The organism is Mesorhizobium sp. WSM4813, from assembly GCF_055811555.1.
The window spans coordinates 43148-99526 of sequence record NZ_JBVVQU010000017.1 but is presented as its reverse complement, the minus strand read 5'-3'; the positions used below and the strand labels follow the sequence as shown (position 1 = coordinate 99526).

The window sequence follows — 56379 nt, the reverse complement described above, 5'->3', positions numbered from 1 at the left end:
TATCGGCGTGATCATAGGCCGGCGCAACCTCCACGACATCGGCGCCGACGATATCGACCTGATTGATCTGGCGCAGCACCGACAGGATTTTTGCCGAGGACGGCCCGCCGGCGACCGGGGTGCCGGTGCCGGGCGCGAAGGCCGGGTCCAGGCAATCGATATCGAAGGTGACATAGGCTTTCTTGCCGCCGGTGCGGTCCACGATGGCATAGGCGATATCGGACGCGCGCATGTCCTCGACTTCGTGGCCGTACAGGATCTTGATGCCGAATGTGTCAGGCGCATGGGTGCGGATGCCGATCTGGATCGAACGGTCTGGGTCGATAATGCCCTCCTTGACCGCGCGGCCGACGAAGGAGCCATGGTCGATGCGTTTGCCATCATCCGGCCAGGTGTCCTGGTGAGCGTCGAACTGCACCATGGCCAGCGGGCCGTGGATAGCGGCATGCGCCTTGAGCAGCGGCCAGGTGACGAAATGGTCGCCGCCGAGCGATAGCAGGAAGGCGCCGGATTTCAGGATCTTTGCCGCCTCGCGCTCGATCGTCCCCGGTGTCTTCTGGTGATTGCCGCTGTCGAGCAGGCAATCGCCATAGTCGACCACGGCGAGATGTTCGAACAGATCGCGCGAAAACGGATACTGCGGATCATTGTCGAGGATGGTCGAGGCGCGGCGAATCGCCTGCGGCCCGAAACGCGCGCCCGGACGGTTGGTGACGGCGGCGTCGAAGGGGATGCCCCACACCACCGCGTCCGCGCCCTTCACGTCCTTCGTGTATTTGCGTCGCATGAACGACAGTGCGCCGGCATAGGTCGGCTCGAACGACGCACCCGTCCTGGCCCGGGCGGTGAAGGCGTGGTCGATGTTGGTGTTCGGCATGAAGCGATCTCCTGTGCGTCGAGGCGCAACCTTATTGGATATAATTCTCAGAAATGCGACCCCCCTCCGAGGGGTATGGCCATTCGAGCTCGGTCACAAATTCTTGCTTGCCAGGTGAGCCCGCATCGCAAACCGCAAATTGCGTAGGTAGGCATAAATACAACCGAACAGCCGTCAGTCTAATGGGATGGTGCCGGCCGCGGAGCGGAACAGATACGGGCGCGCCAAGCCGGCCCACCGACCGCCAGGACGGCGGCATCGATCTCGGCAGGCTGATGCCGGCGACCTGCTGATTGCCGTCGGTTCGAGGTTTCAGAACGGCCGGTTCAGCCGGCATTGACCGGACTTTCCGGCATTTGCGAAGCCGGCTTCGTTCACTAGGCTGTCACGTGCGTCGCTTAACCGGGTTGGCATCCGGTAGGAGCGATTCTCATGCGAACGACCTGGCTGAACCTTCTGCTTTCCGCCGCCTTGGCGCTGTTCACAGGCACGGCATCGGCAGGCGAAACACGCGCCAGACAGATTCTTGACCGTTTCGAACACGCCAACCAGTGGCGCGACCATGTGATGGTGGCGGCACACCGCGCCGGCAGCATGCAGGCCCGCAAGACGCTCTACGCGGAGAACTCGATCGCCGCCGTCGAGGCATCGATCGCGCTTGGTGTCGAAATCGTCGAGGTCGACGTCAGGCGCTCGAAGGACGGCCAGTTCGTCGTCATGCATGACAGCTGGCTCGACCGCACGACGAACTGCAAGGGCGAGGTGGTCAAGCGCACGCTGGCCGAACTCAAAACCTGCAGCCTGATTATCGAAGGCACCGGCGCTGTCACCGATGAGCCGGTTTCGACGCTGCGCGAGATGCTGGTGGCGACCAAGGACAGGATCCTCATCAACATCGACAACAAGCTCGATGTCGACAGCTTGGCCGGCGTGATCGCGGTCGCGCGTGACCTGGACATGGCCGAGCAGGTGATCCTCAAGGAGAACCTGTGGAACCCGGCCAGGATCACCACTGTCAAGGCCGCCATGGGTGCGATCGGCAGCGGTTTCCAGTTCATGCCGATCATCGCCGACGACGCGGTTCGTGACGCCGGCTTCGCCGAGAAAGTCAGCGAGATCTTTTCGCCGCGCGCCGTCGAGATGATCAACTGGCGGGCCGGCGCGGAGACGCTGACCGAGACCGGCGGTCCGCTGTTCAGCCCCCGCATGCGCGCGGCGGCGATAAGGGGCGACTGGCACATCTGGGCCAATACCTACGCCATCGTCAACAAGCCGGGCGGCTTCCTTGCCGGCGGTCGCGGCGACGAACTGGCGGTGCTCGCCAGTCTGCCGCGCGAGACCTACGGCTTCTGGGCCGAGCGCGGCGCCACCATCATCCAGACCGACGAGCCGAAAGCGGCGATCGACTGGCTGACGGCGAACGGCTACCGCGTGCGTTATTCTGATGAGGTGCGATCGGCGGAGCCGGCGAACACCGCGAGCATCAACTAGTCCCTCTGCACAGGGGATTTGGTTCTTTGACTGACGGTCGCGCTGCCGGCCGGCCTGCAGCTGCCAATCTCCAACGTCTGCGATTAACCGTAAGCGCCTTCGTCATCCTAGGCCGAAGCAAGGAGCGAAGCGACGCGGCGTAGACCCTAGGATCCATGCCGTTACCTCAGAGCGTCACAACGGTGCAGAACCTTTGATGGCGGAGCGAAGCGCCCCCCTCTGTCCTGCCGGACATCTCCCCCACAAGGGGGGAGATCGGCCGTCACCACCCGCCTTCGCGAACCGCCACTGTCGCAGGAGCGAGCGGTGCGCCAAAGCTGCCGATCTCCCCCCAAGTGGGGGAGATGTCCGGCAGGACAGAGGGGGCGCGAAGGATCACTACGATTGAAATGGCGTAGGACTTGGTTTGAGTCGGCCAAAAGAAAAGGCCGCCCGGAGGCGGCCTTTTCGAATGTCTGAGGCGCGCAGTGCTTAGCGCTTCGAGAACTGGAACGAGCGGCGGGCCTTCGCCTTGCCGTACTTCTTGCGCTCGACGACGCGGCTGTCACGGGTCAGGAAGCCGCCCTTCTTGAGCACGCCGCGCAGCGCCGGCTCGTAATAGGTAAGCGCCTTGGAGATGCCGTGGCGTACCGCACCGGCCTGGCCGGAAAGACCGCCGCCGATGACGGTGGCGACGATGTCGTACTGGCCGGCGCGGTTGGCGGCGATGATCGGCTGGTTGAGGATCATCTGCAGGACCGGACGCGCGAAATATTCGGCGAACACCTTGTCGTTGACGACGATCTTGCCGGAACCGGGCTTTACCCAGACACGCGCGATGGCGTTCTTGCGCTTGCCGGTGGCATAGGCGCGGCCCGACTTGTCGAGCTTCTGGACATGGACGGGTGCAGCCGGCTGCGTGCTGGTGTTGCCGGTGGCAGTTCCGAGTTCTGCGAGCGAGGAAAGCTCTGCCATTTTACGAAACCTTCTTGTTCTTGGCGTTCAGCTTGGCCACGTCGAGCGTGACGGGCTGCTGGGCGACATGCGGATGTTCCGTGCCTGCATAGACGCGGAGATTCTTCATCTGGCGACGGCCGAGCGGGCCACGCGGGATCATGCGTTCGACGGCCTTCTCGACGACACGCTCGGGGAAACGGCCCTCGAGCAGCTGGCGCGCGGTGCGCTCCTTGATGCCGCCAGGGTGGCCGGTGTGCCAGTAATAGACCTTGTCGGTGAATTTCTTGCCGGTGAACACCACCTTGTCGGCATTGATGACGATGACGTTGTCGCCGTCGTCGACATGCGGGGTAAAGGTGGGCTTGTGCTTGCCGCGAAGATGATTGGCGATGACAGTGGCGAGACGGCCGACGACGAGACCCTCGGCGTCGATCAGCACCCACTTCTTCACCACATCCGCAGGCTTCTGCGAAAAGGTTGCCATGGATTGTTGCTTTCGGTTCGGGACCTTCCCCATCGACGAACGACAAGGAAAGCGTTTCTTGTTGCTTGGTTTGACGCCGAGCGCTCGCCCGCCGCCAATAACAAAACGGCGGCCTTTGGCGGGCCGCTGTTCCGTGAGGGCTTATAGGCGAGGGGGAGATAGCACGTCAAGGCGAATTAAAATACGCGTAGCTCAGAAAGTGAAGCAAAAACAAAGGATTGAATAATAGGTATTATTGTACCACACTGATCTAGTGTTAATTGCGGTGCAGAATCTGACCTTAGTGCTTTGCCTCGATTTCCTTGCGGGCCGCGCTGGAGAGGAACGCAGATCGCGTTATGCCGCGTTCGCGCGCTGCGATGTCGATCGCCCGCAAAACGCCGCGCTCGAAAGTCACGTTTGCCCTGACGACGGCGCTGTCATTGTCGATGAGCGGCACCGATACCAGATAGGCTCCTTCGGCGAGCGCGTTGCGTATGTCGGGAAGCGCGACAATCGCTTCATGGTTGGACGGCTCTGGAACGGGCATATCCTCTGCCCACAATTGCAAGGCTTCAACGGCATTGGGCACGATGTCTTCCGCCGCGTCCGCAGCCGAAAAGCAGCCGGGAATGTCCGGAAAGCGGATGCCGAATGCGCTGTCGGGATCTTTGTCGACCAATGCGAAATAGTTCTTCATTTGCAATCTCCAGGACGCTTCAGCTCGTCCTTATCCAGCCTGCCTGCTTGGCGATCGCGCGAGCGGTACCGGTTGGCAGATTCTTCTCGGGATGCGGAACGATCAACACAATCTCGCCCTTTCGGAATTTGTGATGCGAGCCGCGTACGGAAATCAGTTCGAAACCATCGTCTTTGAGACGCTTCACGATCTTGCGGCTGTCACGTTCCAGCAAAGGTCACCTATGCGCACATATATACACATCAAGCGGAAATTCAATTGTCAAGATGGCGACCGCTTCGGCGGGATCGAATAGGTTCCCGTCGCGTGCGCTACTGTATGTCCGTCCGGTCCGGCGACGATCTCGATTTGGAACACCATCAGGCTCTTGCCCAGCTTCAGGATCCGGCAATGGCCGTCGATCGGTCCGGCCTCGGCTTTGCGGACAAAATTGATGTTGAGATTGGTGGTCACCGAAAGCGCATCCGGCCCGGCATGCGAAAGCACGCAGACATAGCCGCCAATGTCGGCCAGCGTGAACAGCGACGGGCCCGACACGGTTCCGCCGGGACGCAAATGCCGCTCGTCGGCATTCAGGCGCACCGTGCAGCCGCCCGGAAACACCTCGATCGCCTCGTAGAAGGTGAACTGGCCGTTGAGCTGCGGATACACGGTCTTCATCAAGGCATTGACTTGCGCCGCGGTCAGCACCGGCTTGAGATTGCTTTGGGCAGGCATAGGCGGTTTCCTGTCTGTGGCGCCGGTATGGGCGCCGGCGGTCCCAAGGCGAGGGTGCTTGGCTGAGACCGCACCGCCGAGAAAACACGTCTCAAGGCTGTTCTTCAATCGGCAGCGTGCTAGTTCTTTTGTTCCATGGCCGCGCATCCGATGTCGCTGGCCGATGAAGAGGTTGGAGAACATGGCTGAAATCGTCGCCATCAAGCCGGCTGTTGCCGAAGGTCCTGTTGTCGCGAGGCTGGACAAGGGCGTGCTCCGCCTCACGCTCAGCAATCCGCCGGCCAATGCCCTGTCGCTGTCGGTCATGGCGGCGCTGATGGCGGAGCTCGACCGCGCGAAATCAGACAGATCCGTCCGCGTCATTATTCTGGCGGCGGCCGGAAAGGTGTTCTGCGCCGGACATGACCTCAAGGAAATGACCGCTCACCGTGGCGATCCCGACCGCGGCAAGGCATTTTTCGAGGAGACGTTTTCCGCTTGCGCGGCACTAATGCAGGCGATCGTGCGCCATCCGAGACCGGTGATCGCTGAGGTCGATGGTCTGGCGACGGCGGCCGGGGCACAACTGGTGGCGAGCTGCGATCTGGCGATCGCCTCGCATGAGGCGACCTTCTGCACGCCCGGCGTCAATATCGGCCTGTTCTGCTCGACGCCGATGGTGGCGCTGTCACGCAACGTCTCGCGCAAGCACGCGATGGAGATGCTTTTGACCGGCGAGACCATCGATGCGGCGACGGCCAAGGAATTCGGCCTCATCAACCGCGTGGTGCCGCGCGAATATCTGAATCAGATTGTCACCAAATACGCGCAAACCATTGCTGCCAAATCGTCTTCGGTCGTCAGGACCGGCAAGGAAGCCTTTTACGTACAAGCCGAGATGGGGCTGGCGGACGCCTATGCCTATACCGGTCGCGTCATGGTCGACAACATGCTGGCACGCGATGCGGAAGAGGGCATCGGCGCCTTCATCGGCAAGCGCAAGCCGGAATGGACGGACGACTAGACATGGAACCCCGCATCTCAATCATCACCATCGCCGTCGACGATCTCGAGCGCGCCACGCGCTTCTACGAGGCGATGGGCCTGACCCCCCACGCCGGCATCACCGACGGCGTCACCTTCTTCCAGATGGGCGGCGTCATTCTCGGCCTGTTTCCGCGCGAAAGCGCCGAAGCGGATTCAGGCATCATTTTCGGCACGGCGCCGTCGGCGATCTACCTCGCCTACAACACCCGCTCCGACACGGAAGTCGATCACGTGCTTGCGATGGCCGAGAAGGCCGGCGGTCGTATCGTCAAGCCGGCCGGCCGCGCCTTCTGGGGCGGCTGGTATGGCTATTTCGCCGACACGGAGGGGCATGTCTGGGAAGTGGCGCACAATCCGGCTTTTCCGATCGCGGAAGACGGCAGCATCTCGCTGCCGGGCTGATCCCACTGCCAGATGGCATATCGCAAGCAACTGACGCGACTGAAGGCACCCTATCTCAGGCGCATCCTGATCGAGCCCAGCCGTGTCGCGGATTGGGAAAAATATCCCTGGACCCTGCCAATCTTCCGCAGCCACGATTTCGAACTGGAATTCACGACGCCGATCACCATCATCGTCGGGGAGAACGGCACCGGCAAATCGACATTGCTCGAGGCGATCGGCGCGCTGGCCGGATACGATGAGGCCGGCGGCGGCAGGGGCTACATGCCCATCGACCACTCCCGCGCCATCGACAAGAGCGGAGCAGCACTGGCGGAAACGCTGCGCGGCCACTGGCTGCCGAAGGTCACCGCCGGCTGGTTCTTCCGCGCCGAATCCTTTTACTCCGTGGCCCGCTATCTCGACCAGGCCGCCATCGACGCCCATGCGGCGCCGCCCGATTTCCTGTCCTGGTCGCATGGCGAGGGTTTCATCCGCTTCTTCGAGGAGCGCTGCCGCCGGCAAGGCATCTACATCCTCGATGAGCCCGAAAGCGCCTTGTCGCCGACGCGCCAGATCGAGCTCCTCAAGATGCTGCGGCGGATGGATCTATCAGGCACGGCGCAAGTGATCATGGCGACGCATTCGCCGCTGCTGATGGCCTGTCCCGGCGCGCGGCTGTTCCGCATCAGCCGGTTTGGCCTCGACCCGACCGATTTCCACGATACCGATCATTTCCGCATGATGCGCAGTTTCTGCAACGACCCGGATGGTTTTCTCGCCGAAGCTCTGTATGAGGACGAGGCATGAACCACGACGCCTACGACAATGCCTATATCGCCGGCATCCTCAATTCGGTGAAGACCATCGCGATGGTCGGCGCGTCCGCCAATGATGTGCGGCCGAGCTACTTCGTGCTGAAGTACCTGCTGGGCAAGGGATTTTCGGTGTTCCCGATCAACCCCGGCCAGGCCGGCAAGGAAATCCTTGGCCGGATGACCTATAGCAGGCTCGCCGATGTTCCCGAGCCGATCGACATGGTCGACGTTTTTCGCGGCTCCGCGGCAGTGCCGGGCGTCGTTGACGAGGTCTTGCGGCTCGATCCGTTGCCGAAAGTCATCTGGATGCAGCTTGGCGTGCGCCATGACGAGGCGGCCGCGCGCGCCGAGGCCGCCGGCATCAAGGTGGTGATGAACCGCTGCCCCAAGATCGAATATGGCAAGCTGTCGGGCGAAATCGGCTGGACCGGCGTCAACTCAGGCGTGCTGTCGTCGAAGAAGCCGCAGATGCGGCCGGGATTCCAGAGCTTCGGGGTTCGCCAGAAGTAGACGGAAAGTTATTCCGGTACTTGGCGCATTTTCTCGTGCCTCGGTCACAGAACGTGCATCGACGGGCATTTTCTTCTTTGCATTCGCGACCGGGCTTCGCCAAGAATGCCCGGCGATTTCCAGAAGGTTCAAAAGGGAGGTATTCGATGACCCGTACGCCCGGTTTCAACACGCTCGCCGTCCATGCGGGTGCCAAGCCCGATCCGGCGACCGGCGCGCGTGCCACGCCGATCTACCAGACGACCTCCTTTGTCTTCGATGATGCCGACCATGCCGCTTCGCTGTTCGGGCTAAAAGCCTTCGGCAACATCTACACCCGCATCATGAACCCGACGCAGGCGGTGCTGGAAGAGCGTATCGCGGCACTCGAAGGCGGCACGGCGGGGCTGGCCGTGGCGTCGGGCCATGCCGCGCAGGTGCTCGTCTTCCATAATCTGATGCAGCCCGGCGACAATTTCGTCTCCGCGACAAGGCTTTACGGCGGCTCGATCAACCAGTTCGGCCACGCCTTCAAGAATTTCGGCTGGCAGGTGCGCTGGGCCGACACCAACGACATCTCGACCTTCGAAAGCCAGATCGACGAAAAGACCAAGGCGATCTTCATCGAGAGCCTGGCCAATCCGGGCGGTGTCTTCGTCGACATCGAGAAGATCGGCGATATCGCCCGCAAGCACGGCCTGCCGCTGATAGTCGACAACACGCTGGCCTCGCCTTATCTGGTGCGGCCGATCGAGCATGGCGCCGACATTGTCGTGCATTCGCTGACCAAGTTCATCGGCGGCCACGGCAATTCCATCGGCGGCGCGATTGTCGATGGCGGCACCTTCGACTGGTCGAAATCCGGCAAATATCCGATGCTGTCGGAGCCGCGCCCCGAATATGGCGGCCTCGTCCTGCACGAAACCTTCGGCAATTTCGCTTTCGCCATTGCCGCGCGCGTGCTCGGCCTGCGCGACATGGGCCCGGCGATCTCGCCCTTCAATGCGTTCCTGATCCTAACCGGGCTGGAAACCCTGCCGCTCAGGATGCAGCGCCATTGCGACAATGCGGTCACCGTCGCCGGCTGGCTGTCCAACCACCCAAAGGTCGCCTGGGTGTCCTATCCCGGCCTGCCCAGCGACAACAACAACGCGCTGCAGAAGAAGTACTCGCCGCTTGGCGCCGGTGCCGTGTTCACCTTCGGCCTGAAGGGCGGCTATGCGGCAGGCATCAAATTCGTAGAGGCGCTCGAACTGTTCTCGCACCTTGCCAATGTCGGCGACACCAAGTCGCTGGTCATCCACCCGGCATCGACCACCCACCGCCAGCTGTCCGACGAGCAGAAGGTTGCGGCAGGCGCTGGGCCGGATACGGTCAGGCTCTCGGTTGGCATCGAGGATGTCAACGACATCGTCGCCGATCTGGAACAGGCTCTCGCCAAGGTCTGATCCCCGCTGGAAGGAGTTTCCATGACCGCGCCGACATTTCTCTCCGTCAATGTCGAAAGCGTCGAACCGGAACTTGGCGCGCCGGCGTCGGATCGCGTGATCTCTGGCGATCCGAAGTTTCGCACCTGGAATGTCGAGGAGCGGGACGGCGGGCTCTATGCCGGCATCTGGGAGGCGACGCCGGGCAAATGGCGCATCGAGTACGACGAGTGGGAGTTCTGCCGCATCCTGTCAGGCGTCTCGGTGATCGCCGAGGAGAGCGGCGAGGCGCGCACCGTCAGGGCCGGCGACAGTTTCGTGCTCAGGCCGGGCTTTAAGGGCAGCTGGGAAGTGCTTGAAACGACCCGCAAGGAGTACGTGATCAAGCTTTGATCATTTGTCCGGTGTGCACGACGAGCGTTTCCAGCCCGTGGAAATGATAGGTATCGCGAAAGCGCGGCTGTCCGACCAGATGGAGCTGGGGTAGGCGCTCGAACAAGGTTTTCAGCGATACCTGCAATTCGAGCCGGGCGAGCGGCGCGCCGATGCAGAAATGAATGCCGGCGCCGAACGAGAGGTTCTTCTGGTCCGCACGATTCGGCCGAAAGGCGAGGGGTTCGCCAAACGCAGCCGGGTCGTGATTGGCCATGCCGAGCAGCAGGCCGATCGTCTCGCCCGGCCGCACCACGATATCCGGAGCGACCTCGATTTCCTCATACGCGTAGCGCGTGAACATGTGCAGCGGCGCATCGAAGCGCAGGCATTCCTCAACGGTCGCCGCAGTGGCTTCCGTAGAAACGAAGAAGCGGCGCGGGTCGCCGCCTTGCGCGAGGATCGAGCGCACCGCATTGCCGGTCTGGTGAACGGTTGCCTCGTGGCCGGCGTTGAGCAGCAGGATGGCTGAGGATATCAGCTCGTCCTCCGAGAGTTTTTGGCCACCCTCTTGTGCCGCGATCAGCAGCGACAGGAGATCGTCGCCGGGGTTTTTGCGCCGCTCGGCTACATAGCCGCGCAGGAAATCGGAAAAATCCTGTGCCGCGCGATTGGCCGTCTCTTCCGTTTCGCGCGTGCGGCCATGCATGTACATGGCGACCATCTGATGCGACCAGTCGAGCAGTTGCGGCCCCATCTCGACCGGCACGCCGAGCATTTCGGCAATGATTGTGATCGGCAAAGGCGATGCGAAGGCTGGCAGCAGGTCGACCTGGCCCGGTTCGAAACGGTCGATCAACCCGTTGGCGAGCGCCTCGACACGCGGCCTGAGCCGCTCGACCTGACGCGAGACGAAGGCGCGGTTGACCATCGTTCTGAGCCTGGTGTGCACGGGCGGCTCCAGCTCCAGCATCGAATTGGCCTCGATGCCGTCGAATGCCCTGAGATGCGTGCGGTCCTGGCCGACGGCCCGGTTGTCAGGGATGCCGGCCGGGTTCTGGCGGCCGAAGCGGCGATCGCGCAGCAGCCGATTGACGTCGTCGAAGCCGCCAAAGCACCAGAAGCCGAACTCTTCCCAGAAGAAGGCGTTCGATGCGCCGTGCATGAAGGCATAGGCCTCATAGGGGTTCTGGTAGAAAGCAGGCTCGTGCGGGTCGAGTCGCACATGGCGGGTGGAGGGATCGAAGGCAAGATAGGTCGGCTTCAATTTGGTCATGCCAGACAATTAACGCGGCTTGCCAGCTTGGCGCCAGACCGTATGTTGACGCCCGATAGTCCAAAGCACTGAGCCAGCCGAAGCGGCTGCGGAAAGACTGACTTGATGAATGTGATCGTGGTTGGCGCAGGCATTGCAGGGCTTTCGACGGCCTGGTCGCTGGTAAAGGCCGGGCACCGGGTGTCGATCGTCGAGCAGGGACCGATTCCCAATCCGCTTGCCGCCTCGGGCGACCATCACCGCATCATCCGCCGCGCCTATGGTGCAGCGGCGGGTTATGGCCAGCTGATCACCGAAGCCTATGAGGCCTGGGACGAGATGTGGGCCGATCTCGGCGAAAACCATCTCGATCCGCGCGGCTTCATCTGCATTTCGCGGGAGCCGGGAGACGAAGCCGAAGAATACCGCGAAGGCATGGAAGCCGGGAACTACCCGTTCGAACTATTCGGGCCGGACGCCGCGGCTAAACGCTGGCCCTTCCTGGAGCCCGGCTCGTTCCGCTACGCATATTTTTCGCCGGAGGGTGGTGCGCTGCATTGTCGCAAGATTGCCTCCCGCCTCGCCGAATGGCTGCGGACCAACGGCGCCAACGTATACGAAAACAGCAAGGTGACGGAGGTCGACGCCGAGGCCGGCCGCATCGTGCTTGGTAGCGGCGAGACGATGCAGGCCGACCGCATCGTCATCGCCGCCGGCGCCTGGGTGCTGAAACTGTTTCCGGAACTGGGCGGCGACCTGAAGACCTGGCGCACCGCGCTTGCCTATGTCGAACCGCCGGCGGATCTGAAAGCGGCATGGCAGGCAGCCCCGGTCATCCTCGATGTCGGCGGCGCTGTCGACGGCCACGTGATCCCGCCGTCCGGCGGCGCCGGCATGAAATTCGGCTCAGGGCTGCACAGGGTGCCGACCAGCGACGCCGACTGGAACCGCCAGCCGGTGGCGGGCGAGGGCGAGGCGATTCGCGACCTGTTTTCGCCGCCGATCGCCCGTGTCGAAGAATACAAGATCACCGAGGTCGTCACCTGCGCCTATACCTTTACCGCCGACGAAAAATTCCTGGCCCACCAGAAAGGCAAGTGCCTGATCGTCTCGGCCTGTTCCGGCCACGGCTACAAATTCGGCGCGGCGGTCGGCCGGCGTGTTGCAGCTTCCATCGGCGATGGCGATGTGGACGGTCTAAAGAAATGGCTGCGGGCCGAGGTGGCCTGACCTAATACCGGCAGTGCCGCGGAATCTGCACGCGCCGCCAGCTGGTCGAGCCTTCCTGCACCCTCACCCGGCGCGCCACCCTCTGGTATGACGGCGCGATCTCAGTGATGCGCCGCCGCTCCGGTCGCACCAGCACTTCTCGGGCAACGCTCTCATACTCGGCTGGGAGGACAACCCGTCGGGTGCGCTCGGGTTCAACGACGATTGTTTCGGCGACACGCGCGTGGCGGGCCTTGCGCCAGACCTTGCACAGCACCTTGCGGCCGTGGATGACGCGCCATTCCCACGCATAGCCGCCATCATCGACCTTGACCATGTGGTAGACGGTGCGGGTGATGGCTGGCACGACCTCGTATGTGACGCGGGGCGGTGCGATCTGCTCGACGCGCTCAACCGCGCCATAAATCGGTGGGTCGTAGTCGACCACCTGGCCGCCGGAGCTGACCAGCACGTTTTCATAAACCGTATCGTAGACGGACGGCCTGTTGACCCGCTCGTAGCATTCCACGGCGCGCCCGCCGGCAGCCGTTTCGGACACCATGCCGAGAACGGCAAGGCTGGCGATGGCCAAGGAAGCATTTTTCCCGATCATGGCACTCCCCCTGTTTGAACCTTCAGCGCAAGTTCAACGTTGAATTGTATGGGAAGCCGTGTCGCGGGAAAGCGGTTTCGAGATATTTCGTTTAGCACGCGGTTAAGAAACTGCTACTCGGCAGCGCGGCTCAAGCGCAGCAGATGGCTGCCGGCGCAGCTTCGGGCGAATTCTGTGCAGAAACCTTGATTCGACTTAACCGGATGGCTAGGAGGGGCGGCCTTGCGCTAGGGTGAGCCGACATCCTATTTACAGGACAACGATCCAGAACCGATTCTGCCCGACTTGCTAATCTCCCGGCGCCGGAATCCCATCTTCAATAAGGGATAGTCCATGAAGAACCCCGTCGAAACCTACATGAACCTCGTTCCGATGGTGGTCGAACAGACCAATCGCGGCGAGCGGGCCTACGACATTTTCTCGCGGCTCCTGAAAGAGCGCATCATTTTCATCACCGGTCCGGTCGAGGACGGCATGGCGACGCTGGTCTGCGCGCAGCTCCTGTTCCTCGAAGCGGAGAATCCGAAGAAGGAAATCAACCTTTACATCAATTCGCCCGGCGGCGTCGTCACCTCGGGCATGGCGATCTACGACACCATGCAGTTCATCAAGCCGGCGGTGGCGACGCTGTGCATCGGCCAGGCGGCCTCAATGGGTTCGCTGCTTCTCACCGCAGGCGAGAAGGGTATGCGCTTCGCCACCCCGAACGCCCGCATCATGGTCCACCAGCCTTCCGGTGGTTTCCAGGGCCAGGCTTCCGACATCGAGCGCCACGCCCAGGACATCATCAAGCTGAAGCGCCGTCTCAACGAGGTCTATGTCAAGCACACCGGCAAGAGCTACGACGAGATTGAAAAGACGCTCGACCGTGACCACTTCATGACAGCCGACGAGGCGAAGGATTTCGGCCTCATCGATAAGGTCATTTCGACGCGTGAGCCGATCGAAGGTCTCGCCATATAAGCCTGGTGGCGGTTGGATAGTGGGAAAACACGCTTTTGATGCGGCTTGCGGCATTTCGGCCACAATTGGCTGTTCCCTCGACGGGAGCAATTGCCTACGTTAAGCCTATGTTGATTTTCGACGGCTTAGCTTTGTGCGGGGTTGGTGCGAATCATTGCGACGTTTTCTGATATGTGTTTCGTACGGAATGCGTCGCGGGAGCCGGAATACTGGCGGCGGATTTCCCGCGATAGATTGAGATATGCGCCCTTTCAACCAGACCATCGGCGGGCGGCTATGAAAGGACATGAAAATGAGCAAGGTCGGCAACAACGGCGGTGATTCCAAGAACACGCTTTATTGCTCGTTTTGCGGCAAAAGCCAGCACGAAGTCCGCAAGCTGATCGCCGGCCCGACGGTGTTCATCTGCGACGAATGCGTCGAGCTCTGCATGGACATCATCCGCGAGGAGAACAAGACCTCGATGGTGAAGTCCCGCGAGGGCGTGCCGACCCCGCAGGAGATCCTCAAGGTTCTTGACGATTACGTCATCGGCCAGCCCTACGCCAAGCGCGTGCTGTCGGTGGCCGTCCACAACCACTACAAGCGCCTCGCTCATGCCGGCAAGAACAATGACGTCGAGCTGGCGAAGTCCAACATTTTGCTGATCGGCCCGACCGGTTGCGGCAAGACGCTGCTTGCGCAGACTCTGGCCCGCATCATCGACGTGCCGTTCACGATGGCCGATGCGACGACGCTGACCGAGGCGGGCTATGTCGGCGAGGATGTCGAGAACATCATCCTGAAACTGTTGCAGTCGGCCGACTACAATGTCGAGCGCGCCCAGCGCGGCATCGTCTACATCGACGAGATCGACAAGATTTCGCGCAAGTCGGACAATCCTTCGATCACCCGCGACGTGTCGGGCGAAGGCGTGCAGCAGGCGCTGTTGAAGATCATGGAAGGCACGGTCGCCTCCGTGCCGCCGCAGGGCGGCAGGAAACATCCGCAGCAGGAATTCCTGCAGGTCGACACCGCCAACATCCTGTTCATCTGCGGCGGCGCCTTCGCCGGGCTGGACAAGATCATCTCGGATCGCGGCCGCAAGACCTCGATCGGCTTCGGCGCCACCGTCGCTTCGCCCGAGGATCGCCGCACCGGCGACGTTTTCCGCCTGGTCGAGCCCGAGGATCTCTTGAAGTTCGGCCTCATTCCCGAGTTCGTCGGCCGTCTGCCGGTCCTGGCGACGCTGGAGGACCTCGACGAGCCGGCGCTGATCCAGATCCTGACCGAGCCGAAGAACGCGCTGGTCAAACAGTATCAGCGGCTGTTCGAGATGGAGAATGTCGACCTGACCTTCCACGAGAATGCGCTGTCGGCGATCGCAAAGCGCGCTATCGAACGCAAGACCGGCGCGCGCGGCCTGCGCTCGATCATGGAAGCGATCCTGCTCGACACGATGTTCGAGCTGCCGGCGCTGGAAGGCGTGCGCGAAGTGGTTATTTCGGAAGAGGTGGTGTCCGGCAACGCCAGGCCGCTCTACATCTATTCCGAGCAGAAGGAAAAGAAGGGCAACGTCAGCGCCTGACGTGAGCCCTTGCAGTGGAGTTCTTCAAACGGCGCCGTGAGGCGCCGTTTTGTTTTGCGGACGGCCGACTTGTGATGAACGGATTGTGACAGATTGGATGAACGGTTTCGTGTTGACCCTTGATCTTTGCCCCCCGTGCCTCCAACTAACTGAGGAAGGCCGGGGTGCCGAATTCTGTGCTGTAAAACTCCCGTCACAAACGGTGGTAGGCGGAACGATCCTCGGTCGTTAATATGAGATTCGCGGTTGGCCGATTGGCGGTCGCGACATGAAAGGTTGGACAATGGCCAAAATATCCAAGGCTCCCAGCGACGGCGTCTTCGCAGTCCTCCCACTGCGCGACATCGTGGTGTTCCCGCACATGATCGTTCCGCTCTTTGTCGGGCGTGAAAAGTCGATCAAGGCGCTGGAGGAGGTGATGGGTCAGGAAAAGCAGATCCTGCTTGCGACCCAGATGAATGCCGCCGATGACGATCCCGAGTCCGATGCCATCTTTGACATCGGCACGCTCGCCAATGTGCTGCAATTGCTGAAGCTGCCGGACGGCACCGTGAAGGTGCTGGTCGAAGGTGCGTCGCGCGCGAAAATCGTGTCGTTCACCGACCGTCCCGACTTTCACGAGGCCCACGCCGCAGCACTGGTCGAACCGGATGAGGAAGAGGTCGAGGTCGAGGCGCTGGCCCGTTCCGTCGTCACCGACTTCGAGAACTACGTTAAGCTGAACAAGAAGATCTCGCCCGAAGTGGTGGGCGCCGCCAGCCAGATCGACGACTATTCCAAGCTCGCCGATACGGTTGCATCGCATCTTGCCATCAAGATCCCCGAGAAGCAGGAGATGCTGGCCACGCTTTCGGTCAAGGAACGGCTGGAAAAGGCGATGGGCTTCATGGAAGCCGAAATCTCCGTCCTGCAGGTCGAGAAGCGCATCCGTTCGCGCGTCAAGCGCCAGATGGAGAAGACGCAGCGCGAATACTACCTCAACGAGCAGATGAAGGCGATCCAGAAGGAGCTCGGCGAGGGCGAGGACGGCCGCGACGAGGCCGCCGAGATCGAGGCGCGCATCAAGAAGACCAAGCTCTCCAAGGAGGCCCGCGAAAAGGCGGAAGCCGAGCTGAAGAAGCTGCGGACGATGTCGCCGATGTCGGCTGAATCGACCGTCGTGCGCAATTATCTCGACTGGATCCTGTCGATACCGTGGGGCAAGAACTCCAAGGTCAAGCAGGATCTGGCCTTCGCGCAGAACGTGCTCGACACCGACCATTTCGGCCTCGACAAGGTCAAGGACCGCATCGTCGAATATCTCGCCGTGCAGAGCCGCCAGAAGAAGCTGAAAGGGCCGATCCTATGCCTCGTCGGGCCACCCGGCGTCGGCAAGACCTCGCTCGGCAAGTCGATCGCCAAGGCGACCGGCCGCGAGTTTATCCGCATGGCGCTGGGCGGCGTGCGCGACGAGGCCGAAATCCGCGGTCACCGGCGCACCTATATCGGTTCGATGCCCGGCAAGGTCATCCAGTCGATGAAGAAGGCGAAGAAGTCCAATCCGCTCTTCCTGCTCGACGAGATCGACAAGATGGGCCAGGATTTCCGCGGCGACCCGTCGTCGGCCTTGCTTGAGGTGCTCGATCCGGAGCAGAACTCGACGTTCATGGACCACTACCTCGAGGTCGAATACGACCTGTCGAGCGTGATGTTCGTGACGACGGCGAACACGCTGAATATCCCTGCGCCCTTGATGGACCGCATGGAGATCATCCGTATCGCCGGCTACACCGAGGACGAGAAGATCGAGATCGCCAAGCGCCACCTGATGCCCAAGGTGATCCGCGATCACGCGTTGCAGCCGAAGGAGTTCTCCGTCGGCGAGGACGCGATCCGCGGCATCATCCAGACCTACACTCGTGAAGCGGGCGTCAGGAGCCTGGAGCGCGAGCTGATGAAGCTCGGCCGCAAGGCGGTGACCGAGATCCTGAAGACGAAGAAGAAGACGGTCGACATCACGGCGGACAATCTCGCCGATTACCTTGGTGTTCCGCGCTTCCGCTTCGGTCAGGTCGAGGCCGACGATCAGGTCGGTGTCGTCACCGGGCTCGCCTGGACGGAAGTTGGCGGCGAGTTGCTGACGATCGAAGGCGTCATGATGCCAGGTAAGGGCCGTATGACGGTGACCGGCAATCTGCGCGATGTGATGAAGGAATCGATCTCGGCGGCGGCCTCCTACGTCCGCTCGCGGGCTATCGATTTCGGCGTCGAGCCGCCGCTGTTCGACAAGCGCGACATCCACGTCCACGTGCCCGAGGGAGCAACGCCCAAGGACGGACCGTCGGCGGGTGTCGCGATGGCGACGGCGATCGTCTCGGTGCTGACCGGCATTCCAGTCAGGGCCGATGTGGCGATGACCGGCGAGATCACGCTGCGCGGCAGGGTGCTGCCGATCGGCGGGCTCAAGGAGAAGCTGCTTGCAGCGCTGCGCGGCGGCATCAAGAAGGTGCTGATCCCGGAAGACAACGCCAAGGATCTGGCGGAGATTCCGGACAACGTGAAGAACGGTATGGAGATCGTTCCGGTCGCGCGGGTCGGTGAAGTCTTGCGCCATGCGCTGGTGCGTATGCCGGAGCCGATCGACTGGGTCGAACCAGCCAATGCGCCGGCTGCGGTGGATGCCGGAGACGACGCCAGCAAGTCGCTAGCTCATTAGTTCTTTCTAAAGTTGCAATGCACAACGGAGAGCCGGGCCTGGCGCCCGGCTTTTTCATGTGAAAAACCCCGGAATTCCGGGGTTTTTTCGACTCTTTTGACGCTTTTCGACTTGGTTGCGGAAGCGCTTCTTTCTAAAGTCCGTTTCCTGCCGGATGAGTCGTACGTTCCGGTTTCTCATGGAAGGGAATTTTTATGAACAAGAACGAACTAGTGTCCGCTGTCGCCGATGCCGCGAGTATTTCGAAGGGTGACGCGCAGTCGGCGGTTGATGCGGTGTTCTCCGTCATCACCGGCGAGCTGAAGAAGGGCGGCGATGTCCGGCTTGTCGGCTTCGGAAATTTCACCGTATCAAAACGCGCTGCCTCGACCGGCCGCAATCCGCAGACCGGCGCGGAAGTGCAGATTCCGGCGCGCACCGTGCCGAAGTTTTCGGCCGGCAAGGGCCTCAAGGACGCAGTCAACTAAGCGGCCTTCTTACCCTTTTCAGAGATCAGAAAAGCCGGGCATGCCCGGCTTTTCTTTTGCGCCCACTTTGGTGGGCTCATGTTGTCGAGAGGACAGCGGACAGTTCTATGCCGTCGGCGCATCGGCGCGCATCAGCTCTTCCTTCTTGAGATCGGCCCAGAGTGCTGGTGGCAGCTTCGCGTCGAGCAGCGACCGGTTGCTTTCGACCTCGCTCGGCCGCTGTCCGCCGGGGATCACCGACACGACCGAAGGATGCAGCAGCGGAAATTGCAATGCCGCCTCGATCAGGCGCACGCCGTGGCGTTTGCAGATGGCCTCGATGCGCGCGACGCGGTCGAGGATGTCCTGCGGCGCCTCGGAATAATTGTAATGGGCGCCGAGCTTCGGTCCGGTTGCCAGGATGCCGGAATTATACGGCCCGCCGAGAACGATGCCTATACCGCGCTTCTGGCATAGCGGCAGGAAGGACTGCAGCGCCTCCTGCTCCAGCAGCGTATAGCGCCCGGCAAGCAGGAAAAGGTCGAAGTCGCCACGCTCGGCAAGTGTCTGGGCAACCTGCCATTCGTTGATGCCGCCGCCGAACGCCTTGATGACGCCCTGGTCACGCAAGGCCAGCAGCCCGTAATAGCCCGAGCGCATGAACTCCTCGATGCGTTGGTCCGACGCCTCCTTGCTGCCATGGGTGAAGATATCGACGTCATGCACGAAAAGGATGTCGATGCGGTCGACGCCGAGGCGCTCGAGCGAGGCTTCGAAGGAGCGCATGACGCCGTCATAGCTGTAGTCGTAGACCTCGCGGCGCGACGGCGTGTCGAAGAACTTGCCGATGCCGGTGCGTTGGTCTGGCGGGCAGGCGCGCATGATGCGGCCGACTTTGCTCGACAGCACAAAGTCGTCGCGCTTTTTCGAACGCAGGAACGGATTGAGCCGCGTTTCCGACAGGCCAAGCCCGTAGAGTGGCGCAGTGTCGTAGTAGCGGCAGCCGACCTGCCAGGCAGTCTCCAGGGTGGTGTTGGCATCCTCGTCGGAAACGGCGCGATAGAGGTTGCCGAGCGGCGCCGTGCCGAAGCCGAGTTCCGTGAACGCGATGCCCCCATTGCCGATGCGGTCGAAATGCCGTGTCTTCATGTCCTGCCGTTTCCTCACCTACTCAATTGCCATGACACTATCACGCCTGGGGCACTGCAAAAGCAGTCCGAGCCATTGGACACGAATTTTCACGGTGATAGCATGAGCAAAAACAAGCTGTTCGGGGAAGCGATGCGTGCCCGCCAGATCGACATGGAGTCGGCGTCATGCGCTACGAGTTGATGCTGCCGCACCAGATCCGCAAGGCGATCGCCGAGAACTGGCCGGTCGCGCTCCCGCTCGGCGTGCTCGAATACCACGGTGAGCACATGGCCGTCGGCATGGATACGCTGGCCGTGGTCAAGATGCTGGAGCTGTTCGAAAAGGAAGCCAACATCGTCATCCTGCCCGCCTTCTACTATGGCGCGGCGAGCTACGCTGTAGCGCCGCCGGAGGGCAATGGCTCGGTTCAGGTCGGCGGCAGGGCGCTGGCGCCGTTCGCGGAGGAACTGTTCTACAGCCTGCTGCGCATCGGTTTTCGCAACATCCACGCCATCATCCATCACCAGACCGAGAATTTTGCCGCCGGCATGCCGACCGATCTCGCCTTCAAGACCGCCGGCCGCCAGGCGATCTTCCGGTTTCTGGAGAAGAAGCGCGGCGAGGGCTGGTGGGGCTCCGAGACGATGGCCGGCTATTATGCCGAGCACGCCCAGGGCGGCAATTTCTTCAACTGGATACAAGTGCATCCGCTGATGCCGACGGTGACGGACGGCCAATATCCCTTCGATCATGCTGGCATCGGCGAGACGTCGCTGATGCTGGCGCTATGCCCGGAAGCGGTGGACGCCGGCCGCTTCGCCGACAATACGGCATGGTACACGGCGACCGCCTCCGACGCCTCGGCGGAACTGGGGCAAAAGGGCGTCGCGATGATCCTCGATCATTTGCGGGCGACACTGGCGCGCTAACGGACGCGCCTTTTCGAGCGTTGCAGAAGCGCAGAATGAAAGCCGTAGCGATCCTTCGCGCCCCCCTCTGTCCTGCCGGACATCTCCCCCACTTGGGGGGGATTCGCTGTTTCAGCGCCCGCTCGTTCCTGCGGCGTTGGAGATTAGCGAAAACCGGCGTGACGGCCGATCTCCCCCCGTGTGGGGGAGATGTCCGGCAGGACAGAGGGGGGCGCTGTCCCGCCGGCGTTCAGAAGGCTATCCACAGTTGCAACGTCGGAGGAGTGGCGAGGGCTTACTTCACTGCGCCTGCGGTCATGCCCATGATCAAATAGCGCTCCAGCGCAATGCCGATGACGGCGAGCGGCGTGATCGCGGCGGTGGCGAGTGCGGCCATCGACCACCAGTTGATGCCCTGCGAGCCGGTCTGGCTCGCCACCATGACGGGAATGGTCTTGGCGTCGGTCGAGGTCAGAAGTGCAGCGAAGAAATACTCGTTCCAGCACAGCACCATCGCCAGGATGAAGGCGGCGACCATGCCCGGCAGCGCGATCGGCATGACGATGCGGAAGAAGGCGCCCCAGATCGACAGGCCGTCGACGAGGGCTGCTTCCTCCAGTTCGACCGGGATCGAATTGAACTGGTCGCGCATGATCCAGATGACGATCGGCAGCACCATCAGCGTGTAGAGCAGGATCAGCCCGATGCGCGTGTCGAGCATGCCGACTTCCCGGTACAGCACGAGAAACGGCAGGGCGAGCACGACCGGCGGCAGGATCAGCTGCGACAGGAAAAAGAAGGAGATATCCTCATTCTTGAACCACGCGAAGTGATAGCGGTAGCGGGTGAGACCGTAGGCGGCGAGGCTGCCGATGACGATGGCCAGGCTCGACGCGCCGACCGAGGTGATGACCGAATTCATGAAGCGCTTGATGAACTCGTCGCGCACCGTCGAGGTCCGGAAGATCGAGTCCGGCGACAGGCCGAGCGAGCGCCAGCCCTTCCAGTCCGGCCGGAAGTCGACGAACGGGATGAGATGGCCCTGGGTGACGTCGACCGCGGTTTTGAACGAGGTGGTTATCGTCCAGTAGATCGGGAACAGGCAGATGAAGGCCCAGAACACCAGCGCGCCATAGATGAAGATGCGATTGGCAAAAAAGCTCGCCGGCGAGCGGATTTCGGAAGCGGCATAGTCGGTGGTCTGGACGCTCATGTCGCCGCCCCTATCAATTGACGTTGCGCACGAAGCGGTTGGCGAATTTCAACAGCCACGTCACGAACACGATGATGATGATGAGGTAGGCCATTGCCAGCATGGTGCCGTAGCCGACATTCGAGCGGTCGCGATACTCGCGATAGATGAAGCTCGACACGGAATCGGTCGCGCCGCCCGGGCCGCCCGAGGTGACGGTGATGATGATGTCGGCAAGCTTCAGCTTGAAGATGATGCGCAGGATGATCGCCGTCACCGACACCGGCAGCATCAGCGGGAAGGTAACCTGCCAGAAGGTCTGCCAGGCATTGGCGCCGTCAACCCTGGCCGCCTCAAGCACCTCGCGTGACATCGCCTGAAGGCCGGCGAGCAGCATGATCATCATGAACGGGATGAAGGTCCAGGCATCCAGCACCATGATCGAGATGCGGGCGGTGATCGGGTTTGAGAAGAAGGCGGGGTTTTCCCAGCCGAGCTGACGCGCCAGGGTTGCGGCCGGCCCGAACCGATATTCCATCAGCGATTTGCCGATCATCCACGACACCGCGACCGGCGACAGCATCAACGGCATGAGGAAGACGACACGGAAGAATTTGCGCGCGCGGATCTGTGCGTTGAGCAGCAGGGCGAGGCCGAAGGCGATGACATATTCGACCAGCACCGCAAGCACATAGAGCACCATATTGAACAGCGCGTTGCGGTAGTAGGGATCGGCCAGCATCTGCCAGAAATTGTCGAGCCCGTTGAACTTCCGGCCGGAGAAGGAACTGAGGTTCCAGTCGGTCAACGCAATGTAGAAGCCGAACAGCGTCGGGAAGATCACCATGGCGATGGTGAACAGCAGCGCCGGCAGCAGGAACAGCGCGCGCTGGCCGTCTTCGCCGCGCGTCAGCACCTGGCCGATGCCGAGTGCTATACCCCACAGCACATAGGCATAGACGACCGGCCGCCAGGTCTCGAATCCGATCGTGTCGACCTCTGTCTTGTAGAGGATCTGAACTGCGATCACTGCCAGCAGGCCGAGCGTCGCAGCGGCCATCAACGCCCGGCCGAGCCGCTTGCGGCCCGGCGATATCAGATCGGATGGAACGGCGTTTGCCGGCCACGCACTGGTGGGCAAAGTCTGGTCAGCCACGTGTCTCGTCCGTTCACTGAAGGCTTTTATGACCGGCTGGCCGGTCAAACTGTTATGACCGGCTTAGCGGTCAGGCTGCAGTCCGGCGGCTTTGCGTCGCCGGACCACGGTTCCTAGAATCTCAACCTACATGCCTAGCGAGGCCTTATAGAGCTTGATCTGGTTTTCGCGGCCGATCTGGTCGGTCAGCTTCTCCCATGCGGCTGCGATGGCGTCGGCGCCTTCCTGCGCCGTCATCTTGCCGGCAAATGTGTTGGCCAGGATGTCCTCGGCGGCGCTGTAATATTGGAAGATGCCGGGGATGCGCGGCTCGATCGCGGCGTTCGGATGATTGTAGCTGTCGGCCTCCGACTTCAGATACGAGGTGATGAATGCCTCGTCGTAACCGGCCGCCACCCATTCCGGAATGTCGAAATGCGAGTTGCGGTAGGGCTGGAAGCCGGACGGATATGCCGCGCACCAGAGCGACAGGTCCTTGCCGCCGAGATGGGCCGCGGCAGACCACGCCGCCTTCTTCTTCTTTTCGTCGCTATCGACGCGGGCCATGACGTAGACACCCCAACCGAGATAGGCGCAGTTCGGCGCATGGTTCGGGCCGCTGGCCAGTTTGTCCCACTGGCCGGTCTTGGAATTGTAGACGTCATCCGAGCCCGGCAGGATCGAGAAGCCGGTGACATCGCCGACGACCGAACTGTCGTTGGTCTTGACGTTGGAGCCGACGTCGCCCCACCAGGTGACCATCGAACCGGTGCCGGCCAGGAATTGCTGGAAGGCGGTGGTATTCGGGTCGGCGTTGATCTGGTCGGCGGGCTCGGAAGGCAGCGCGTCGATCACGTCCTGGATCGCCCGCACCCAGGCTGGATTGTTGATGCGCGGCTTCATCGTATCGGCATCGAACAGCCAGGCCTTGTCGTCGGGATGCTTGGCATAGGCGCTGGCGCGGCTGCCGAGGAAGTAGAAGCCGAAGCCGCCCCACGCCTTGGGCGCGTCGAGATAGCCGAAGACGTCCTGGCCCTGGAACTGCTTGCCCTTGAGGAATTTGGTCACGGCCTGCACCTGTTGCCAGGTCTTCGGCACGCCCCATTCACCTTCGCCGCCGCCATCTTTCCACGCCTTGGCGAGGTCGGCATCGGCAAACACGTCGGTGCGGTAGTTGAAGTTATGCGCGTCGCCGTCGACGGTCACGCGATACTGCTTGCCGTCCCAGGTGCCGACGGGCGGCTGCAGATAGGCCACGACGTCTTTCATGTCGATCTGGTCCTTGACCCAGTCCGGCATTTCGGAGGTGAGGCCCTTGCCGCAGACATCGCCTTCGAACGGCGCGCCCATTTCGATGATGTCGAAATCGACGGTGCCGGTGGCGATCGACTGCTGCAGGCGGGCATTGTAATCCGCCTGCGCCAGGTCGATCCAGTTGATCTTGGCGCCGGTATAGGTCTCCCACGGCTTCAGGAAGCCGCGAAACAGCACATTGTGCAGGTTCTGGTTGTTGAGCCCCATGAAGGTGAGCTGGACACCGGCGAATTCGCCTTCCTTGACGCTGGCCTTGGTCGCCTCCAGGCAAAGCTCGCCGACCTGCTGGAAGTCGGCATCGGTCGGCTGGCCCTTGCCGACACCGGGGATTTGCAGGATCTGCGCGCGCAGCTCGCTTGCGGCGGAAGCAGGGCGCGTCAGCGCGCCGAGCCCGGCGCCGGATGCCGCGGCGATCGCGGCCATGCTGGCCGCGCCCTTGAGGACATCGCGGCGAGTGGCTCCCGCGCGCATAAATTGGTTGTAAAGGCTGACTTTCATTTCGTTCCTCCCAGAATCTCAACGGTGATTGTATCTCAATGGTGATTGTTTCGGGTATTTGGAGCGCTGGACGTGTTCCCCAACAACAGCGACTCCTGGAAATAGCGGCCCAAGTTTTCCTCCGCGACACTTCGATTTCCGTGGTCTGGACTAGCGTGCCGGCGCGCCCGGAACAGGGTCAGAACCCGAGCCCTTTCACTATTCTCACAACCAAGTGCCGTGTCAACGATGATGGGGTTTTTTATCTATAAAAGACTGACTTGCCCTAGCCGTTTGCGTTGTTTAGCTTCACCGCAACGAAAGGGGGGCCGATGGCTCAAGTCGCGATCAGCAATGTGGCCAAGGCGTTCGGAACCGTCAAGGTCCTGCACGGTGTCAGCGTCGACATCGCCGACGGGCAGTTCGTGGTGCTGGTCGGTCCTTCGGGGTGCGGAAAGTCCACGCTGCTCAGGATGGTGGCCGGGCTGGAGACCGTTTCCGGCGGCACAATCGCCATCGGCGACCGTGTCGTCAATCATCTGCCGCCGGCCAAGCGCGACATCGCCATGGTGTTCCAGAACTATGCGCTCTATCCGCACAAGACGGTGGAGCAGAACATGGCCTTTGCGCTGAAGCTGCGCAAGACCGACCCGGCTGATGTCGCCGAGCGGGTCAAGCGCGCCGCCGATATCCTCGACCTCAATCCTTATCTCAAGCGGTATCCGCGGCAACTCTCGGGCGGCCAGCGCCAGCGCGTCGCCATGGGCCGCGCCATCGTGCGCAACCCGCAGGTGTTCCTGTTCGACGAGCCGCTGTCTAACCTCGACGCAAAGCTGCGCGTCCAGATGCGCACCGAGATCAAGGAGCTGCACCAGCGGTTGAAGACCACCACCATCTATGTCACGCACGACCAGATCGAGGCCATGACCATGGCCGACAAGATCGTGGTGATGCGTGACGGCCGCATCGAGCAGGTCGGCGCGCCGCTGGAACTGTTCGACCGGCCGGCCAATCTGTTCGTCGCCGGTTTTATCGGCTCGCCGTCGATGAACCTGCTCAAGGGCGTGGTGCGCAAGGGCGACAGGCCGGTCGTCGACATCGCCGGAACGCCGTTCCCGATTGCTGCGAACAGCGCCGTGGAGGATGGGCGCAAGGTCGTTTACGGCGTACGACCCGAGCATCTCGAAATCCACTCCGACGGCGTGCCGGCGAAGATTTCGGTGGTCGAGCCGACCGGTTCCGAAACGCTTGTCTTCCTGCGTTTCGGTGAGGGCGAGATGGTGGCGCTGTTCCGCGAGCGCCACGATTTCAAGCCGGGCGACACGCTGCATCTGAAACCCCGGCTCGACCAGGTCCATCTCTTCGACTCAGAGACCGGCCGTCGTCTTTAACGCTTTGAATTTGCGCCTGAAACCGACAACACTTTTCGGGATCATGCGCCAGGCTTCGCATCAAAAAGCCCGTTCGGGAGGGAACTATGCTCAAAGGGATCAATCCGCTGCTCAATGCCGACGTGCTCCAGGCGCTGCGGGCGATGGGCCATGGCGACGATTTGATCATCGCCGACACCAACTTCCCTTCCGATTCGGTGGCGCGCCAGACCGTGCTCGGCCGGCTGCTGCGCATCGATGCACCGGCCGCGGACGTGGTCAAGGCGGTGCTGTCGCTCTATCCGCTGGACAGTTTCGTCGACGACGCGGCCGCCCGCATGGAGATCGTCGGCAAGCCGAGCGAGATTCCCGCAGTGCAGACGGAAGTGCAAGACGAGATCGACGCGGCGGAGGGCAAGCCATGGCCGATGATCTCGGTCGAGCGCTATGCCTTTTATGAGCGCGCCAAGAAGGCCTATTGCGTCATCCAGACCGGCGAACGCCGCTTCTATGGCTGTTTCGCCTTCCGCAAGGGCGTCGTGCCGCCGGATGCGGAGTAGGGGGATGCCAGGCAAGCCTGTCGTCATATTGGGGGTCTTCGTCGCCGACACCGCCTACCGCGCCGCGCGCCAGCCGCGCATGGGCGAGACGCTTCTTGGCACATCCTTCACGCTTGGCCCCGGCGGCAAGGGCTCCAACCAGGCGGTTGCGGCCGGCCGTCTCGGTGCCGACATCACTTTTCTGACGCGCCTCGGCGTCGATCCCTTTGCCGATATGGCCAGGCAGACCTGGGCGCAGGCCGGGGTGAAGAGCGCCGTCATCGACACGCCGGAGAGTTATACGGGTGCGGCCTATATCTTCGTCGAGGAGACCACCGGCAACAACGCCATCATCGTCAGTCCGGGTGCGGCCATGCTGATTTCGCCCGACGATATCCAGGCCCATGCCGGCCTGATCCGCTCGGCCGGCGTCTTCGTCACCCAGCTCGAACAACCGATCGAGGCGGCGATGCGAGCGTTAGAGATCGCGCGCGGGGCAGGCGTGACGACCATCCTCAACCCGGCGCCGGCGGCAAAGCTTCCTGACCGCATCTATACGCTCTGCGACTATGTCACGCCGAACGAGACCGAGGCCGAGGAACTGACCGGTATCAAGGCGTCCTCCATCGAGGACGCCCGCCGCGCCGCCGACAGTCTGCTCCAGAAGGGCGTTGGCGCGGTTATCGTGACGCTCGGCGAAAAAGGCGCGCTGCTGCATACGGCTGATCGCTCCGATCATGTCGATGCGATCAATGCCGGCCCGGTGGTCGAGACCACCGGCGCCGGCGACGCCTTCAATGGCGGCCTGGCTGCAGCACTTGCGAGAGGGGTGGAACCGCTGCAAGCGGTCCGCTTCGCCTGCGCCGTCGCCGGCATTTCGGTAACGCGACCAGGCACGGCGCCGTCAATGCCGACGCTGCAAGAGGTCGAGGCATTGCTCGCCAAAGGGTGATGCCGCAAGCTCTCCACTTTGGTCCGTTCCGACCATGGTGGCACATTAGCCACAGTGAATATGAATCGGCAAACCTATCTTGCGTCATTGGCATAGGTGTCCCGTAATGGATCACTGGGTCTGGCGCCGCAATTGCACGGTCAGCAATGCCGGGGGGCAACCTTGACTGGCAATCGGGGGTAATCTGGGGGGCCGCCGCTTCGCAAATGGAGCGGCGGGCTCTTTCACGGCACCACACCATCAGAAGCCGCCGACGGATAGGAATGGCTGTGGTTTGCAATGCTCGCGGGGAAGCACCTGTCGCGGCCGAATGAGGCGATCTAGCCGCGAACTCTCGACATTTCCCGGACCTCTGCCCGCAGCGCCTGTAACTCCGCGAGGATGATGGCCTGATCGCTGTGCAGCGTTGCCCTGTCGGCCGATTCCACAGCTTCATGCTCGGCCTCCATCGCCGAAACGATCACGCCGATGAACAGATTGAGCACGGTGAACGAGGTCGCGATGATGAATGGGATGAAGAACAGCCAGGCGGTCGGATAGACCGCCATGACCGGGCGCACCACGCCGTCCGACCAGCCTTCGAGAGTCATGACCTGGAAAAGCGTGAAGAGCGATTCCGGTATGCCGCCGAACAGTTCGGGAAAGGACGAGCCGTAGAGCTTCGTCGCCATCACCGCAAAGACGTAGAATACCAGCCCGAGCAACAGCATGATCGAGCCCATGCCAGGCAAGGCCGTGATGAAGCCGGTGACGACACGGCGCAGCGACGGAACGATGCTGATCAGGCGCAGGACCCGCAGGACGCGCAGCGCCCGCAGCACGGACAGCGAACCGGTCGCGGGGATGAGCGCGAAACCGACGACGAAGAGGTCGAAGATGCGCCATGGATCGCGGAAGAAATTCGTCCTGTAGACGACCACCCGGATCGCGAGTTCGAGGACGAAGACGCCGAGGATCGCACGGTCGATGGCAGTTAGAAGCGGGCCAAAAGCAGCAATCGCATCGGGCGAGGTTTCGAGGCCGAGCGTGACGGCGTTGATCAGGATCAGGACCATGATCGTAAGATCGAAATGGCGCGATTCGATGAGCGATTTCAGGGCGTCCAAGGCTTCTTCTCCGTGAAAGCATCGGACCCAAAATGGGAACCGGGTTCGGGAAAATCCAACGCTCAAACGCATATGACAGGCTTGCAACGCAGCAAATACAAAAGTTGAAACTCTCAGGAAACTGAAAGTCGAAGCTCTTTGTATTAAGGAACCAAGGCCTCCACGACCTCCAGCGTGGCGGGCCCCGGTCGGAAATAGCCTTCTGGCCCGCTGTTAAAGCGAATCGTTGCGCTATGTCGCTGTAGGGACTGCATTTTTCTGCGGCAGCGCGAAGGATGAACCGGCACACAGCGATCATCTGCCAAGTCGCCAGGAACCATGCGGGGGAGCAGCGGGTTTGGCTTGGATGCCGACACGATCGGTCCACCATTCTCCAAGGAGAATACGATGACATTAGCAAGCAAGACCACAGCAGTTGCCGCGGCGCTGGCTATGCTGGCTTCGCCGGCACTATCCCAGACGAGTTCACCTGTGCCCGATGCACCTGCACCGGATCAAGGTTCACAGTCAGCGCCAGGAGTGAGCGGGCCAACCGAAGACTCCATGCGCAATATGATGCGTCAGATGATGACTGAGATGCTGGAGGAGAGAATGCAGGAGCATCGTCTCCCTCGAGCAGAACGACGAGGTGGCGGCCGTTGGCATCGCGATTTCCGAAGAGGTCCGCATGACGGGCGCCGAATGGGAGGCCGGATGATGCATGGCGCACGGATGCGAATGATGTTCGCCATAGTGGACGCCGACGGCGATGGTGCGCTTTCTCAAACCGAGGTTCAGGATTTCATCGGGCGGATATTCAACGCCGTCGACGAGAACGGCGATGACAGCGTCGACAGGGAGGAGATCCGATCCTTCTTCCACGGAGGTGCCGACGAAACGGGTGAATAAAGCACTGCAAAGACTTGCGCGTTCCTGGACGAATTCGGGAAAGGAATTCGGAAATGGCTGGTCTCGTTGGCAAGTTTGTCGGGAAAACCCCGGCACCTCGCAAGGGCATGCCTAGTCCAAAATTGAGTGAGAAAGAGTTCAAGACAAGGTACAAGCAGCAATTCGTCGATCCAGCGTTCGAACCGCTCGCCCAGTCGATCGAGCAAATCGCTTCGATCGCCTGGCAGGCTTATACGGATTCCCGCAAGAGCCCGATCACGAGGAAAGCCGGTCCTGCGTTCAGCGACCCCGACTACGACCTGTCCGTCGATTGGATTGCGGCGCACGAAGCGGTGCTACAGGCGCAGCGTCGGCACGAGGATCTAACGGTGCCGCCGCGTCTATTGATCATCAACGGGTCGTCGCGCAGCGAGCATACCTGTCCCAGCGAAATGTCGAAGAGTTTTCGGCTCGCCGAAATCGCCCGTGAGACCATCGACAAGGAAACGAAACTTGCGGTCGAAATTCTCGATTTGTCGCGACTTGCTTCCGAATACGGGAGGAACATCCATCCATGCAAGGCGTGCTTTTCGACGGCCGCTCCGCTCTGCCATTGGCCCTGTTCCTGCTATCCCAACCATTCGCTTGGCCAAGTTCAGGACTGGATGAACGAAATCTACCCAATGTGGGTCGCCGCCCATGGGATCATGATCATCACCCCGGTGAATTGGTATCAGGTTTCCTCGCCTCTCAAACTGATGATGGACAGGCTTGTCTGCGCTGACGGTGGCAATCCAGACCCCTCGCTGACACAAGGCAAGGATGCGGCAAAGGCAAAGGAGGTAGAACTGGCCGGGTGGGACTATCCGCGTCATCTGGCAGGCAGGCTGTTTTCTGTGATCGTGCACGGCGATGTCGAAGGTGCCGAGAATGTGCGGCATTCCATCGCTGACTGGCTGCGCTTCATGAAGTTGTCGCCGGCCGCCCCAAGCGCCGAGCTCGACCGCTACATCGGTTACTGGAAGCCGTACGCTACAAGTCATGATGAACTCGATGCCGACGAGACAATCCAGGAAGAAGTTCGCAACGCCGCCCGCTCGCTCGCCGAAGCCGTCGTCGAACGTCGGTCGGGCCGTTTCCGTCAGATCGGCATCGGCCTGAAAGACCCGCGGCAAAAATAGGCGAGCCCATCAGCGAAGTACGGAGTCCCTGAATTCTGCACGGAAACCGAGCCCGAGCTTAGTCAGCGAACGTGCCGAGCATCGGCTCACGGAGCGTTAGGAAAATGCTTTTTCGAAAGCTTTGCCTTCACCCTACTGCCAGTCGCGCCAGGCCGGCAACCATGCGCCACAACAGGCGTTAAAAAGCTCAGCGTCCGAGAGAAGCGGCAGCGAGCACGCATCCCCGGCCGCGTTGTCCCGCTTCCAACCGGGAAATCAAGAGGCCTGTCAGATTGAGAACGTCTATGAAACTTCCTTGCCGCCGCCGGCTGGACCCCATGCCCAGCGCTTCAAGTCGGGCCTTGATGTCCATGGCCGCGCCACAATCCGCCGACATGCAGTCGGTCCTCCATAACAATATTCAAGCTCTGGTTGACCATCGACGAGAGCAGGAGCAGCATCGGGCGTTTCAAGATCGAATTGCCGGCGTCATCTCCCGTTTCGCGGGGAGCATGGCATTCGTGTATCTGCACCTTGCAATCCTGATCGTCTGGGTCGTGCTGAACCTTGGAGCGATCCCGGCTATTCCACCCTGGGACCCAAGTTTTGTGATATTGGCAATGGTAGCCTCGGTTGAGGCGATCTTCCTGTCCACCTTTGTACTGATCAACCAGAACAGAATGGCTGAGCTCAGCGAGCGCCGAGCCGAGCTGGATCTGCAGATCAGTCTGCTCAACGAGCATGAAACCACACGACTGATCGAAATGATGTCCGCTCTGACGGAGCGTTTGAAGGTATCGACGCCGGCAGATGACGAACTGCCCCAGCTAGCTCAGAACGTCGATCCGCAAGTGGTGATGAGCCAAATCGAACGGATCTCTAAAAACCAAACCAAGCGCTAGAATTTATCGGCTGCCAAGGATTGTCCAAATATCTGAATTGCCGGTCCGGCATTCAGAGTTCTTTTCATTTCCAATCAGCTAAGTGATTGAAAATGGCGCGAGTGACGGGGCTCGAACCCGCGACCTCCGGCGTGACAGGCCGGCACTCTAACCAACTGAGCTACACCCGCGCAAGACGAGCACGGTCAGCCGTGTTCGTCGTTGGGGCGGTGGATAAGGCGTAAGCCACCGGGTGTCAAGCGGAGCGCGACGGCATAACAGCAAACAGGAGAAGGTTTTTTGACAAGCCGAATTTTGTTGCCGAAAACGATCAACGGCGAGGGCATCGTGCGCTCATTTGGCCTTGCGAACCCCGTCCTAACTGCTTAAAGGTCCGGCCCGGAGCGGGCGATTAGCTCAGTTGGTAGAGCGCTTCGTTTACACCGAAGATGTCGGCGGTTCGAGCCCGTCATCGCCCACCATAAAAAATAAGTTCCGCCCAGAAGACGAAGTTACCTCCGGGTTCATTGAACTCGGAGGCAATTCAAAACGGCGCTCTCCCTCAAATGCCGGGAAAACACCTAGCAGCCTCTGTTATCTATGAGGCCGTCCGGCATTGTTGTGTTGCAAAGTTTCGCGTCCACAAGCAGCGCCGCATCTAAGTTTACCACCAAATGCAAATTTGCTCCCTCCAGGTTTGCGCCCGACAGCTGCACTTGCGCAAGGCGCGCGCCCCTTAGGCTTGCCCCAGTCAAGATCGCTCCTGACAGGCTCGCATTTGACAGGTTTGCGCCAGAAAGGCTCGCCTTCGACAGGTTCGCATTCGACAGATTCGCGCCAGACAAGTTCGCGTAATTTAGGCTGGCGCCAGATAGTTCCGCGCCGGAGAGATTCGCACCGCTAAGGTCCGCACCATTCATGTTTGCTTCTTTGAGGTCGGCGCCCGTCAGGTTCGCATTGGTCAAGATCGCGCCCGGCAGATAGCTTCCCGTCATGCTTGCGCCCGATAGGTCGCAGTCTGCGCATATTGGCTTGGACCTGAGACGCTCGATCGCATCCAAATCGAACGCAGTCGAGTAGAAGTGCCCAGGCCAACGGCCAGCACAGTGAAAACTATCAGTTGTTTTATTCGCCCTCCCAACATGTTGCGGCTCTATTTGGAAAAATGCGACCCGCGGTTGTAATGCCGCAGATCGCCAGCGTCTTGGCGTCGTTCCTAGTGGCACGCCATCTGTCAACGATGCCTAGAAGTTCGGGCGGCGCGCCCAGTCGGTCAACGCGATGGACCACAGACCATGCCGCCGAATGGTATCACGGGGACCGGCTACCAAACACGATCTCAGGGTTGCGGGCTCTAAACGCGGAACAGATCAGGGCCAGACGGCGTTAGGCCGCACTGGAACCCGAATGACTCCTCCGGGTTCCAGTTGAGCCGGCGGAAATACCCCTCGTTTCCCTCCGGACATCTCCGCCGGTTCACTCGATATCAGCGCGTCCAAGATTGCACGTGAGCAGATCGACGGGCGCTCGCTGACTTCGGGGCAGACCGAGCGCGTTTGGTTTCCATCGAGCGAACAAGCGATCTGTGACGGACCGACTGGGCCGGCCATGGGCGGCAACGCGACGGCGCCGCCGTTGCTCGAACAAAAGTTGCGTTTAGCGTTGAAATATACTTCTCCATCTGGACGAGATAATAAAAATTAAAAAAGTACCTTTGTTTTTTAATTATTGTTAACCATGTGTTAGTCGACGTTATTCGGTTAACGCTTGAGGAAACTATTCAGGTTATGTTTCGTACCTCGCTGCTATATGAGTCTTAGGTAATGTGCGGATTCGGGGGCTATTTTGGTTCGATCCGGGATGCGGAAGCTTTGCTTGCGCGCATGATAGCTGCGATCGCCCATCGCGGGCCGGATGAGCAAGGGAAATTTGTGACAGCCGACGCTGGGCTCGGGCATGCGCGGCTGTCGGTGATCGGGATCGGTGATGGCCAGCAGCCGATGTCAGACGTGTCAGGCAACTTGACCATTGCGTTCAACGGCGAGATTTTCAACTACCTGGAACTGCGCGAAGGGCTGATAGCCAAGGGCCGGCGCTTCCGTACGTCGAGCGACACAGAGGTCATCCTGCACCTGTATGACGAGATGGGCGAAGACTGCCTGCCGCTTCTGAACGGCGATTTCGCCTTCGCAATATGGGATAACAGGCGTCGGCGTATGGTGCTTGCACGAGACCGGATGGGTGTCCGGCCGCTGTTCTACACGAACAAGGACGGCGTGCTTTACTTCGCATCGGAGATCAAAGCCCTCATGAAGGTCCCCGGCGTCTCAGCCGAAATCGACCCGATTGCACTCGACCAGATATTTACGCTGTGGGCGCCGATCGCTCCCCGCACGGCTTTCCGCAATATCCATGAGCTGGAGCCGGCAAGCGTGATGATCGCGACTCAGGGGCAAGTCACGGTCAAACGCTATTGGCACCTCGACTATCCGCATCGGGACGCGCCGTCGACGGTCACGAACGAGGACGATGCGGCCGAGGAGCTGCAGGCCCTTTTGACCGATGCGGTGAGGCTTCGCATGCGCGCCGACGTGCCGGTCGGTTCTTATCTTTCGGGCGGGCTCGATTCGTCCCTTGTCTCGGCGCTTGCCGCCGGCATGACTCCTCTCAAGCTGCAGACATTTTCCGTGACGTTCGACAGCGCGGAGCACGACGAAAGCGCCTTCCAGACCGAGATGGCTTCAGCACTTGGCACCCATCATCGAACCATTGCCTGCCGTGCCGGCGATATCGCCGGTGTCTTCCCTGACGTCATCCGCTTTGCCGAGCGGCCGATCATCCGCACGGCCCCGGCCCCCCTCTATCAATTGTCCGGCCTCGTTCGCCAGGCCGGCCTGAAAGTGGTGCTGACTGGCGAGGGCGCCGACGAGGTCTTCGCTGGGTACGATGTCTTCAAGGAAGCGCGTGTTCGCCGGTTCTGCGGGCGGCAGCCGGCATCGCGCATGAGGCCACAGCTGTTCCGCCGGCTTTATCCCTATCTGCCGGGTCTGCAGCAGCAGTCCGTGGATTACCTGGCTGCGTTCTTCGGCGCCGGTAACACTGCGCTCGACGATCCGCTGTTCTCGCATCGGCCGCGCTTCAAGACCACGGCGGCGGCGAAGATTTTCTTTTCCGGCGACCTGCGTGCGACGTTGAAGGGCTATGACGCGGCTGAGGACCTGGTCAGCCAGCTGCCCCAAGCATTTTCCCTGTGGCAGCCACTGCATCAGGCACAATATCTCGAAACCCGCTTTCTCCTGCCGGGTTATATCCTCTCCAGCCAAGGTGATCGCATGGCGATGGCGCATGGAATCGAAGGACGTTTCCCTTTCCTCGATCCTCGTTTGGTGGCATTCGCAGCAAGACTACCGCCGGAGATGAAGCTGAAGGGATTGGTGGAAAAGCACATACTGCGCAAGGCAGCCAAGCACCTGCTTCCGACGGCGATCCGGGAGCGCACAAAACAACCTTACCGAGCCCCGGACGCCAGCTCCTTTGTTGGAGCCGGAGAACTGGATTACGTACGCGACTGTTTGAGCGAAGTGAGCATCGCTGCCGGCGGACTGTTCAACACCAAGGCGGTTGCAAATCTTCATGAGAAATGCCGCACGCAGCCAGTATCTGGGTTTCGCGACAACGCGGCCTTCGTCGGCATTTTGTCGACGCAGCTGTGGCAGAAAAATTTCACCGGCCAAGAGATCGGTGCAGCACGAGCAGCTTGAGAAGGGAAGGAAAGAAAAATGGTTACAATCAAGGACAAGGTCAGAACTTTTATCGTCGACAACTTCCTGTTCGGCGACACGTCATACCAGCTTGCAGATACAGACTCGCTGATCGAGAACGACATCATCGACTCGACCGCCGTGCTGGAATTGGTGGCATTCATCGAGGACGATTTCGGCATAGCGATGGTCGATTCCGACGTCGTACCGGCCAATCTGGATTCGATTGAACGTCTCTCATCCTTTATCAGTGCGAAAGCAAAGGCGCTGGCAGCGTAGGTGCGGTCGGCGAGGAGCGTCCATGCGGATCGAACATTTCCTGGCCGCCAAGGCCGCTGCCCATCCCGCCAAAACGGTATTGATCACCAAAGACAGAAGGCTGAGTTTCGAAGAACTGGACGATCTTTCGAGCCGCCTGGCCGCAGCCCTTTTCATGAATGGCGTCAGGCGCAACGACCGGGTCCTGATCTTCATGGACAATTGCTGGGAGGCTGCGGTTTCGATTTTCGCCGTCCTCAAGGCAGGGGCGACGTTCAGTCCGATCAACTCATCCACCAAGGCTGAAAAGCTTGCCTACATCATCGCTGATTGCGACGCTGCCGCGATCCTCACGCAAGCAAAGCTGATGCCTGTGGTCGCTGAGGCGTGCGGATCGAGCGGCAAGACCGGCGTCTTCGTGGCTTCCACCGCTGGTGCCGATAACCAATGCCCGGCTGGGGTGAACTCCCTGGCGGACTGCCTGACACTCGAAGCCGGGGAGATCGACCACCGCGGCATCGACGTCGATCTGGCCATGCTGATTTACACCTCAGGCTCAACGGGCCGGCCCAAGGGCGTGATGATGACGCACCGCAACTGCGACGCGGCCGCCGACTCCATCACCACCTATCTGCGCAACTCTCCAGACGACATCATTTTGAATGTTCTTCCCCTTGCCTTCGACTATGGCCTCTATCAGTTGCTGATGGCTGTGAGACTCGGCGCCACGCTAGTGCTCGAAAAGTCATTCGCTTTTCCGCAAGCGGTCTTCGAACGCATTCGCGAGGAGGGCGTCACCGGTCTTCCGCTCGTGCCGACGATGGCAGCGATGATCCTGCAGATGCGTGACCTGACGCCGGGCTTCCTGCCCAGCCTTCGCTATATTTCCAATACGGCGGCGGCCTTGCCGCAAGCGCACATAGAACGCCTGCGCTTCCTTTTTCCCGGTGTCAGGCTGTATTCGATGTATGGCCTGACGGAATGCAAGCGCTGCACCTATCTACCGCCCGAGGAACTCGATCGCCGGCCGGGATCGGTCGGAATAGCCATTCCGAACACCGAAGCCTTCGTCGTCGACGAGGACGGGCAACGAGTGCCATCCGGCGTTGCGGGTGAGTTGGTCATTCGCGGGCCGCATGTCATGCAGGGTTACTGGCGCAACGAAGCTGCAACCGAACGGACCCTGCGGCCAGGCCCGAACTCTTGGGAGAAGGTTCTCTATACCGGGGATCTATTCAGTACCGATGAGGATGGCTTTCTCTATTTCGTCGGGCGCAAAGATGACATCATAAAGACGCGGGGAGAGAAAGTGGCTCCGAAGGAAGTGGAAGCCGTGCTTCACGCCCATCCGGGCATCGCGGAGGCCGTTGTCGTCGGCGTGCCGGATCCGGTGCTAGGGCATGCCATCGGCGCACTCGTCATACGCTCGGACCCGACGCTCAGCGAAAAGGATGTCATGCGCCACTGCGCACGTCATCTTGAGGATTTCATGGTCCCCAAGCTTATCGAGTTCCGCTTGGAACTGCCGAAGACGGATACGGGCAAGATCAGCCGCCGGCTTGCTGCAGAGATGATGGAGGCCGCGCCATGAGTGTTCGCCCGACCCAAGACGCGCAGACCGTTCTGGCGCAGGCTCTGGCGATTGACCCCGGCGCCGAAACGGAGAGGATCGTGACGGCCTTGCGCAAGCAGTTGCGCGGCATTCGCAAGCGCGGCCTCACGCTCGGTCTTTCGGGCGGGATCGATTCAAGTGTCTCGGTGGCGTTGGCCGCGCGAGCCGTCGGGCCTCAGAATGTATTGTGCCTCTTCATGCCGGAAAACGATTCCGATCCGGAAAGTCTGCGGCTCGGCCGCCTTGTCGCCGACACTTTCGGTGTCGAGGCTATTGTGGAGGATATTGGGCCGACCCTGCGCGCCATGGGCTGCTACCAGCGTCGCGACGCCTTCATCCGCGAACTGGTCCCGGAATACGGCGAAGGCTGGGCCTCGAAGATCGTGATTGCGAACGCCCTCGAGAGTGAGGGCTACAATATTTCGTCGCTGGTGGTGCAGGACCCCAATGGCAAGCAGACCAAAATAAGAATGCCACTGCCAGTCTATCTCGGGATCGTCGCCGCCACCAACATGAAACAGCGCACGCGGAAGCAGATCGAATACTATCATGCCGACCGCCTGAACTTCGCCGTTCTTGGAACGCCCAACCGGCTGGAATACGATCAGGGCTTCTTCGTCAAGAACGGTGACGGCGCGGCGGACGTCAAGCCGATCGCCCACCTCTATAAAACGCAGGTCTACGCGCTCGCGGCCTATCTCGGCGTTCCCGAGGAAATCCGCAACCGGCCGCCGACCACCGATACCTATTCGCTGGCGCAGACGCAGGAGGAGTTCTACTTCTCGCTTCCCTATGACCGCATGGATCTTTGCCTTTGCGGCCTCAACAACGGCGTGGCCGCCGAAGTGGTGGGGCAGGCGGCGGGAATAACTGCCTCGCAAGTTGAACGCGTCTGGACCGACATCGCCGCCAAGCGCAAGGCGACGCGCTATCTGCACCTTCGTCCGCAACTCGTTGATGAGGTCGAGGAAGTCGATACCTGACCTGCCTCTCGACACGGGTCATGGGAAGCGCTTCAGGTGAAGCGGCCGCCGATCAGCCGGCTCCACTGCTCGCCCGCAAGCCCGTTCAGGAAAGCTTGTGAGTTCTTCATGGCATCCAGAAGCTCTGGATCGCGTGAATGCACCACGGTCGAGGCAACAGTCAGGAAAGCTATGCGTCGCCCAAGCATTGCTTCCAGAAGTGCGGGTTGAATCCGTCCGCGCAGGCCGCTGACGCCGCGTACGGCGGCGTGATCGACCAGACAGTCGATCACCGAACCTGCCTGACCGGGAAGTGCGAGGATCTGTAGCACGCGACCGATTCCATTCACCCTTGCGTAATAGGCGAATGCGCCGACATTGGTGCCGACTGGCGATGCCACAGAAACGTAGACAAGCTCGCCCAGATCCGGCTTTTGTGCCGCATCGGTCAGAATGTGATGGAGCTGGCCTTCCGCCCACTTCGGGCGCAGGGCGAACTGGGCGGTCAACGGTTCGACGAGTTTGGCAAATGCGTCGCTGTCGATTTCGGATGTCCGAAAGGCTCCATGACCTGCGCCGGCCGCCGCCACACCGGACCAGCGTCGTTCGCTGGACTTCATTCGACTGCAATAAAATCGGTCGAGGGCATGCGCAAACGGACCGAACATTCGGACAAGCTTCATGCGACTGGCGGAAAGGCTGAGCACAAAGCTCGACGGCCGCATCACGCGTACCCAATCGAGGCTGTATTGCGGCAGGACCACGCCGCGCAGCCGTGTCCACAACCTTGCGGAGATGTCGTTGGCCGTCTCGCTGAAGGAGATATCCTGCGGACCATCCAGGTAAGCCTTCAATAAGCGAGCACCGGCCATCGGGTCGCGCTCATGATCCTCGACCATGAGCGAGCTGCAGATGGCGGCGTGTAATTGTCGGCCGTTGAATTGCATCGGCAACACGTGAACGCCGACAAACCCCGAGACACGGCCGGCGTCGTTGACATGGACGAGCGACCGGAGCTCGCCTCCGCAACCGGGCGCCTCCAGATAAAACCTTTTCATGTATTCGATGAGCGAGCCAGGCGCTTTGGTCCGCTCTTTGCGCAGCACGCGTTGAAACATGGCCGCGACTGCCGGAAGATCGGCACCTTCCAGGGCGCGAATGACGCTCAAGCCCGGCTCCCGGCACCGGAGTCCCGGCGTTTCCAGACCATGGCAAGGCCAGGCTTCCCGTCGGCCATCTCGGCGAACGTCAGGTGTTCGTAGCGGTGCAATCTCGACCAGTTGCAATCGCTCAGGTGGCCGAAAGGAGAGCTGTAATGCTGCGGCAAGGTAGGCCCTTTGCGTGATCATGAAAACGAGCGTCGTTGCTGTTACCAACTCCGGGTAAACCGATGTTAAAGTATTGGTAGCGAATCGAGTTTTATCGACGCGGCTCGCACCTTGTTTCGTTGGCGCCGCGGCACGTCTGGCGAGGCCTCAGCCTCGCAACTTCCGGTGCGAAACCAAGTCGCTTTGGCTACGATCCTTGCCCGCGTCGCCGGTTTTGAGACGAGTCATGACAAGTGCTGCATGATCGGCCGCTGCTGCCTGGTGCAAGAAAAAACCGGCGCCGAAATCGAGGATCATGGCGGAAGGAGCCGGAAATCCTTGCCTTCGGGCAGCAGCTGCCCGCCGTCGACGATTATGGTCGTGCCGGTGATGTAGCTGGCATCATCCGAGGCCAGGAACAGGAAAGCATTGGCCACGTCGCGCGGGCTGCCGAGGCGGCCTAGCGGTATGGAGTCCTCCATGTTCTTTATATAGGCGGCGCCGCGATGCAGCTGGATTGCTTCGGTGAGGATATTGCCGGGCTCGACGCCGTTGACGGTGATGCCATAGCCCGAGAATTCGAGAGCGGCCGAACGAATCAGGCCGTTGATGCCGGCCTTGGTCGCCGAATAGTGGCCGTGACCAGGGCTGGTAACGTGCGGGCCGGTGATGGAGGAGGTGAACAGCATGCGACCAAAGTGCTGCGCCTTCATCGGGGCGAGCGCGGCACGGGCGGCATTGAAGCTGCCGCGCAAATTGACCGCCATGACACGGTCCCAGTCCTCCGGACTGGTGTTTTCCAGCAACTGCCACGGATAGATGCCGGCATTCTGGACCATGATGTCGAGACGGCCGTGATGTTCGAGCGCCAGCGCAACGGCGGCCTCCGCATCGGCCATCTGCGAGATGTCGGTGCGGATGAAGGCAGCGCCGAGCTCGTCCGCGGCCGCTTGCCCGGCCTCGACCTCGGTATCGGCCAGGACCAGCTTCGCGCCCTCTTCGGCAAAGCGCTGTGCGATACCCTTGCCGATGCCGCGCGCACTGCCGACGATTAGCGCGATCTTGTCTTTGAGACGCCCGGTCATGCCAGCCCCCCTCTCATGCCAGTCTTTGGCGAATGGTTTGCTTGAAAGCGTCGAGCAGCACAGCGGCAAGCACCAGCAGGCCATGGATCACCTGGGTGAAGTTGGCCGGAAGGCCCATGAGGTTGATCGCCGTGTTGATGGCCGACAGCAAAAGCACGCCGGCATAGACGCCGGGCAGGGTGCCGACGCCGCCCTTCAGGCTGACACCGCCGATGACGACGGCGGCGAAGGCGTTGAACAGCAGGCCGACGCCGAGATTGGCGGTGGCGCCGGAGGTGCGGATCGCCAGCAGCCAGCCGGCAAGGCCGGCGATGGCGCCAGCGAGAACGAAGGCGATGACGAGGTTGCGGTTGACGCGGATGCCGGCGCGGAAGGTTGCGGTCTCGTTGCCGCCGATCATGACGAGATGCCTGCCGAAGGGTGTCTTGGCCATGATCAGCGAGAAGACCACGAAACACGAAATAGCGATCCAGGCGGTGAGCGGCAGGCCAAGGAGCCGCTGAATGCCGAACCAGCGGATCGCCGGCGCGAGATCCTGTGCGGAGCGGCCGCCGGAAATAACCAGCACGAGGCCGCGCACCCAAATGTAAGACGCCAGCGTGATGATGAAAGCACTCATCTTCACCTTGACGACCAGGTAGCCGTTGATAACGCCGATGATGCCGCCGACAGCAAGGGCAATAAATAGCGAAACCGGAACCATTAGCCATTCCGGATGCAATTGGACGCCAAGGCCGATACCCGCCGAGCAGAACAGGATACCGACCGCCATGGCACTGAGCGCCGCCACGGATTCGACCGACAGGTCCATGTGGCCGGTGATGATGACCAGCGCCAGGCCGATCGACATGACACCAAGCACGCTCGACGCCTCTATGATGTTGGCGAAGATACCGAGTTGGAAGTAGTTCGGAACGGAGATGGAGAAGACCACCAGCACGAAGACCAGCATGAACCAGACGAGGTTGTCGAGAACGAACTCGAGGGCGTGGCGCGTGCGGGGATTCATGTGCTGATCCGGCTGGCGCATCGATTCTCGGAAAGGATCATGCGCGGATTGAAATTTGTTGCAGCGTTCCTCGCGCCTCCGTTCGGACGCGCCGGGCTGCAGTGGTGGGCTCCGGGCCAGCGTGGCCCGAAGCCCTACGCGACTTTGCTATTCGACCGGCTTCACGGTGCCCGAGGGCGGCTTGAGATTGCCCCAGAAGGCCGGGTTGTCGACGTTTTCCTTGGTGATCGCAGCGCCGGGGATCTTGATGTTCGGTCCCCAGGCTTCGATGGTCACGGTCGACTTCAGGCCGAGCACGTCGTACTCGCCCGGCTTGATCTCCTGCTTGTTGACGACCTTGTCCATGAACATGGCGACGGCGGCGGCCTGAGCGTAGAGCGGCTGCTCGACTTCGACGTTGAGCCAGCCTTTGCGGATCAGGTCGAGGCCGACCGGGGCACCGTTCGAGCTCATCAGCATGACGTCGCCCGGCTTCTTGCCGGCGGCCTCGAGCGAGGCGACGGCAGCGACCGAGAGATGCGCGGCGTGGCTGAAGATCAGGTCGATATCAGGGTTGGCGAGCATCTGGTCGTTGACGATGGTTCCGGCTGCATCCGCCGCCCATTGCATGGCCGGAACCGAGATGATCTTGACGTCCGGGAACGCCTTCATCTTCTCCTCGAAACCCTTCTGGATGTCGAGCGTGTAGGGGTCGCCAGGATCGCCGAGCACCTGGAGGATTTTTCCCTTCACCGAGCCGTTCTTCGCCTTCAAGAGCTTCTCGGCCTGATCGGCGGCAATCTGGCCGATCTCGACCGTTCCCGCCACCGACGTGAAGTCGGAGGGTGTCGAGGTGATCTGGCGATCGAACTCGACCACCGGGATGCCGGCGGCGCGGGCGGCCTCGATAGACGGCTTCAACGCATTGAAATCGACGGCAGCGAGAATGATCGCCGACGGCTTGAGCGCGATAACGTCGTTCATTTGCGATTGCTGAGCGTCGGTCTTGTTATCGGCGTTCAGCGTCTTCATCTCGTAGCCGACCTGCTTCAGGAACATCTCCAGAGCGCTCACCGAGCCGGTCTGGAATTCGTCGAGCAATGTCGGCACCAGGTAGTAGACGGTGCCCTTGGACTGGGCGAATGCCGGCGTGAGCGTGGCAAAGGCCAGTGCCAGGATACCGAAGACAGCAAGAAGTATTTTCTTCATGTCGTTCGCTCCTTTTGCGCCGGACCCCTCATTTGTCCCTCAGCCTGCCGGTCCGGCACCGGCGAGCGTCTCTCCGGTGATCATGTTGATCACCGCGTCGGGACTTGTCTTGTTGCGCGCGACATTGCCCGCAACGACGCCTTGCCGGATCACCACGATCCGGTCGGCGACCTGGAAGGCCTGCTGCATGATATGGGTGATGATGACGACGCCGATACCTTGGCTGGCCACCTGACGGATCATGTCGAGACCGCGCCGCGTCTGCTCGACACCGAGTGCTGCGAACGGCTCGTCGAGAAGCACGAGCTTGCCGCCAAAATGCACAAACCGGTTAAGCTCGATGGCCTGCCGCTGGCCGCCCGAGAGGTGCTCGACATTGGTCCTGAGCGATGGGATGCGCGTGCCGGCGCTGGCCAGCGCCTTTTCGACCACTCGCTCCATGGCGGGTTCGTCGAGCACGGGAACGCCAAGAAATTTCCTGGTGATCTCGCGGCCCATGAAGAAATTGGCGACCACGTCGACATTGGTGCAAAGCGAGAGGTCCTGGTAGACGGTCTCGATCCCCGCGGCCTTGGCCTCGGCGGGAGATTTGGCGAGGAATTCCTTTCCCTCGAACAGCATGCGACCGGAGGTCGGCTCCAGGCCTCCGGCGATGATCTTGACCAGTGTCGATTTGCCGGCGCCATTGTCGCCCAGAAGCGCCACCACCTCGCCCTTGCCGATCGAGAAGCTGATGCCCTTGAGCGCTTCGATCGCGCCATAGTTCTTGGCGACGTTGTCGAGCACCAGCAGAGGTTCACTCATGCCAGGCTGAGCTCCGCTCATGTCAGGCTGAACTCCGTTCATGCCGCGATCCCCTTGCCTTGCAGGATATCTCGCCCGCGTTCGCGCTCGGCGGTGAATATCTGGCCGAAGCGTGGCGAAAGCACCCCTGAGACGGCAAGCGCTGCGGCACCGCGCAGCACCGCCTGCTGGCCGCCGCGTGCGACGGTGACACGAGGCGCCGTGCGGTCCTTTCGCGCCGAGATCGAGTTGGGAAGGTTCGCAACCGAACCAGCTAGCCGTTCAAGCAGATCGGTGGACGCCAGGCCGCCGAGGATGATGGTTTCGGGATCGAACAGGTTCTCGATGATGGTGATGGCGTTGCGGAAGATCGGCCCGACTTCATCAACCCAATCGGCGTCGCTGATGTTCCGGCGCCGCAGCGCCTCGAGCGAGAGGTATCTTTCGAGGCAGCCGCGATTGCCGCAGGGGCACGGCTCGCCACCCGGCACGACGGGAATATGTCCGATTTCGCCGGCATTTCCCCACGCGCCGCGCAGCGCGCTTCCGTCATGAACCATGACGCCGCCAAGACCGACACCGAAATAGAGATAGTAGTATTCGGAATATCCCGTCCCGAGGCCATACAGGCGCTCGCCCATTGCCGCGGCCGCCATGTCGGTCTCAAAGAACGCGGGCAGCCCGGTCGATGCCTCCAGCCGTTCTCGAAGCGCCACGTCCTTCCAGCCGGTCATCGTCGTCGGGCCGATAAAGCTCATCGACTCCACGCCGAAAGGGCCGGGCAGCGCCATGCCTATGCCGAGAACGCGACCGCCAGGCCGCAGTCGGGTCAATTCAAGCACCATCGCGCCGATCAGATCGAAGGCATGGTCGGGCGTTGCGTTGGGGGCCTCGCGGTAGGCGCTCTCGATCACGTCTCCGCTCAAATTGATCAGCGCCGCATTGATTCCCAGCGGGGTGACATGGATGCCGACGGCATAGCCGCCCTCCGGATTGATCCGCAGGGTCGCCGGAGGCAGCCCGCGCCCCCGCGGCTCTTCGCGCATGGACAGAACGTAGCCGTGTTCTTCCAACTCGCGAACGATGGTCGATACCGTTTGGACGGTGAGCCCGACCCGCCTGGCAATGTCGCCGCGGGCGACCGGACCGTGAACGCGGATGGATTCAAGCACGATGCGCCTGTTGTAAGGCCGCCCGAATTCCTGATTGGTCCCCCGCAGTGCCATGTCTTGCGTCCCTAGATGAGGATCAGGTTCGCACCGAATATTTATTCAGTCAAATGGAATTCAAAAATAATAAATGACTTCCGCGCATGATGCGTCGGTCCCGGGTTCACCAGCGACACGGAGCACGAGCAGAGGCCGCTATCGGATGGAAACGGCCAGATCTGTCTTAATGAAGAAGATGGCGGGCTTCAGAGGTACTGGGCGACCTTCTTGCCGACCCTCAGAAAACGTAGCGGGTCGATGGCTTCGCCATTGTGGCGGATCTCGTAGTGAAGATGTGGGCCGGTCGAGCGGCCGCTGCTGCCGGTCTTGCCGATGACGTCACCGGCGTTGAGCCGATTGCCGACGGTCACGCTGATTTTGCTGAGATGCCCGTAGCGCGTCGCAAAGCCATTGCCATGGTCGACCTCGACCATGCGCCCATAGCCGCCATTCCAGCCTGCCTTGACGACGATGCCGGGCGCCGTGACCTTGGCGGGCATCCCGGTCGGCGCCCTGAAATCCATCCCCGAATGCAGCGCGGCGGTGCCGAGGAGCGGGTCGGTGCGCACGCCAAACGGGCTGGTGACCGAGCGACCGGGGGCGGGATTGGCGAGCGGCAGCCGGCGCGCCTCCTTTTTCAGGCGGTCGAGCGCGTCCAGCGCCTCATCGAGTTCTCTAACCTTGCTGTCGAATGTCATCGAACTGTCGAGTGGTATTAACGGACCGCCGGCATCGCTCTTGCCGAAATCGCTGTCGACCGGCAGGCCAGCCGCCTCGAGCGCCTGAGAAATTGCATCGGCGTTTCTGTAGGCGTTGTCGGCAAGCGTGGTGATGCGGGTGAGCTGCTGGCTCTCTATGGCCTTGAGCGACTCGTTGATCGACACGAACAGTCTGTCTGCACGATCGGCCGCGGTGTCGCTCGGCAGCGGGTCGGAGCGGGTCGACCACAGGGAGAACGGCCTGGTGTCGCCGGCGCCAAGGTTGGCGCCGACGCCGGCAACCGAATAGGCCTGCGGCTGGGCGTCGGTCACGCCGGCGCGTTCATCCGACTTCGCGGACGCAGCAGTGCCTCTCGCAGGTGGCGTTCCGACTTCGCTCTCGCTGCGTTCGAGGAGCGGGCCGAGGCGGCCATGGCGCAGGCTGAGTTGGGTCTGTCGCTCCAGCAGTTCGCCGACCTTGGTTTCCATGAGCTGCTGGTCAAGAAGCTGGCGGCTGGTGATCCGGTCGACCTGGGCGCGCAGTGCGGAGATGCGGTCCTCATAGGCCTGCTGCATGCGCGCCTGCCGTGCCGTGGTCGCGCCGATCAGGTCGTCGCGCAGCACGAGATAGGAAGTCGCCAGCAGGTAGCCGATGGCCATTGCCGCCAGTGCGGAGCCGCAAAATGCGGCAACCCATGGCCGTATGGTGAAGTGCCTTATCTCGTTACCCCGGGCGATAATGACAGTGTGGGGCTCCTTGCGCCTGCCAAAGACCGCTGACTGACTGGCTACGTTCACGGGACCAAGCTTTCATTACGACACCACGACAAGCCTCATTACACATCATTAAGGTTAACGGTCGGTTGCTTGCGCCCAGCTGCTTGCAGCCCATAGGTTGCAGCCGGATTGCCACGAGGGGCATGAAGTGCAGACTTCGGCGCTCATGCCTCTCATGGGGCTTTCAGGCCACAGCCGACGTTGACGTCAAAGCGCGCGCACGGCCTCCAGCACCGCCTCGGCATGGCCTTTGACGCGAACGTTTCGCCAGATCCTGGCGATCCGTCCGTCGCTGCCGATCAGGAACGTTGCACGCTCGACACCCATATAGCGGCGGCCATAGAGCTTCTTCTCGACCCACAGATGATAGGCTTCGATCACCTTGCGCTCCTCGTCGGCGACGAGGTCGACGGTCAGATCGTATTTTGATTTGAATTTGTCGTGTTTTCGGACGCTGTCCGGCGACAGGCCGATGACGGCGGCGCCGAGCTTTTCGAACTCCGGCTTCAACTGCGAAAAGCCAATCGCCTCATTGGTACAGCCTGTGGTGTCGTCTTGCGGATAGAAGTAAAGCACGACCGGCTTTCCCAGCAATGACGCGAGGCTGAGCGAGCCGCCGCCGTCGCGGGGAAGATCGAACTGCGGCGCAAGGTCGCCGACGTCGAGATCAGCCATATCGATGCCCTTGTTTGAGGTTACGCGCGAAGCCTCATCGATATATTGTCGCACCGGGATTCGTCCACGGTCGAGTTCGTTCAACGGAAAATTGTGTGGATCAGGAGCAGGCGCAGCACGAGAAGATCAGATTCAGGCGTGATGAGATCACCGACCTGGGTGCCTTCCCGTCCGCGTGCCGCGTACCGCCGCTCGGCCAGGCGTCGATCGGCCGCGGCGTTCGTATTCTTGCGCGGCTGTTTGCCGGCCTTGTGGTGCTCGTGCTGCTGGCCATCGCCGCTGTGTATGCGATCGGCATGTCCGGTTTCGGTGCCGAGCGGCTGCGGGCCGAAGCGGAAACGGCCATCGAGAAATTGGCCGGCGTCGATCTCGATGTTGCGGTCGGGCCGGCCGGTCTCACGCTCGACGGATCGAGCTTCATCGCGCTGCAGGTCAGCGACGTCAGCCTCAAGACCGCCGACGGCAAACCGATGGCCGATGCTGGGCGTGTCCGCTTCGGCATACGGCTGATACCGCTGCTTTCGGGCGAGGTGCGGCTTACCAGCGCCAGGATTTCCGACGCGCGCATCGTGATGGCGGCGCTGCCGTCGGGTGGCGACTGGACGGCCGCGCTGCGCAATGACGACGGCCTCATCGATCCGGAAAGACTGGCCGGCACGGTCTTTGCCAGCATCAACCATGCGCTCGATGCAGTGCGGGAGGATTCGATGCGCCGGATCGACCTCCGCAATGTCGACATCGTTCTGCCCGAGACCGGGTCGGTCAAACTGGTCAGGATCACAGATGCCACCGTTGGACAGTCGGGGCCGGGCGGCATGGAGTTTTCATCAGACGCGGATGTCGACGGCAGGGCACTCGCCATCGCCGCCTCAGCCACTCGCGATACGACGACGCGGCGCGTGACGGCGTTGGATGCCAGCGTCGAGATAGCGGAGGTTAACGACGCTACGGCGCCAGGTGGGACGCTGGGCGCGATTGCCTTGAAGCTGGCGGGATCGGAAGGATCCAGCGAGAACGCGTCGCGGCTGACGGCCTCGCTGTCGTTCGCCGGTTCCGTGCTCGATCTCGGCCCGCGTGGCTCGCTTCCAGCAGACGTCGATCTCAATGCCACGCTTGTCGCCGGTTCGAACAAGATCCAGGTCGACAAGCTGCTGTTGAAAACCGGTCGCTCGATTTTCAATTTCGCCGGTTCGATCGGACCGAAGCCTGCGATGGGGACAGCGGGCGAGGAGCCATCCTACCGCTACGACCTGACCAGCGACGGCTCGACGCTGTCGCCTTCGGAATCGTCGGAACCCGCGCTCGATTTCATTGCCCGCGTCGCCGGCGTCTACCAGACCAGGAGCCGCAAGCTCGTGGCCGAGCAGATCGGGATCAGGTCGGGGTCCGCCAGCGAGGCGCTGGGCACGGCCTCGGTCGAATTCGCTAGGGGAAAGGCGCCAGGCATATCCGTAGCCTTCAATGTCCACGATATGCCGGTCTCGCACGTCAAGCAGTTGTGGCCCTGGTTTTCCGCGCGAAACGCTCGCCTTTGGGTACTGAAGAACCTGTTCGGCGGCCGTGTCGTCGATGGCAGCCTGCAGTTCCAGGTCGTGCCCGGGCGTCTTGGCAACGGGATCCCGCTTTCGTCAGATGAAGTGTTCGGCCGGTTCCAGATCGAAGGATCACGCTTCGATACGGCCGGCCACATCCCGCCGATACGCGATGCCGTCGGCGTCGCCGAATTCCACGGAAACGACGTCGACATCGCCTTGTCCTCGGGCAATGTCTATATGGGCAGTGGTCGCACGGTGGCGGCAAGCAACGGCACGATGACGATCAAGGCGGCGAACCGCCCGCCGGTGATCGGCGCGCTCGATATCGACGTCGCCGGGGAAGCGTCCGCAATCGCTGAGCTCGCCTCCTATGACCCGATCAATGCCATGCGCCACGTCGGCCTGCTGCCGGACGACCTGTCCGGAACGGTGACGGGCCATGTCAAGGCGGACATTCCGCTGCAGTCCGGCGTCGACAGCTCGAAACTCGATTGGCTGGTGACGCTCGATTACAAAGACCTGTCGCTGGGCAAGCCGTTCGAAGACCAGACGGTGACGGACGCCGATGGTTCGATCACGGTCGAACCCGAGAAGGCCGTGATATCAGCCAAGGCGTTGCTCAACGGCATTCCAGCCGAACTCGACCTGATCGAACCGCTCAGGGATGGCGGACCGCCACGCAGCCGGAAAGTGGCGCTGATGCTCGACGACAAGATACGTGCCGCCGCCATGCCTGGCCTGTCGGAGCTGCTTTCCGGAACCGTCAAGGTTGAGATCGACAAGAGCGGCACGGGCAATCAGACTGTTTCGGCGGACCTGACCAGTGCCAGGCTGAACATTCCCTGGGCGGGCTGGAGCAAGGGGCCCGGCATTTCAGCCAATGTCACATTTGCCATGGCCAAGTCCGGCGACACCACGACGCTGTCCGACTTCGACCTGAATGGAAAGACTTTTTCGATCGACGGCGGCGTGGTGCTGGTCAACGGCGCCCTGTCCTCGGCGCGGTTCAGCAACGTCAAGTTGAACCGGGGCGACGATGTTGCCGTTTCGGTGAAACGATCGGGTAAGGGCTACGCGATCGACATCAGCGGCAGCGCGCTGGACGCGCGCTCGCTGATCAAGCAATTCACGTCCGATGTCGACACCGCCACCAGGGCCACGGGCTCCGACGCGATTTCGGTGAGCGCCGATGTCAATTCCCTGACCGGCTTCCACAACGAGACACTGTCGAAGCTGAAGCTCGACTACAGCGCCGCCGGTTCCAGGGTGAATGGGCTCAAGGTGAGCGCCACGGCAAGTTCGGGTGCTGCCATAAGCATCAGCAATACGACCGGCGCCGGCAGGCGCGCCCTCAACGTGACGTCGGCCGATGCCGGCGCCATCCTGCGGTTCCTCAACATCTACGAGCATATGGAGGGCGGCTCGATCACGCTGGCGCTTGCCGGGGCAAGCGATGGGCCGATGAGGGGCCAGGTCGACTCGCACAACTTCTTCGTGGTCAACGAGCCGAAACTCGCCTCGCTCGTATCGACGACGCCGGCGGGCGACAGCCGCAGCCTCAACGAAGCTGTCAAAGCGAACATCGACACGTCGAGAGTGAAGTTCGAGCGCGGCTTTTCCGAGATCGAAAAGGGCGCCGGCTATCTGAAGCTCGCTAATGGCGTGCTGCGCGGCCCGCGGATCGGCACAACCTTCCAGGGCACGCTCTACGACCAGAACAACAATATGGACATGACCGGCACCTTCATGCCGGTCTATGGCCTCAACCGCATTTTCGGCGAACTGCCGCTGTTCGGCGCGCTGCTCGGCAATGGCCGCGATCGCGGCCTGATCGGCGTGACCTACCGGCTCAGGGGCGATGCCAACAAGCCGAAACTGGACGTCAATCCGCTCTCGGTGATCGCCCCCGGCATATTCAGGTCGATCTTCGAGTATCGGTGAGGTCGAAACCCAATCATTTCGAGCGACCGAGTCTTGACCCTAAGTGGATCGCTCCGGCCGAATTCGCGCCCATGGCCCTAAGCCGCCCGTCGTTCGGTCATGCCACAAGGTCCGCATCGGTGGCCGGTCTTTTTTGCCTGTCCCCGATTGGATCTGGTTCGTAGTTACGGGCTGGCTACAGGTGGGCAATACCGGCTTTCAGCAGTCCTTCGCGGACGTGCTGCACATCAGACTCCTGGGCATAGTGCAGGGTCGCGATAAATGAATCGAGGTCGAATTGGGGATCGAGCGTTCTGATCTTGCCTAGATGCGCCGCGGCCGCGATTTCGTCGCCGAGCCAGCCGTAGCAGGCAGCGGCGAAAGCGTGCTGAACCGAGTCCATGGTTGACAGATGCATGAAAGCTTCGATCGCCTCGCCATACTGGCGCGCGGCGAAATGCGCCTTTCCCAGATGGCTCCAGAACCTCTCCGGGTGGTGCGGGTTCAACTGCATTGCCTTGCGGATCCATTCAATTCCTTCTTCCGGCCTCCCCAGCCACGTCAATAACTCGCCTTGCTGCACCACCACGAGATCGTAATTGGGATTGAGGGCGAGGGCGCGCTCTTGATGGTAGCGCGCTGTGGTCAGCTCATTGTTGTTCACGTTCACTGCGGCGAGGATGCGGTGAACATCGGCATCGTTGTCGTCCAGCGCCAGCGCCCTGTCCAACGCTGCCATGATGTCGTTCCAGACGCCATCCCTGTCTTCGCACCAGTTATGGACCCAGGCCTGGCCAAGAATGCAGGCCCGCCAGGCATGGGCGTGGGCATAATCGGGGTCGAGCGCGACGGCCCTGCCTATCAAGTTTTGCGCGCGTTCATTATCCGCAATCGTGCTTCGGTGATGCAGCACCTTGGCAGCAAGCACACATTCATAGGCGGCCATGTTTGCAGGTTTCGCCCGCGCGAGTTGGTCCCGCTGAGCCGCCTCGACACGACCGGGCAGCGTGGCTGCGATCGCCGAGGTCACCTCATCTTGAATCGCGAATATGTCGTCCAGCTTCCGGTCATACTTGTCTGCCCAAATATGAGCGTCATTCGCCGTGTCGATGAGCTGAACCGTCACGCGCACCCTGTTGCCGATCTTGCGGACGCTTCCCTCCACCAGGTATTGGACGTCGAGTTTCTCGGCCACCTCGCGCACATTCACGGCGCGGTTCTTGTAGACGAAGCTGGAATTGCGCGAGATGACGAACAGCTCATGGTGGCGGGATAGTTCGGTGATGATGTCCTCGGTCAGTCCGTCCGCGAAAAATTCCTGCTCGGGGTCGCCGCTCATGTTGTTGAATGGCAGCACCACTATCGAAGGTTTCGAGATGGATCGCTTTGCCTCGACTTCTGGCAGGACAGGACTGTCAAACCCAATGCGATAGAGGCGAACCGGGCGGCTGATGTTCTTTAACGTCTTCTCGCCCAGGTCCTCCATGGCAATTTCGAGACGGTCGGCAATTTGGGTCGCCACCGCTGCGGTCACGCAGATACCGCCGACGTCGGCGAGTTGCTCGATGCGCGAGGCAATATTGACGCCGTCGCCGAAAATGTCCTCATCGTCGAAAATGATGTCGCCGAGATTTATGCCGATCCTGAATTCGATACGCCGTTCTTGCGGCACATCCGAATTGCGCCGTTTCATGCGCTGTTGGATTTCCACGGCGCATTTCACGGCATCGGTCACGCTCTGGAACTCGACGAGCATGCCGTCTCCGGTGGTCTTGATGATCCGGCCCTTGTTCTTCGCGATGGCGGGATCGACCAGTTCTATGCGATGGGTCCGAAGGCGTGCGAGCGTGCCGGATTCGTCGGCCTCCATTAGCCGACTGTAGCCCGCCATATCGGCAGCCAGAATTGCGGCTAGTCTCTGTTCCATCGCTTGAACCAAAAACCAAGCCTATCCTTCCTGGGCTGCCAAATCCAGCAATTTGGGCTGGTGGCTGAATCAAGAAGTCTACCTACTGCGGCAGCAAGAAAGGGCGGATCAGAACCTTCCGCCTTCCGCCAGGTGGCTGCGAACTCGACCTGATTAAGTTTACCTAGGCCGTGATCCCGAACCGAAGGCCAGCGCAGCAAGAAGTGAAACCGGTTTCGGAAAAGGGCTAATAGAGCCCCCATCCCGATTCTATCGCGATCGATCAGGCGCTGGTCAGACCGGCCGCACCAGAACGTGTTTTTTCTTGCCGAGCGACAGTTTTACGACTTGTTCTGGGCCGAGATCCTGAAGTGTCACCAACCGGCGATCGTCGGACACGGACTGGTCGTTCAGCCGCACGGCGCCGCCCTGGATGTGTCGCCGCGCCTCTCCGTTGGATGCGGCAAGCCCGGCGGTGACGAACAGCGACAATATGCCGACGCCGCTTTCCAGATCGGCCTTGCCCACCTCGACGGTCGGCAGCGTTTCGGCCAGCGCGCCTTCTTCGAACGTCTTGCGCGCAGTTTCCTCGGCTTGCTCGGCCGCCTCGCGTCCGTGCAGAAGCGTACAGATTTCAGTCGCCAGGATCTTCTTCGCCTCGTTAATTTCGGAGCCGCCAAGCCGTTCCAAACGCGCGACCTCATCCAGAGGCAGCGTCGTGTAGAGCTTGAGAAAGCGGCCGACATCGGCATCCTCGGTGTTGCGCCAGTATTGCCAGAACTCGTAAGGCGACAGCATTTCGGCATCGAGCCAGACCGCGCCTGAAGCCGACTTGCCCATCTTGGCGCCCGACGAGGTGGTGAGCAGGGGCGTGGTCAGCGCGTAAAGCTGCGCGCCCTCCATCCGATGGCCGAGATCGATACCGTTGATGATGTTGCCCCACTGGTCGGAGCCGCCCATCTGCAGCCGGCAGCCCAGACGCTTGTAGAGCTCGACGAAGTCGTAAGCCTGCAGGATCATGTAGTTGAATTCGAGGAACGACAGCGATTGCTCGCGCTCGAGCCTGAGCTTGACCGAATCGAAGGCGAGCATACGGTTGACGGAAAAATGCCGGCCGACATCGCGCAGGAAATTGACGTAGTTGATCTCCAGCAGCCAGTCGGCGTTGTTGATCATGATCGCGTCGTTCGGGCCGCTGCCGAATTTGAGGTAGGGCATGAAATTGCGGCGGATGCCGGCTAGATTGTCCTCGATATCCCCCGGCGTCAGAAGCTTGCGTGCCTCGTCCTTGAACGACGGGTCGCCAATCATCGAGGTACCGCCGCCCATCAGCGCGATCGGCCGGTGGCCGGTCTGTTGCAGCCAGTGCAGCATCATGATCTGGATCAGCGATCCGGCATGCAGGCTTTTGGCGGTTGCGTCGAAGCCGATATAGGCGGTCACCGTTTCCTTGGCGAAAAGCTGGTCGAGGCCGGCATCATCCGAAATCTGGTGGATGAAACCGCGCTCGCTCATTATGCGCAGGAAATCGGATTTGAAGGCGGACATTTTTTCTTTCCCGAAAGCGCCCAATCGAAGCGGATCGGGCGTGGTATGCGTGAACGCGGGCGTTTAGCATCCAAGCGCGGTCAGCAAAAGGGGAATCCGGTTTTGCGTCCGATCGCGTTCTACATAATCGGTTCGATACGACGCAATCACGGGGTCGTGAAACGGCGCAAGCGCGCGCTTCCGGCTGCATCCTTGCTTCATCGTTTGGGCTGGCGTACTGAGGCGCCGCGCCAGCGGGTTCTTTGCGCCTGACCCGCTGGAACGGCACTCCACGGCATCGAAACGAATGCCATATCCTATGACAGAGCCCGACCCGAAATGCCGGAGATATCCATCGTCATTCCTTGCCGGAACGAGGCGGCTAACCTGCCGCTTCTGCTTGACGAGATCGGGGCGGCGATGGCTGGGCGCGACTTCGAGGTGATCGTCGTCAATGACGGTTCGACCGACGAAACCACCCCGGTGCTTGCCGCCCAGGCAGCGCTTCGCCCGTTTCCGCTTCGCCACCTCCGGCACGAGAAATCCGCCGGCCAGTCTCTCTCTGTGCGTTCGGGCGCTTGGGCGGCCCGCGGCGATATCGTCGCCATGATCGACGGCGACGGCCAGAACGATCCCAAATATATTCCGGTGCTGGTCGATGCGCTGCGGCAAGCCGGTCCCGGTTTCGGTGTTGCGCAAGGGCAGCGCCTGAAGCGTCGCGACAGCAAGATCAAGCAACTGGCGTCCCGTTTTGCCAACTGGCTGAGAAAGGCCGTCCTGGATGACGAGACCCGCGACACGGGCTGCGGCCTGAAGGCGATCCATACCGACCTCCTCAGGAAATTGCCGTTCTTCGACGGCACGCACCGCTTTGTTCCGGCTCTCGTCATCCAGGAGGGATATCGCGTCGTGCATTGCGACGTGGTCGACCGCTCTCGCCGCCACGGCAAGTCGAATACGGAATTTTCGATCGCGGCCTGCAGGGGGTGCTTGATCTCGCCGGTGTCTGGTGGCTGCGCCGCCGGCGCCGGAGAATGCCAAAAACAGCGGAAATCCGGCATGGCTAACGTGCTTCAGGAGCTGGCGACCTGGCTTCACGACGTCTTCGTCAAGCAGTTTGATACGTGGATCCTGCTCGGCTTTGTCGCCCAGTTCTTTTTCAGCATGCGCTTCTTCGTGCAGTGGATCGCATCGGAAAAAGCCAAGCGCAGCGTCGTGCCGATCGCTTTCTGGTTCTTTTCGCTGTTCGGCGGCAGCCTGCTGCTGATCTACGCCATCCAGCGGCAGGATCCGGTCTTCATCGCCGGTCAGGCCCTGGGCCTGTTCATCTACATCCGCACCTGTGGCTGATCGCCAACGAGCGCAAGGCGGCGATGACGAACGTCGATTGAACGCCCTGCCTCTCAGCGCGACGTGGCGCAAGCCGGTACGATCGACACCGATGCCTTCCTGGCCGCAGCAGATCCCTGAGAGACTCCGGCTGTGACTTTGCACAAGGGCGGTGCTATCTGTCGTCCAATCCGCCGTAGCCGGATCAGCCCGTGCACCACGTCCTGTCTCGTTTCCTGGAAATGCGGGGGCTGGTACATCGCTGTTATCTCAACCGTTTCGGCCGCGGGTCGGACAACTCGCCGGCCAGACGGCGATCGAGATAGTCCGCGCATTCCTGGAGCAGGAGATCCGCGTCGTTGGAGAAGAAATGGTTGGCGCCGGGCAAGGTCTTCTGGGTGATGGTGATGCCCTTTTGCGTGTGCAGCTTGTCGACCAACCCCTGCACGTCCTTTGGCGGCGCGACCTTGTCGGCGTCGCCATGGATGATGAGGCCGGACGACGGACAGGGCGCCAGAAACGAGAAGTCATAGGTGTTGGGCTGCGGCGCGATCGAGATGAAGCCTTCAATCTCAGGCCGGCGCATCAGAAGCTGCATGCCGATCCACGAGCCGAACGAATAGCCGGCGACCCAGCAGCTCTTGGAATCCGGATGCAGCGATTGCACCCAGTCAAGTGCCGCGGCCGCATCCGACAATTCGCCGGTGCCGTGGTCGAATTCACCCTGGCTGCGGCCGATGCCGCGGAAATTGAAGCGAAGCGTGGTGAAATCCCGCTTCTGGAACATGTAGAAGAGGTCATAGACGATCTTGTTGTTCATCGTGCCGCCGAACTGGGGGTGCGGGTGCAGGATGATGGCAATCGGCGCGCTCTTTTCCTTGGAAGGCTGGTAGCGACCCTCCAGGCGGCCGGCCGGACCGGTGAAAATGACCTCAGGCATAAAATACTCCACATGGCATAAGAATGCGCGGCGCCCGGAACAACTCTTCCTCTGGCCTTGACGCAGGGCGAGCGTCTTTCTAGAAGCTAGTTTAGAATTGTTCAAAACTGGGTGGCCAAACGTAATGGCTTGGCTACCCACGCCGCACGCCGCGTAAATAGGACGTCTTGCCTTGCAATTTCAAGGAAATAACGCGCTATCCTCGCGGAACGGCTTTTGACGGGACCAGTTGAAGCGAAAATGGCCGGACAACGCGCCTATCTCGACTACAATGCCAGCGCGCCGCTGCTTGCCGCGGCGCGGGGGGGGGGGGTTTGGGGGGGGGGGGGGGGGCCCCCCCCCGCGGCGGGGGGGGGGGGGGGGCGCCCCCCCCCCGCGGGGGGGGGGGGGGGGGCGGGCCCGGGGGGGGGGGGGGGGGCGAG

At 61.4% G+C, this 56379-nt stretch carries 51 protein-coding genes, 2 tRNA genes and 1 pseudogene (1 of these 54 running past the window's edge); 27 read left to right on the top strand and 27 right to left on the bottom strand.

All coding sequences use genetic code 11. The features are described from left to right. A protein-coding gene (gene speB, locus AC0L25_RS12320; protein WP_292515208.1) for an agmatinase crosses the window boundary here: on the bottom strand, window positions 1–877 show its 5' portion. It extends 131 nt beyond the left edge of the window; the window shows 877 of its 1008 coding nt (coding positions 1–877); its start codon is at window positions 875–877; the stop codon falls past the left edge of the window. A 432-nt stretch (window positions 878–1309) separates the two neighbouring features. Here speB and AC0L25_RS12315 point away from each other — a divergent pair, with 432 nt between their 5' ends. Beyond that, window positions 1310–2368 (top strand): glycerophosphodiester phosphodiesterase family protein, encoded by a 1059-nt coding sequence (locus AC0L25_RS12315; protein ID WP_473595729.1) that lies wholly within the window; start codon window positions 1310–1312, stop codon window positions 2366–2368. Window positions 2369–2839: 471 nt separating this feature from the next. Here the strand turns inward: AC0L25_RS12315 and rpsI are convergent, their stop codons facing one another. From rpsI to AC0L25_RS12290, 5 genes are all read right to left on the bottom strand, one after another. Then, on the bottom strand, window positions 2840–3322 hold the full coding sequence (gene rpsI, locus AC0L25_RS12310) for a 30S ribosomal protein S9 (protein ID WP_473595728.1): 483 nt from the start codon (window positions 3320–3322) through the stop codon (window positions 2840–2842). 1 nt (window position 3323) lies between these two features. Further along, window positions 3324–3788, bottom strand: coding sequence for a 50S ribosomal protein L13 (gene rplM / locus AC0L25_RS12305; RefSeq protein WP_023798353.1), 465 nt, complete (start codon window positions 3786–3788; stop codon window positions 3324–3326). Between the two features lie 280 nt (window positions 3789–4068). Further along, window positions 4069–4467, bottom strand: a complete 399-nt coding sequence (locus AC0L25_RS12300) for a type II toxin-antitoxin system HicB family antitoxin (protein ID WP_123150077.1) — start codon at window positions 4465–4467, stop codon at window positions 4069–4071. 19 nt (window positions 4468–4486) lie between these two features. After that, window positions 4487–4678 (bottom strand): type II toxin-antitoxin system HicA family toxin, encoded by a 192-nt coding sequence (locus AC0L25_RS12295; RefSeq protein ID WP_352954496.1) that lies wholly within the window; start codon window positions 4676–4678, stop codon window positions 4487–4489. A 50-nt stretch (window positions 4679–4728) separates the two neighbouring features. Then, complete coding sequence (locus tag AC0L25_RS12290; RefSeq protein WP_473595727.1) at window positions 4729–5184, bottom strand: PaaI family thioesterase; 456 nt, start codon at window positions 5182–5184, stop codon at window positions 4729–4731. A 181-nt stretch (window positions 5185–5365) separates the two neighbouring features. Between AC0L25_RS12290 and AC0L25_RS12285 the strand changes: the two genes are divergently transcribed. The 6 genes from AC0L25_RS12285 (at window position 5366) to AC0L25_RS12260 (ending at window position 9718) form a co-directional block, all read left to right on the top strand. After that, window positions 5366–6187 (top strand): enoyl-CoA hydratase, encoded by an 822-nt coding sequence (locus AC0L25_RS12285; RefSeq protein WP_473595726.1) that lies wholly within the window; start codon window positions 5366–5368, stop codon window positions 6185–6187. Window positions 6188–6189: 2 nt separating this feature from the next. Further along, window positions 6190–6612 carry a VOC family protein gene (locus tag AC0L25_RS12280; RefSeq protein ID WP_473595725.1) on the top strand — a complete coding sequence of 141 codons (423 nt, stop codon included), beginning with the start codon at window positions 6190–6192 and terminating at the stop codon, window positions 6610–6612. 12 nt (window positions 6613–6624) lie between these two features. Further along, window positions 6625–7401 carry an AAA family ATPase gene (locus AC0L25_RS12275; protein ID WP_473595724.1) on the top strand — a complete coding sequence of 259 codons (777 nt, stop codon included), beginning with the start codon at window positions 6625–6627 and terminating at the stop codon, window positions 7399–7401. Next, window positions 7398–7919: a CoA-binding protein gene (locus AC0L25_RS12270; protein ID WP_473595723.1), complete on the top strand. Its 522-nt coding sequence runs from the start codon at window positions 7398–7400 to the stop codon at window positions 7917–7919. The genes AC0L25_RS12275 and AC0L25_RS12270 overlap by 4 nt, the downstream gene beginning before the upstream one ends. Before the next feature lie 146 nt (window positions 7920–8065). Next, window positions 8066–9346, top strand: a complete 1281-nt coding sequence (locus AC0L25_RS12265) for an O-acetylhomoserine aminocarboxypropyltransferase (protein ID WP_473595722.1) — start codon at window positions 8066–8068, stop codon at window positions 9344–9346. 21 nt (window positions 9347–9367) lie between these two features. Next, a complete protein-coding gene (locus tag AC0L25_RS12260) occupies window positions 9368–9718 on the top strand; it encodes a cupin domain-containing protein (protein WP_473595721.1) in 351 nt (116 codons plus the stop codon). On the opposite strand, the gene AC0L25_RS12255 is transcribed toward AC0L25_RS12260, so the two are convergent. Beyond that, window positions 9708–10973, bottom strand: a complete 1266-nt coding sequence (locus AC0L25_RS12255) for a cytochrome P450 (protein WP_473595720.1) — start codon at window positions 10971–10973, stop codon at window positions 9708–9710. The genes AC0L25_RS12260 and AC0L25_RS12255 overlap by 11 nt on opposite strands. A gap of 105 nt (window positions 10974–11078) precedes the next feature. On the opposite strand from AC0L25_RS12255, the gene AC0L25_RS12250 reads away from it, so the two are divergent. Further along, window positions 11079–12182 carry an NAD(P)/FAD-dependent oxidoreductase gene (locus tag AC0L25_RS12250; RefSeq protein WP_473595747.1) on the top strand — a complete coding sequence of 368 codons (1104 nt, stop codon included), beginning with the start codon at window positions 11079–11081 and terminating at the stop codon, window positions 12180–12182. A gap of 1 nt (window position 12183) precedes the next feature. Here AC0L25_RS12250 and AC0L25_RS12245 read toward each other — a convergent pair whose 3' ends face one another. Beyond that, window positions 12184–12774 carry a hypothetical protein gene (locus AC0L25_RS12245; RefSeq protein ID WP_473595719.1) on the bottom strand — a complete coding sequence of 197 codons (591 nt, stop codon included), beginning with the start codon at window positions 12772–12774 and terminating at the stop codon, window positions 12184–12186. A gap of 333 nt (window positions 12775–13107) precedes the next feature. Between AC0L25_RS12245 and clpP the strand changes: the two genes are divergently transcribed. From clpP to AC0L25_RS12225, 4 genes are all read left to right on the top strand, one after another. Next, window positions 13108–13737, top strand: a complete 630-nt coding sequence (gene clpP / locus AC0L25_RS12240; protein WP_473595718.1) for an ATP-dependent Clp endopeptidase proteolytic subunit ClpP — start codon at window positions 13108–13110, stop codon at window positions 13735–13737. Window positions 13738–14029: 292 nt separating this feature from the next. After that, the gene (gene clpX, locus AC0L25_RS12235) at window positions 14030–15304 is read left to right on the top strand and encodes an ATP-dependent Clp protease ATP-binding subunit ClpX (RefSeq protein WP_029353486.1); all 1275 of its coding nucleotides are present in this window, start codon (window positions 14030–14032) and stop codon (window positions 15302–15304) included. Window positions 15305–15587: 283 nt separating this feature from the next. Beyond that, window positions 15588–17999 (top strand): endopeptidase La, encoded by a 2412-nt coding sequence (lon, locus tag AC0L25_RS12230; RefSeq protein ID WP_473595717.1) that lies wholly within the window; start codon window positions 15588–15590, stop codon window positions 17997–17999. 194 nt (window positions 18000–18193) lie between these two features. Continuing rightward, window positions 18194–18466, top strand: a complete 273-nt coding sequence (locus tag AC0L25_RS12225; RefSeq protein ID WP_023798342.1) for an HU family DNA-binding protein — start codon at window positions 18194–18196, stop codon at window positions 18464–18466. A gap of 105 nt (window positions 18467–18571) precedes the next feature. On the opposite strand, the gene AC0L25_RS12220 is transcribed toward AC0L25_RS12225, so the two are convergent. Further along, a complete protein-coding gene (locus AC0L25_RS12220; protein ID WP_473595716.1) occupies window positions 18572–19594 on the bottom strand; it encodes an aldo/keto reductase in 1023 nt (340 codons plus the stop codon). A 167-nt stretch (window positions 19595–19761) separates the two neighbouring features. On the opposite strand from AC0L25_RS12220, the gene AC0L25_RS12215 reads away from it, so the two are divergent. Continuing rightward, a complete protein-coding gene (locus AC0L25_RS12215) occupies window positions 19762–20505 on the top strand; it encodes a creatininase family protein (protein ID WP_473595715.1) in 744 nt (247 codons plus the stop codon). Window positions 20506–20779: 274 nt separating this feature from the next. On the opposite strand, the gene AC0L25_RS12210 is transcribed toward AC0L25_RS12215, so the two are convergent. From AC0L25_RS12210 to AC0L25_RS12200, 3 genes are all read right to left on the bottom strand, one after another. Further along, entirely contained in the window at window positions 20780–21697 is a 918-nt protein-coding gene (locus AC0L25_RS12210) for a carbohydrate ABC transporter permease (protein WP_473595714.1), read from the bottom strand. A gap of 13 nt (window positions 21698–21710) precedes the next feature. Then, window positions 21711–22832 (bottom strand): carbohydrate ABC transporter permease, encoded by a 1122-nt coding sequence (locus AC0L25_RS12205; RefSeq protein ID WP_473595713.1) that lies wholly within the window; start codon window positions 22830–22832, stop codon window positions 21711–21713. 126 nt (window positions 22833–22958) lie between these two features. After that, the gene (locus tag AC0L25_RS12200; RefSeq protein WP_473595712.1) at window positions 22959–24623 is read right to left on the bottom strand and encodes an ABC transporter substrate-binding protein; all 1665 of its coding nucleotides are present in this window, start codon (window positions 24621–24623) and stop codon (window positions 22959–22961) included. A gap of 311 nt (window positions 24624–24934) precedes the next feature. On the opposite strand from AC0L25_RS12200, the gene AC0L25_RS12195 reads away from it, so the two are divergent. From AC0L25_RS12195 to rbsK, 3 genes are all read left to right on the top strand, one after another. Continuing rightward, a complete protein-coding gene (locus AC0L25_RS12195) occupies window positions 24935–25993 on the top strand; it encodes an ABC transporter ATP-binding protein (RefSeq protein ID WP_473595711.1) in 1059 nt (352 codons plus the stop codon). Window positions 25994–26079: 86 nt separating this feature from the next. After that, entirely contained in the window at window positions 26080–26532 is a 453-nt protein-coding gene (locus tag AC0L25_RS12190) for an RbsD/FucU family protein (RefSeq protein ID WP_473595710.1), read from the top strand. Between the two features lie 4 nt (window positions 26533–26536). Next, window positions 26537–27463, top strand: coding sequence for a ribokinase (gene rbsK, locus AC0L25_RS12185; protein ID WP_473595709.1), 927 nt, complete (start codon window positions 26537–26539; stop codon window positions 27461–27463). A gap of 320 nt (window positions 27464–27783) precedes the next feature. Here the strand turns inward: rbsK and AC0L25_RS12180 are convergent, their stop codons facing one another. Next, entirely contained in the window at window positions 27784–28569 is a 786-nt protein-coding gene (locus tag AC0L25_RS12180; protein ID WP_473595708.1) for an ion transporter, read from the bottom strand. A gap of 387 nt (window positions 28570–28956) precedes the next feature. On the opposite strand from AC0L25_RS12180, the gene AC0L25_RS12175 reads away from it, so the two are divergent. The 3 genes from AC0L25_RS12175 (at window position 28957) to AC0L25_RS12165 (ending at window position 31498) form a co-directional block, all read left to right on the top strand. Beyond that, complete coding sequence (locus AC0L25_RS12175; protein WP_473595707.1) at window positions 28957–29457, top strand: EF-hand domain-containing protein; 501 nt, start codon at window positions 28957–28959, stop codon at window positions 29455–29457. Window positions 29458–29510: 53 nt separating this feature from the next. Then, window positions 29511–30617 carry a flavodoxin family protein gene (locus AC0L25_RS12170; RefSeq protein ID WP_473595706.1) on the top strand — a complete coding sequence of 369 codons (1107 nt, stop codon included), beginning with the start codon at window positions 29511–29513 and terminating at the stop codon, window positions 30615–30617. Window positions 30618–30901: 284 nt separating this feature from the next. Further along, the gene (locus tag AC0L25_RS12165) at window positions 30902–31498 is read left to right on the top strand and encodes a DUF1003 domain-containing protein (RefSeq protein WP_473595705.1); all 597 of its coding nucleotides are present in this window, start codon (window positions 30902–30904) and stop codon (window positions 31496–31498) included. Window positions 31499–31591: 93 nt separating this feature from the next. Here AC0L25_RS12165 and AC0L25_RS12160 read toward each other — a convergent pair. Continuing rightward, window positions 31592–31668: transfer RNA gene (locus tag AC0L25_RS12160), tRNA-Asp, on the bottom strand. Between the two features lie 215 nt (window positions 31669–31883). Between AC0L25_RS12160 and AC0L25_RS12155 the strand changes: the two genes are divergently transcribed. Then, window positions 31884–31959 (top strand) — tRNA-Val (locus tag AC0L25_RS12155). Between the two features lie 99 nt (window positions 31960–32058). On the opposite strand, the gene AC0L25_RS12150 is transcribed toward AC0L25_RS12155, so the two are convergent. Next, window positions 32059–32703, bottom strand: a complete 645-nt coding sequence (locus AC0L25_RS12150; RefSeq protein WP_473595746.1) for a pentapeptide repeat-containing protein — start codon at window positions 32701–32703, stop codon at window positions 32059–32061. Between the two features lie 597 nt (window positions 32704–33300). Between AC0L25_RS12150 and asnB the strand changes: the two genes are divergently transcribed. From asnB to nadE, 4 genes are read left to right on the top strand one after another with little or no spacing between them, the layout of a single operon-like run. Beyond that, window positions 33301–35238: an asparagine synthase (glutamine-hydrolyzing) gene (gene asnB, locus AC0L25_RS12145; protein WP_473595704.1), complete on the top strand. Its 1938-nt coding sequence runs from the start codon at window positions 33301–33303 to the stop codon at window positions 35236–35238. A gap of 18 nt (window positions 35239–35256) precedes the next feature. After that, a complete protein-coding gene (locus AC0L25_RS12140; protein ID WP_127316279.1) occupies window positions 35257–35517 on the top strand; it encodes an acyl carrier protein in 261 nt (86 codons plus the stop codon). 22 nt (window positions 35518–35539) lie between these two features. Further along, a complete protein-coding gene (locus AC0L25_RS12135) occupies window positions 35540–37087 on the top strand; it encodes a class I adenylate-forming enzyme family protein (protein WP_473595703.1) in 1548 nt (515 codons plus the stop codon). Further along, window positions 37084–38091, top strand: a complete 1008-nt coding sequence (nadE, locus tag AC0L25_RS12130) for an NAD(+) synthase (protein ID WP_473595702.1) — start codon at window positions 37084–37086, stop codon at window positions 38089–38091. The genes AC0L25_RS12135 and nadE overlap by 4 nt, the downstream gene beginning before the upstream one ends. A gap of 32 nt (window positions 38092–38123) precedes the next feature. Here nadE and AC0L25_RS12125 read toward each other — a convergent pair whose 3' ends face one another. From AC0L25_RS12125 to AC0L25_RS12085, 9 genes are all read right to left on the bottom strand, one after another. After that, the gene (locus AC0L25_RS12125) at window positions 38124–39239 is read right to left on the bottom strand and encodes a hypothetical protein (protein ID WP_473595701.1); all 1116 of its coding nucleotides are present in this window, start codon (window positions 39237–39239) and stop codon (window positions 38124–38126) included. Window positions 39240–39545: 306 nt separating this feature from the next. Continuing rightward, window positions 39546–39695, bottom strand: a complete 150-nt coding sequence (locus AC0L25_RS12120) for a hypothetical protein (RefSeq protein WP_473595700.1) — start codon at window positions 39693–39695, stop codon at window positions 39546–39548. Continuing rightward, window positions 39692–40462: an SDR family NAD(P)-dependent oxidoreductase gene (locus AC0L25_RS12115; RefSeq protein WP_473595699.1), complete on the bottom strand. Its 771-nt coding sequence runs from the start codon at window positions 40460–40462 to the stop codon at window positions 39692–39694. Before AC0L25_RS12115 ends, AC0L25_RS12120 begins: the two co-directional genes overlap by 4 nt. A 13-nt stretch (window positions 40463–40475) precedes the next feature. Continuing rightward, the gene (locus AC0L25_RS12110) at window positions 40476–41471 is read right to left on the bottom strand and encodes an ABC transporter permease (protein ID WP_473595698.1); all 996 of its coding nucleotides are present in this window, start codon (window positions 41469–41471) and stop codon (window positions 40476–40478) included. 147 nt (window positions 41472–41618) lie between these two features. Next, a complete protein-coding gene (locus AC0L25_RS12105; protein WP_473595697.1) occupies window positions 41619–42659 on the bottom strand; it encodes a sugar ABC transporter substrate-binding protein in 1041 nt (346 codons plus the stop codon). Window positions 42660–42698: 39 nt separating this feature from the next. Further along, window positions 42699–43463, bottom strand: a complete 765-nt coding sequence (locus AC0L25_RS12100; protein WP_473595696.1) for an ATP-binding cassette domain-containing protein — start codon at window positions 43461–43463, stop codon at window positions 42699–42701. A 38-nt stretch (window positions 43464–43501) separates the two neighbouring features. Next, on the bottom strand, window positions 43502–44668 hold the full coding sequence (locus AC0L25_RS12095) for an ROK family transcriptional regulator (RefSeq protein ID WP_473595695.1): 1167 nt from the start codon (window positions 44666–44668) through the stop codon (window positions 43502–43504). 188 nt (window positions 44669–44856) lie between these two features. Further along, on the bottom strand, window positions 44857–46146 hold the full coding sequence (locus AC0L25_RS12090; protein ID WP_473595694.1) for a M23 family metallopeptidase: 1290 nt from the start codon (window positions 46144–46146) through the stop codon (window positions 44857–44859). 186 nt (window positions 46147–46332) lie between these two features. Continuing rightward, entirely contained in the window at window positions 46333–46800 is a 468-nt protein-coding gene (locus tag AC0L25_RS12085) for a peroxiredoxin (protein WP_473595693.1), read from the bottom strand. Window positions 46801–46895: 95 nt separating this feature from the next. On the opposite strand from AC0L25_RS12085, the gene AC0L25_RS12080 reads away from it, so the two are divergent. Then, the gene (locus AC0L25_RS12080) at window positions 46896–50276 is read left to right on the top strand and encodes a hypothetical protein (protein WP_473595692.1); all 3381 of its coding nucleotides are present in this window, start codon (window positions 46896–46898) and stop codon (window positions 50274–50276) included. A 175-nt stretch (window positions 50277–50451) separates the two neighbouring features. Here the strand turns inward: AC0L25_RS12080 and AC0L25_RS12075 are convergent, their stop codons facing one another. Together AC0L25_RS12075 and tyrS are read right to left on the bottom strand one after the other, a co-directional pair. After that, a complete protein-coding gene (locus AC0L25_RS12075; RefSeq protein ID WP_473595745.1) occupies window positions 50452–52182 on the bottom strand; it encodes an adenylate/guanylate cyclase domain-containing protein in 1731 nt (576 codons plus the stop codon). A 273-nt stretch (window positions 52183–52455) separates the two neighbouring features. Further along, window positions 52456–53709: a tyrosine--tRNA ligase gene (gene tyrS, locus AC0L25_RS12070; protein ID WP_473595691.1), complete on the bottom strand. Its 1254-nt coding sequence runs from the start codon at window positions 53707–53709 to the stop codon at window positions 52456–52458. A 318-nt stretch (window positions 53710–54027) separates the two neighbouring features. Between tyrS and AC0L25_RS12065 the strand changes: the two are divergent. Together AC0L25_RS12065 and AC0L25_RS12060 are read left to right on the top strand one after the other, a co-directional pair. Then, a pseudogene (locus tag AC0L25_RS12065) lies at window positions 54028–54755 on the top strand (glycosyltransferase family 2 protein). Then, complete coding sequence (locus tag AC0L25_RS12060) at window positions 54748–55038, top strand: lipid-A-disaccharide synthase N-terminal domain-containing protein (RefSeq protein ID WP_473595690.1); 291 nt, start codon at window positions 54748–54750, stop codon at window positions 55036–55038. Before AC0L25_RS12065 ends, AC0L25_RS12060 begins: the two are co-directional and overlap by 8 nt. A 244-nt stretch (window positions 55039–55282) precedes the next feature. On the opposite strand, the gene AC0L25_RS12055 is transcribed toward AC0L25_RS12060, so the two are convergent. Next, on the bottom strand, window positions 55283–55957 hold the full coding sequence (locus AC0L25_RS12055) for an alpha/beta hydrolase (protein ID WP_027154148.1): 675 nt from the start codon (window positions 55955–55957) through the stop codon (window positions 55283–55285). Window positions 55958–56379: the final 422 nt, after the last annotated feature.

Excerpts from the sequence above, each read along its gene's own strand:
- AC0L25_RS12105 (WP_473595697.1), bottom strand. The coding sequence starts at position 42,659 with ATGAAGAAAATACTTCTTGCTGTCTTCGGTATCCTGGCACTGGCCTTT.
- AC0L25_RS12135 (WP_473595703.1), top strand. The coding sequence starts at position 35,540 with ATGCGGATCGAACATTTCCTGGCCGCCAAGGCCGCTGCCCATCCCGCC.
- AC0L25_RS12315 (WP_473595729.1), top strand. The coding sequence starts at position 1,310 with ATGCGAACGACCTGGCTGAACCTTCTGCTTTCCGCCGCCTTGGCGCTG.
- AC0L25_RS12120 (WP_473595700.1), bottom strand. The coding sequence starts at position 39,695 with ATGATCCTCGATTTCGGCGCCGGTTTTTTCTTGCACCAGGCAGCAGCG.
- AC0L25_RS12170 (WP_473595706.1), top strand. The coding sequence starts at position 29,511 with ATGGCTGGTCTCGTTGGCAAGTTTGTCGGGAAAACCCCGGCACCTCGC.
- lon (WP_473595717.1), top strand. The coding sequence starts at position 15,588 with ATGGCCAAAATATCCAAGGCTCCCAGCGACGGCGTCTTCGCAGTCCTC.
- AC0L25_RS12055 (WP_027154148.1), bottom strand. The coding sequence starts at position 55,957 with ATGCCTGAGGTCATTTTCACCGGTCCGGCCGGCCGCCTGGAGGGTCGC.
- rbsK (WP_473595709.1), top strand. The coding sequence starts at position 26,537 with ATGCCAGGCAAGCCTGTCGTCATATTGGGGGTCTTCGTCGCCGACACC.
- AC0L25_RS12095 (WP_473595695.1), bottom strand. The coding sequence starts at position 44,668 with ATGGCACTGCGGGGGACCAATCAGGAATTCGGGCGGCCTTACAACAGG.
- asnB (WP_473595704.1), top strand. The coding sequence starts at position 33,301 with ATGTGCGGATTCGGGGGCTATTTTGGTTCGATCCGGGATGCGGAAGCT.
- clpP (WP_473595718.1), top strand. The coding sequence starts at position 13,108 with ATGAAGAACCCCGTCGAAACCTACATGAACCTCGTTCCGATGGTGGTC.
- AC0L25_RS12175 (WP_473595707.1), top strand. The coding sequence starts at position 28,957 with ATGACATTAGCAAGCAAGACCACAGCAGTTGCCGCGGCGCTGGCTATG.
- AC0L25_RS12195 (WP_473595711.1), top strand. The coding sequence starts at position 24,935 with ATGGCTCAAGTCGCGATCAGCAATGTGGCCAAGGCGTTCGGAACCGTC.
- AC0L25_RS12140 (WP_127316279.1), top strand. The coding sequence starts at position 35,257 with ATGGTTACAATCAAGGACAAGGTCAGAACTTTTATCGTCGACAACTTC.
- clpX (WP_029353486.1), top strand. The coding sequence starts at position 14,030 with ATGAGCAAGGTCGGCAACAACGGCGGTGATTCCAAGAACACGCTTTAT.
- AC0L25_RS12210 (WP_473595714.1), bottom strand. The coding sequence starts at position 21,697 with ATGAGCGTCCAGACCACCGACTATGCCGCTTCCGAAATCCGCTCGCCG.
- AC0L25_RS12260 (WP_473595721.1), top strand. The coding sequence starts at position 9,368 with ATGACCGCGCCGACATTTCTCTCCGTCAATGTCGAAAGCGTCGAACCG.
- AC0L25_RS12165 (WP_473595705.1), top strand. The coding sequence starts at position 30,902 with ATGAAACTTCCTTGCCGCCGCCGGCTGGACCCCATGCCCAGCGCTTCA.
- AC0L25_RS12255 (WP_473595720.1), bottom strand. The coding sequence starts at position 10,973 with ATGACCAAATTGAAGCCGACCTATCTTGCCTTCGATCCCTCCACCCGC.
- AC0L25_RS12075 (WP_473595745.1), bottom strand. The coding sequence starts at position 52,182 with ATGGAACAGAGACTAGCCGCAATTCTGGCTGCCGATATGGCGGGCTAC.
- AC0L25_RS12300 (WP_123150077.1), bottom strand. The coding sequence starts at position 4,467 with ATGAAGAACTATTTCGCATTGGTCGACAAAGATCCCGACAGCGCATTC.
- nadE (WP_473595702.1), top strand. The coding sequence starts at position 37,084 with ATGAGTGTTCGCCCGACCCAAGACGCGCAGACCGTTCTGGCGCAGGCT.
- AC0L25_RS12270 (WP_473595723.1), top strand. The coding sequence starts at position 7,398 with ATGAACCACGACGCCTACGACAATGCCTATATCGCCGGCATCCTCAAT.
- AC0L25_RS12110 (WP_473595698.1), bottom strand. The coding sequence starts at position 41,471 with ATGAATCCCCGCACGCGCCACGCCCTCGAGTTCGTTCTCGACAACCTC.
- AC0L25_RS12215 (WP_473595715.1), top strand. The coding sequence starts at position 19,762 with ATGCGCTACGAGTTGATGCTGCCGCACCAGATCCGCAAGGCGATCGCC.
- AC0L25_RS12085 (WP_473595693.1), bottom strand. The coding sequence starts at position 46,800 with ATGGCTGATCTCGACGTCGGCGACCTTGCGCCGCAGTTCGATCTTCCC.
- AC0L25_RS12190 (WP_473595710.1), top strand. The coding sequence starts at position 26,080 with ATGCTCAAAGGGATCAATCCGCTGCTCAATGCCGACGTGCTCCAGGCG.
- tyrS (WP_473595691.1), bottom strand. The coding sequence starts at position 53,709 with ATGTCCGCCTTCAAATCCGATTTCCTGCGCATAATGAGCGAGCGCGGT.
- AC0L25_RS12225 (WP_023798342.1), top strand. The coding sequence starts at position 18,194 with ATGAACAAGAACGAACTAGTGTCCGCTGTCGCCGATGCCGCGAGTATT.
- AC0L25_RS12200 (WP_473595712.1), bottom strand. The coding sequence starts at position 24,623 with ATGAAAGTCAGCCTTTACAACCAATTTATGCGCGCGGGAGCCACTCGC.
- AC0L25_RS12060 (WP_473595690.1), top strand. The coding sequence starts at position 54,748 with ATGGCTAACGTGCTTCAGGAGCTGGCGACCTGGCTTCACGACGTCTTC.
- rpsI (WP_473595728.1), bottom strand. The coding sequence starts at position 3,322 with ATGGCAGAGCTTTCCTCGCTCGCAGAACTCGGAACTGCCACCGGCAAC.
- AC0L25_RS12285 (WP_473595726.1), top strand. The coding sequence starts at position 5,366 with ATGGCTGAAATCGTCGCCATCAAGCCGGCTGTTGCCGAAGGTCCTGTT.
- AC0L25_RS12245 (WP_473595719.1), bottom strand. The coding sequence starts at position 12,774 with ATGATCGGGAAAAATGCTTCCTTGGCCATCGCCAGCCTTGCCGTTCTC.
- AC0L25_RS12290 (WP_473595727.1), bottom strand. The coding sequence starts at position 5,184 with ATGCCTGCCCAAAGCAATCTCAAGCCGGTGCTGACCGCGGCGCAAGTC.
- rplM (WP_023798353.1), bottom strand. The coding sequence starts at position 3,788 with ATGGCAACCTTTTCGCAGAAGCCTGCGGATGTGGTGAAGAAGTGGGTG.
- AC0L25_RS12115 (WP_473595699.1), bottom strand. The coding sequence starts at position 40,462 with ATGACCGGGCGTCTCAAAGACAAGATCGCGCTAATCGTCGGCAGTGCG.
- AC0L25_RS12265 (WP_473595722.1), top strand. The coding sequence starts at position 8,066 with ATGACCCGTACGCCCGGTTTCAACACGCTCGCCGTCCATGCGGGTGCC.
- AC0L25_RS12280 (WP_473595725.1), top strand. The coding sequence starts at position 6,190 with ATGGAACCCCGCATCTCAATCATCACCATCGCCGTCGACGATCTCGAG.
- AC0L25_RS12220 (WP_473595716.1), bottom strand. The coding sequence starts at position 19,594 with ATGAAGACACGGCATTTCGACCGCATCGGCAATGGGGGCATCGCGTTC.
- AC0L25_RS12100 (WP_473595696.1), bottom strand. The coding sequence starts at position 43,463 with ATGAGTGAACCTCTGCTGGTGCTCGACAACGTCGCCAAGAACTATGGC.
- AC0L25_RS12275 (WP_473595724.1), top strand. The coding sequence starts at position 6,625 with ATGGCATATCGCAAGCAACTGACGCGACTGAAGGCACCCTATCTCAGG.
- AC0L25_RS12250 (WP_473595747.1), top strand. The coding sequence starts at position 11,079 with ATGAATGTGATCGTGGTTGGCGCAGGCATTGCAGGGCTTTCGACGGCC.